Raw genomic sequence first — 57,671 nt, forward strand, 5'->3', positions numbered from 1 at the left:
CTGATCGGCGTGCTGTTCGGCTATTTCCCGGCACGCCGCCCCTCCCGCAGCGATCCCCAGCCCCAGCAGGATGCCGATGGCGCCGCCGAACAGCGCCAGCACCACCGCTTCGACCAGGAACTGCGTCAGCACCTGGCGTTCCAGCGCGCCGATTGCCAGCCTGATGCCGATTTCGCGGGTGCGCTCGGTCACCGACACCAGCATGATGTTCATGATACCGATGCCGCCCACCAGCAGCGACACGGCGGCCACCGCGCCCAACAGGCTTGTGAGGATGGTGGTGGTCGATGCCATGGTGGCGGCGATCTGCGTCATGTCACGGATGGTGAAATCATCGTCCTCGCCCGGCACGATGCGGCGGCGCTCGCGCAGCACATCCTGCGCATCACGCTGCACGCGGGCCATGTCGGCGGCTTCCTTGACCGAGATCGAAATGGTGTTGATGCGGTTGTTGCCGGCAATGCGCCGGTGAAAAGTGCGCAACGGCACCACCACGATGGCGTCCTGGTCGCTGCCGAAGGCCGACTGGCCCTTGGAGCCCAGCCGCCCGATCACCTCGCAGGAGAAGTTTCCAAGCCGCAGCCGCTCGCCGATCGGATCCTGCGCGCCGAATAATTCGCGCACGATGGTTGATCCGATCAGGCATACCGACGTGCCCGACCTGACCTCGCCCTCGTTAAAGGGGCGGCCGTCCTCGATGGTCCAGTCCTGAACCGTGAACCAGTCCGAGGTGGTGCCGGTCACCGTCGTGTCATAGTTGAGCGCGCCGAACACCACCTTCACCTGTTTCTGCGCGGTCGGCGCGACGCCCCGCACCCCGGTGAGGTTGTTCTTGAGGGCGGTCACGTCACGTTCGTCGAAGGCCCGGCTGTCGCCGGTGCCGCCGGGGCCGAAAGTGCTCTGCCCGGGCCTGGCGATCAGCATGTTGCTGCCGAGCTTGGCGAGATTCTCGCGCACCTTGTCGGAGGCGCCGGAACCCAGCGTCACCATGGCGATGACCGCGCCCACGCCGATGACGATGCCGAGCAGGGTCAGCACCGAGCGCAAGACGTTGCGGCGGATCGAAGACAGGGCGAGCTTCACCGTTTCCCACAGCATCAGGCGGCCGCCCTGACGCCGTCGCTGGCGATGCGGCCATCGACAAAGTGAATCATGCGGTTGGCATAGGCGGCCATGTCCGGTTCATGGGTGACCATCACCACGGTGATGCCGCGCCCGGCGTTGAGCCGCGTCAGCAGCTCCATGATCTCGTGGCTGCGCTGGGTATCCAGATTGCCGGTGGGCTCGTCGGCGAGCAGCAGCAGCGGATCGGTGACGATGGCGCGGGCAATCGCCACGCGCTGCTGCTGGCCGCCGGAAAGCTCGCCAGGCGTGTGGTGTTCGCGGCCGGCGAGCCCGACCAGCGCCAACGCTTCCGCCGCCCGCTGCCGCCGCTCATGCCGGGCCATGCCGCGGTATATGAGCGGCAGCTCGACATTCTCGATCGCCGTGGTGCGGTTCAGCAGGTTGAAGCCCTGGAACACGAAGCCGATGTAATTGCGGCGCAGGAGCGCCCGCTGGTCCTGGGTCAGCTTCCCGACTTCGACACCCAGAAACCTGAAGCTGCCGCTGCTCGGCCGGTCAAGGCAGCCAATGATGTTCATGGCGGTTGACTTGCCGGACCCCGACGGACCGGTGATGGCGATGAATTCGCCCTGGCGGATCTCCAGATTGACGCCCGCCAGCGCCCGCACCATGCCACCGCCCATGCCGTAGCTGCGGGTGACGTTGTGAAACGAGACGAGCGCTGGTGTGCCGCTCACGGTGCGCCAGCCCTGGAGGACAGGACGACATCGTCTCCCGCCTTGATCTCGCCGGAGAGGATCTGCGTGTCCTTGCCATCCGAGACGCCGGCCCGCACCTTCACCGGCTCCGGCTTGCCGTTTCTCAGAACATGGACGGTGCGCTCGCCATCGGCGGAGGGTGCCGTGGCTTTCTCGGTGCGCGGCATGCGCGGGATGAACAGGCTGGTGATGCTGAAGCCCTGGCCCGAGGCCTGGCGCGGCGGCGCATAGCGAAGCGCGGCATTGGGCACGGTGAGCGCGTCTTTCACCTCTTCGACCAGGATTTGCGCGGTCGCCGTCATGCCGGGGCGGAGCAGCAACTCACTGTTGTCAACGGTAAGGATCGCCTTGTAGGTGACGACATTGTCGGTCACTTCCGGCGAGTATTCGATGGTATCGATCACCGCTGGAAAGCTCTTGCCTGGAAAGGCATCGACCGTGAAGCTGGCGCTCTGGCCGGGCTTCACCTGGCCGATGTCCGCCTCGTCGATGTCTGCTTCGAGCTGCATGCGGGTGAGATCTTCGGCAAGTGTGAACAGCACTGGCGCCTGCAGCGAAGAGGCCACCGTCTGGCCGGGCTCCGCGTCACGCTTCAGCACGATGCCATCGACCGGCGAGAGGATGCGCGTCTTGGTGATGTCGGTTTCCTGCATGGTGAGTTCGGCCTTGGCGACTTCGATGTCGGCCCTGGCCGCGACCACCCCGGCCTCGGCCCGGGACTGGCCGGCGCGCGCGGTGTCGAGATCGGCGGTGGAGGAAATGCCCTGCTTGCTCAGCCGTTCGGCGCGCTTGAAGGCGGTCTGCTTCTCGACCAGCGTCGCCTTGGCGTCCTCGAGCCGGGCCTCGGCGGCGGCCAGCGCCGCCTTGCCGCGGGCCAGTTCCGCCTCCAGCCGTTCGGTGTCAAGCTGGGCCAGCACGTCACCTTTCCTGACGAGGCTGTTGGCCTTTACATTGACTGACCGGATCACGCCGGAACGCTCGCTCGATACATCAACCTGGGTGGTGGGCTGGATGTTGCCGGTGGCCTGCACCTTGACCAGCAGCGTCTTCACGGCGGCCGGCGCCGTGTCATAGCTGATGGCGGTGCCGGAGGTCTGGCGGTTGAGCAGCCACCAGGCGGCCCCCGCCACCAAAGCCGCCAAGAGCAGCAGCCACAGCAAGCGCCAGCCCCAGCGGCTGCGCCGGCTGCGGGGATCGAGGCCGAGGACGGTCTCGATCGGAGGCTGGCCGGGTGGGGATTGAATGTTCATCAACTCCAGGGCTTTCCACTGCGGGCCCCTGGGGGGCCGGCATTTGCAAGGTGTCTCAGCACTGATATGACCCCGCCATGACCGATATCAAGTTCGAAAATCCCGAAGGCCAGCCACCCATTGCCTATCGCATTGATGGGCAAAGCAATCTTGGCCGTTGCGGGATGGTCTGGCTGGGTGGATTCAAGTCCGACATGACGGCGTCCAAGGCCGAGGCGCTGGCGGCGCTGGCGCGTGAGACGCGGCGCCCCTGCCTGCGGTTCGACTATTCTGGTCATGGCGCGTCGCAAGGCCGGTTCCTGGACGGTACGATCTCCGACTGGCTGGCGCAAAGCTGCCATATGTTCCTCACCCATGCTCATGGCCGGCAGATCGTGGTGGGGTCGAGCATGGGTGGCTGGCTGGCGCTGCTGCTCTACCGCCGCCTTCGCCACATCAACCCGCCGGCAGCGCGCCGCATCGCCGGGCTGGTGCTGATCGCGCCCGCCGCCGACATGACGGCCGATCTGATGTGGGACCAGTTTCCGGAACAGGTCCGTGCCGCGCTTCGCGACAAGGGTGTATGGATGCGGCCTTCGCTCTATGGCGAGCCCTATGCCATCACCCAGCGGCTGATCGCCGATGGCGCGGCGCATCTCGTGCTGCCACAGGGTCTCGATATCGATTGCCCGGTGCGCATCCTGCAGGGTGACACTGATCCCGATGTGCCGCCCGCCCATGCGATGAAAGTGTTCGCGGCGTTGCGCGGCGCTGATGTCACGCTGACGCTGGTCAAGGACGGCGACCACCGTCTCTCGACGCCAGGAAACCTGGCGCTGCTGCGCGAGACGGCACTCAGGCTGGCCGAGCGGGCGGACGGGCTTACGCTGTGAGGTCCGCCGCGAGCGTCCGCAGGCCTTCGCGGTAGCTGGGATAGCGCAGGCTCACGCCAAGTTCGCTCTTGATGCGGGTGTTCGAAACCCGCTTCGAGTCAGCGTAGAAACTTCGCGCCATCGGCGACAGCGCGGCTTCCTCGAAAGCGATGGCGGGCGGCACCGTAAGCCCCAGAAGCCTTGCGCCGAATTCCACCACATCCTGCGGCGGGCAGGGTTCGTCGTCGCAGACATTGTAGGCGCGGCCGGGGTGCGGCCGCGCGATGGAGGCTTCCAGCACCGTCGCGATGTCCTCGACATGAATGCGGCTGAAGATCTGGCCCTGTTTGATGACCCGCTTGGCGGTGCCGTCCATCAGCGAGAGCAGCTGGTTGCGGCCAGGCCCATAGATTCCCGCAAGCCTGAACACATGCACCGGAAGGCCATGGCCGCGCCACAAGTCGAGCCACTGGGTTTCGGCGACAACCCGGTTGTGACCACGGGACGTGTTGGGGGTGAGCGGCGTGTCCTCGGTGACGACACCGCCGCCATGATCGCCATAGACACCGGTGGTCGAGAGATAGGCGACCCACTGGAACTGAGGCGCGCGCGCCGCCAAATCGCCGGCGTGGAGCCGCAGCACGGGGTCGCCGTCCTCATCTGGCGGCGCCGAAATCACCACATGGGTGACCCCGTCGAAGGCGGTGGGTGGCAGTGGTTCGGTGCCATCGAAACGCAAGCCCTGATAGCCAAGCGCCGCGATCGCCGCCACGCCGGCGTTACTGCGGCTGGTGGCGGTGATCGCCCAGCCCTGTTGCGCCAGCCGCCGGGCCAGAACCGCCGCAGAAAAGCCAAGGCCCACGCACAACAGCCGGTTCATTCCGCCTCCCATTCCTGACGAACGCTTGCATCGGTTTCACCCGGCAGAGACGTGTTGCGCAAGTCCGCGAAGGCGGCGGCTGGCAGAAGCTGGGTGAGCGCCCACACCGCCATTGCCCGCACCAGTGGCGATGGGTCTCGTGTCAGGGCCTGCACTTGGGGCGCAAGCGTCCGGTCACCACTGTTGCCGGCGGCGATCAGCACATTGCGGATGAACCGGTCACGCCCGGTACGCTTCACGGGCGAGCCCGCGAAAAGATTGCGAAATGCAGCATCATCCAGCGCCAGCAACTGCCTGAGGGGCGGCGCCTGGAGATCGTCGCGGGCCTTGAGCTTCGCCTCCCTCGCCGCAACGGCATATTTGTTCCACGGGCAGACGGCGAGGCAATCGTCGCAGCCATAGATACGGTTTGCCATCAGCTTGCGGAACTGGCGCGGAATATGCCCCTGGTGTTCGATGGTGAGATAGGAAATGCAGCGCCTGGCATCGAGCTCATAGGGCGCGGGAAAGGCCTTGGTCGGGCAGATGTCGAGGCAGGCCCGGCACGAGCCGCAGTGATCGGTCTCCGCTTCATCCGCAACAAGCTCGGCGGTGGTGAGAATGGCGCCAATGAAGAACCACGAGCCCAGCTCGCGGGAGACCAGGTTGGTGTGTTTTCCCTGCCAGCCGAGCCCCGCCCTTTGCGCCAGCGGCTTTTCCATCAGCGGGGCGGTGTCGACGAACACCTTGACCTCGGCCGCCGCCTGCCGCGCCAGCCATTGCGCCAGCCGCTTCAGCTTACCCTTCACCACGTCGTGGTAGTCGCGGTTCAGCGCATAAACGGAGATGACGCCGGCGGATGGGTCCTTGAGCCGTTCCAGCGGGTCGATGTCAGGCGTGTAGGAAAGTGCCAGCATGATGGCCGATCTCGCCTCTGGCCAAAGCCTGAGCGGGTTCGACCGGCGTTCTTCGGTCTCGGCCATCCAGCCCATGCCGCCGTGCCGGCCGTCCGCGATGAAGTCTCGCAGGCGTTTGGCCGTCAGTGGATCGTCCGCCACCCGGGCAATGCGGATGGCGGCAAAGCCTTCGGCGGCGGCTTTCTCCCGGATGCCCAGCGCGAGCCCGGCCACGGTCAGAAATCGAGATCGGCATAATGCGCGCCTGGCGCCACCCCGCGGATCGAATCCGACAGCAGCGGCCGGAACGAAGGGCGCGATTTCATCCGCTGGTACCAGGATTTCGCCACCGGGTAGCGGAACCACGGCACGTCATCGAAGTAGTCGATGACTGAAAGATGAGCAGCCGCTGCCAGATCGGCCATCGAAAGCTGTTCGCCGGCAAGCCAGGCGCGGCGGTCGGCCAGGTAGCTGACATAATCCAGGTGCTCGCGCAGATTCGACATTGCCTGCCGCACACGGGCGGTATCCGGGCCGCCGCCGCCATTGGCCCGCGGCAGAAAACGGCGGATCAGCTTTTCGGTGATCATCGGCTCACTGACCTCCGCGTAGAACTTCCCGTCGAACCAGCTTACCAGGCGGCGAACCTCGGCCCGCTCGAATGACGTGCCCGGGATGAGCGAGATACGCGCCGACCTGGTCTCCTCGAGAAACTCGCCGATCGCCTCGACGCCGCAGATCGGCGCGTCGGCGCCGGCAAGAAAGATCGGCACGGTGCCGGCCGGATTGATCTCATAGATGGCCGCGCTGGGATTCCACGGGTCCTCCTCGATCAGTTCGACGACGACTCCGTACTCGGCGCAGGCCAGGCGCAGGCGGCGGCTGAACGGATCGAGCGTAAAATGGATGAGCGATGACATGTTAGGAAGATATTAACCCTGACCTCGGCAACTCGGGGCTGTTACGGCAGGTCCCTGCCGCAATTACGCCGCTCGACAGTGGCGTATAAGACCCTGCCGCCCCTTGCGGCAAGCAAATCCGACTGGCCAGGCAACATCCTGGAGGAGCCCGCCCTTGCTCATTCTTCAGATCGTCGTTCTGGCCTTCATCCAGGGAATCACTGAATTCCTTCCAATTTCCTCTTCCGGCCACCTGCTGCTGGTGCCGGCCGTCACCGGCTGGCCGGACCAGGGGCTGCTCACCGATGTCATGGTGCACATGGGTTCGTTCCTGGCGGTGGTGGTATATTTCTGGCGCGATTGCCTCAACCTTCTGGCCGGCGGCTTTGACCTGTTGCGTGGGCGGGTGACGGCGTGGGGGCGGCTGGCGCTGCTGATCGTGCTTGGCACCATCCCCGCCGTGCTGTTCGGCCTGTTCCTCGACGAGATCGGTTTCATGGACGTGGTCCGGCAGATGCCGGTGATTGTCGCCTGGAACGCCATCGTGTTCGGAATCCTGCTCTATCTTTGCGATCGCTTCGGGCTTTCCGCGCGGCGAATGTCGGACATGACCTGGCTTCCGGCGCTGATCATCGGCATGGCGCAGGCGGTGGCGATCATTCCCGGCGTCAGCCGTTCCGGCATCACAATGACCGCCGCGCGGGCCCTGGGCTTCGAACGCCCCGAAGCGGCGCGCTTCGCCTTTCTTCTCGGAATTCCGGCGATTGCCGGCGCCGGCGTGCTGAAGCTGGGCGATGCAGTGTCGAGTGGCGCGCCGATCACCTTCAGCATGGTGCTGACGGCGGTTCTCACCTTTTTCGTGGCGCTTGGCACCATCACCGTGCTGATGCGCATGGTCCGGCACGTCAGCTTCCTGCCCTTCGCCATCTACCGCGTGGCGCTTGGGGTGGTGCTGCTGGCGGTGATTTATTCCGGAATTCCCTTGGGCGCGGTGAACTGACCGGCCTTGCGGTAACGGTAGAGATAACCCGGCACGATGCCCTCGATGCCCTGCGGCGTAATGCCGAGCCCCTCCAGCGTACGATGCTCGCGGCGCGCCGCGGCGCTGACCACGTTGTCGGTCTTGAGAAGTTCGACCTGATCGAGGGTGAGCAGCGGTTTCGGCAAGAGGCCGAGGACAGCCGCCTGCAGCTTGGCCACGCTCCAGGGCACGGTGACCAGCAGGCGTTTGCGCTCGATGGTGTCCAGCGTGAATGCCATGAGCTGGCGGAAGCTCAGAACCTCGGGTCCGCCGAGCTCATAGGTTTTGCCATCCGCGTCGCCGCGGTCGATGAGCCGCGCCACCGCCTCGCCGATGTCGCCCGCAAACACCGGCGCGAACCTGGTTTCACCGCCGCCGATCAGCGGCAGGAAGGGCGCGAAGCGCGCCATGTCGGCGAAACGGTTGAAGAACGAGTCCTCCGGCCCGAACACGATCGACGGGCGCAGCACGATGGCGCCAGGGAACTGCTCCCGCGCGCGCCGCTCGCCCTCCGCCTTGCTGCGGGCATATGCGGCCCCACTGTTCGGGTCAGCCCCGATCGCCGACATCTGGATGAACAGCCTGGCCTTTGCGTTCGTCGCGGCCCGCGCGGAGGCCTCGGCCCCGAACGTGTGCACCGCATCGAAGCTTTGGGCTCCGGCCGAATAGAGGACGCCCGTGAGGTTGATGACGGCATAGGCGCCCGCGCAGGCGGCCGTCAGCGAGGCCGGATAGCGTACATTGGCCTGCACCATCATGATCTGGCCGGGATTGCCCAGAGGTTGCAGATGGCCGGCGAGATCCGGCCGCCTGCAGCCAACCCGGATGCGGTAGCCGCGCCGCGCCAGCGCCCTTACGATGTGCCGGCCGAGAAAGCCCGATCCGCCGATGATGGTGATGAGTCTGTCGGAAGGCTGAACCAGCAAGGACATCACTCCGGATATTGTTTTGCAGCGCCTTTTAGCCCCCCGTCCGCACCAATGCAAAGGTCTCGGCGACTTTGGTTGACAGCCCGGTTCCGCCTCTCTAAGAGACCGGAACGAAAGCCCAGATGGCGGAATTGGTAGACGCACTAGTTTCAGGTACTAGCGCCGCGAGGCGTGGAGGTTCGAGTCCTCTTCTGGGCACCATTTCCCAAGGCAGTGCAAGCAGCGGGACGCTCTGATGGCCATCAAGCTTTACAAGGGCGACCTGCCTGGTGGCCTTGATTTCGGACCGGCCGTCGCGGTCGACACCGAAACCCTCGGGCTCATTCCCCGGCGCGACAAGCTGTGCCTGGTGCAGCTCTCCTCCGGCGATGGCAACGCCCATCTCGTGCAACTCGACCGCACGAGCTACGATGCGCCCAATCTCAAGACGCTGCTCGCCAACCCTGACGTGATGAAAATTTTTCATTTCGCGCGCTTCGACGTGGCGGTGATCAAGTATTACCTCGGCATCGACGTGGCGCCGCTCTACTGCACCAAGATCGCCTCCAGGCTCACCCGCACCTATACCGACCGCCACGGCCTAAAGGACCTCATCAAGGAACTGCTCGGCATCGAACTCAACAAGCAGCAGCAGAGCTCCGACTGGGGAGCACATGTGCTGTCCGACGCCCAGAAGCAATATGCCGCGCAGGATGTGATCTATCTCCATGAACTGAAGGCCCGGCTCGATCAGATGCTGGCGAGGGAAGGGCGGACCGATGTGGCCCGCGCCTGCTTTGCCTTCCTTCCGGCGCGTGCCGCCCTCGATCTTGCCGGCTGGACGGAGGAGGATGTCTTTGCCCACTGACCATGCCGGCAGGGCGTTGCGCACCGCCAGTCTGGCGCGCTTTTTCAGCTGGCTGGCTGCCGCCATCGGCATAGGCTTTGTTGTGCTCTTTCTTGCGCAGGCCGGTTTGTTCCGCGCCCTGATGCCAAAGCAAGAAGCGGCACCGGCTCCGGTTGTTGAACCCGACCGGATCACCGCCGACTCATCGACCGTCACCGGCATCGATGATGAGCGCCAGCCCTATGAGGTGAAAGCAAAACGCGGCTGGCAAGACGAAAAGATGCCGAACCTTGTGTTTCTTGAAGCGCCTCAGGGCAAGTTTCAGAGAGCCTCTGGCGGCGCTCTTACGATTTCCGCCGCCGCCGGAAAATATGACACTGAAAACAAGACTTTGAAGCTCAAGAACAACGTTGTTCTCGCGCAGGGCAGCCGCTTTGCCGCCCGGATGGATGAGGCCCAGATTACCGTTCGGGAAAAGAAGCTGCTCTCCAACTCAAAAGTGCGGGCCACTTTCGGGCCCGGCGGAACGGTTGAGGCGAACGGCATTCAAATATCCGATGACGGGGCTCGAATTCTGTTCTTGAATGGAGTGAGGGCGCGTTTCGACGCCACTTCTGGAAAGGGAGACACCGTCCAATGACCAAGAGTCTGGCCACTTTCTGCGCCGCCGCGGCGTTTCTGATGGCCTGGGAGCCTGCCGTTGCCGAGACCCAGCAGCCCGCCACCCAGGCTGGTGCTGCCGCTGAAGCGCCGGCACCGGTGGACGTCGCCGCCAACGAAATGGAAATCCTCGATAAGGAGAAGAAGGCGATCTTCCGCGGAGAGGTGGACGCCACGCGCGGGACCACCAACCTCAAGTCTGATGAACTGACCGTCACCTATTCCGAAGTGAAGCAGCCCGACGGCACCACCAAGACGGATGCAACTGACCTTGATGCCAGGGGCAACGTGACCATCACGACGCCGAACGAGACCATTACCGGCGACTGGGCGAAATACAATCCCCAGACGGATATGCTCACCGTGGGCGGCAACGTCAAGCTGGTGCAAGGCAAGACCGTGCTCACCGGCAATGAACTGAAGGCGGACCTCAAGACCAGCAAGACCCAGATGACCGGCGGCAGGGTCAAGGGCAGTTTTGTTCCCCAGTGAACCATTTATCGAATGTCAATGTCTTGGACGGAAACTGCCTTGGCGCATGACGAAGACAATGTGACGGCCGCGCAGACGAAGCCGGCCAGGCCGCAGGGCCTGGTGGTGGAGGGGCTGCGGAAGTCCTATCGCCGGCGGCCCGTGGTGCGGGACGTCTCGCTCTCCGTCAAGCGTGGTGAAGCTGTGGGACTTCTGGGACCCAATGGCGCCGGCAAGACGACGGTGTTCTATATGATCACTGGCCTCATTGCCGCCGACAGCGGCCGGATCAGCCTCGACGGCGCGGATATCACCCACCTGCCCATGTACCGGCGGGCCAGGCTGGGAATCGGCTATCTGGCGCAGGAAAGCTCGATCTTCCGCGGCCTCACCGTTGAGGAAAATATCAGCGCTGTGCTTGAACTCACCGAGAAGTCGAAAGCAAAGCGCGAGGCCAAGCTACGTGAGTTGCTCGATGAGTTTTCCATCGCCCGAATCAGGAATTCGCCGGCTGTTGCGCTTTCTGGCGGTGAGCGCCGCCGCGTGGAAATCGCCCGCGCCCTCGCCGCCGAGCCCGAATTCATGCTGCTCGACGAACCCTTCGCCGGCATTGACCCGATTGCGATCAGCGATATCCGCAACCTGGTGCGTCAGCTCACCTCTCGGGGAATCGGGGTGCTTGTTACGGATCACAACGTGCGCGAAACCCTTGAACTCATCGACAAGGCCCTCATCATCCATGAGGGCCAGGTCCTGACCGAGGGAACCCCGCAGGAGATCGTCAGCAACCCGGATGTCCGGCGCTACTATCTTGGCGCCGATTTCAGCCTTTGAGAGGCTAGAGAAGCGCCATGGCGCTGAAACAGAGACTTGAGCTTCGCCAGGGCCAGTCCCTGGTGATGACCCCGCAGCTGCAGCAGGCCATTAAGCTGTTGCAGATGTCGAACATCGAACTTCAGGCCTTTGTCGACCAGGAACTCGAACGCAACCCGCTGCTGGAGCGCGACGAGCGTGGCGAAATCCAGAACCGTCTCTCGGAAACCGGGGAAGCCCAACCGGACATGGTCAACGCGCTGCAGTCCTCGGCTGCGCCCGAGGAGCGCCTGCGCACGCTCGATACCGATCTCGACAATGTCTACACCCATGAGTCACGCGCCGATGCCGCCAACCGCGAGGCTGCGGACGGACCGCGGGATTCAGGCTGGTCGTCGCTCAGGCCGCAAGGCGGGGGTTCGCTTAACGCCGAGGACCTCGATCTTGCCGCCACCCTCACCAGGCAGCCAACCCTGGCGGAGCACCTGACCGATCAAATGAACCTTTTGCTGACCAACCCCGGCGAGCGGCTCATCGGCCAGCACCTGATCGGCATGCTGAACGAGGCGGGCTATCTCACATCGGATACCGCCAGCATGGCCGAGACGCTCGGCACGTCAGCCGCCCATGTGGAAGCGGTGCTGAAGAAGCTGCAAGCCGTCGATCCGCCCGGCGTGTTCGCCCGTGATCTCCGCGAATGCCTGGCCTTGCAGCTGAAGGACCGTGACCGTTTCGACCCGGCCATGGAAACGCTGCTTGCGCATCTCGATCTGGTCGCCCGGCGCGACTATGCGGCCCTCAAGGGCCTCTGCCGTGTCGATCCCGAGGACCTTCAGGACATGATCGCCGAACTGCGCCGGCTCAACCCGAAGCCGGGGCACGCCTTCGGCTCCGAACCGGTGCAGCCGGTGATACCGGATGTTCTGGTGCGGGCCGCTCCAGACGGCAGCTGGATCGTCGAACTCAACACCGAGACGCTGCCGCGCGTCCTGATCAACAACCAGTATATGGCGCAGGTTTCCGCCACGGCCGCGCGAAGCGAAGACAAGGTCTATCTGTCGGAGTGCCAGGCCAATGCCGCCTGGCTGGTGAAGAGCCTCGATCAGCGGGCCCGCACCATTCTGAAAGTGGCCCGCGAGATCGTCCGCCAGCAGGACGCCTTCCTGCTCCTGGGGGTGCAGCATCTCCGGCCGCTCAACCTCAAGACCGTGGCCGCGGCCATCGAGATGCACGAATCGACGGTTAGCCGTGTGACGTCCAACAAATACATGTCCACGACGCGCGGCATCTTCGAGCTCAAATATTTCTTCACAGCCGCCATTGCCTCGTCCGAGATGGAGGGTGACGCGCATTCGGCGGAAGCCGTCCGCCACCGTATCCGGGAACTCATAACCGCGGAGGGCGAAGACATCCTTTCCGATGACACGATTGTCGAGAAACTCAAGGCCGCCGGCATCGATATCGCCCGGCGGACTGTTGCCAAGTATAGAGAAAGCTTAGGGATTCCGTCTTCGGTTCAGCGCCGGCGCGAAGTTCGTGCAAAGCGGGCGCAGGAGCGTTGACGTGGACAAGCCGCTCCACTACGGTCCGCCGGCTTTGTGCGGATGCGTTCGAAATGTTGCACTGCAAAAGCCTGGCCATGCAGGTTTCGCACAAGCTTGACGGACCAGTTGACGGATCAAGTGAACGTGGCCATCTGTGTAGGTCTGCGAAGCGGGGGTTTTGCGATCATGATGAAGTCCGACACGTCCAGCCGGCGTCTGGCCTGAAGCCAGGACCGCGCGCATGATGCTCGACTTCCTCATCGACAGGCAATCTGTTCTGGCCAGCCTCAAGGTTCAGAACAAGAAGCAGCTGCTGCAGGAGCTATCCCAGGCGATGGCCAATCGCGTGGCGATTGATCACCGCCTGATTTTCGAGACATTGCTGAAGCGGGAGAAACTGGGGTCCACCGGCATTGGCCAGGGCATCGCCATTCCGCATGGCAAGCTGCCATCGATCTCGCGCGTTTATGGGCTGTTTGCTAGGCTTGCCACGCCGATTGACTTCGATTCGGTTGATGGCCAGCCCGTCGATCTGGTGTTCGTGCTTCTGGCGCCTGAACATGCCGGCGCCGACCACCTGAAGGCGCTGGCCCGCATCTCCCGGCTGCTGCGCGATGCTTCGGTGGTGGCCAAGCTGCGCGGCACCGAGGATGCGGAAGGGCTCTATGCGATCCTCACCGAGCCCGCCGCGAACCCTGCCCCCAGCGCCTCCGCGGCGTGATTTTCGGTCAGTGCACGCTCATCGCCATCAGTTCATGCTCGAAGGCGCTGCCGAGCGCCGCCTCGCGCGAGGCTGAGATCGACACCGGCGTGCCATCGGCATTGTACAGGCAATAGAGCTTGGAATTCGGCGCCACATTGTGCTGCGCGCCGAGCAGACGCCGGGCCTCCTGGACCTCGATTTCGCGAATGTAGCCCAGGGCACCCTCGCCAAGCAGCGCCAGATCCTGTGGCGTCAGGTCGACAGTTTTCTTGTTCTCCATAAGCTTACCCTCCAATCTGAATACGGCGGACCACCCGCCGCGGTTCCGGTCTCTCGAGATGAAGCTCCAGAAGGCCATTTTCCAATCGCGCCCCGGTCACATCCATGCCGTCGGCCAGCAGGAAGGTGCGGGTGAACTGCCGCGCGGCGATGCCGCGGTGCAGGTAGGACTTGCCGTCCTCTTCCCTCTGGCGGCCACGGATGACGAGCTGGTTCTCCTCGACCGTCACGTCGAGTTCGTCGCGGCTGAAGCCAGCCACGGCCAGCGTGATGCGCAGCCGTTCGGCCTCGCCCTCCGCCCGCGGCAGGCGTTCGATGTTGTAGGGCGGGTAACCGTCGCCCGCGGTCTTGGACGCCCGGTCGAGCATCCGTTCCAGCTCATCGAAGCCGAGCAGGAGAGGCGATGAAAACATAGACAGTCGAGACATTTTGCCCTCGTCAAGCAGCAACCTGGCCGGAACCCTGAACAGGCATTCCTAGCTTCTCCCGTCATATGTGGAGCGCGTCCTCCGGAATCAAGACACCGCCCTTGACCGTGGCGGGCGCGCGGTGTTTGATCCTCATTCAAGGGTCCGGGCTTCGCCCGCGGCTCGACCGGGCATCCATAACAGGGAGAAGATCGATGTTCAGACGTGTGTTTCTCGGCGCTGCCGCCGCGCTGACCTTGTCGGCCGCCACCGCCTTGGCCGCTGACACCAAACCGGCCATCGTGTTCGACATCGGCGGCAAGTTCGACAAGTCCTTCAACGAGAGCATGTTCAACGGCTCGGAGAAGTTCAAGGCCGAGACCGGCATCGACTACGGCTCGTTCGAGATCGCCAATGAGGCACAGCGCGAACAGGCGATCCGCAACTTCGCCGACCAGGGCTATTCGCCGATCATCGCCGCCGGTTTCGCCCAGGCGGCCGCGGTGGAGAAGGTCGCCAAGGAATATCCGGACCTGAATTTCGCCATCGTCGACATGGTGGTGGATCTCCCCAACGTCCAGTCCATCGTGTTCAAGGAGCATGAAGGCTCCTATCTCGTCGGGCTGCTCGCCGGCATGGCCAGCAAGTCCGGCAAGGTCGGGTTCGTGGGCGGCATGGATATTCCGCTGATCCGCAAGTTCGGCTGCGGCTATGCCCAGGGCGTCAAGGCGGCGCGTGCCGACGCCACCATCTTCCAGAACATGACCGGCGATACCGGCGCTGCCTGGAACGACCCCGTCAAGGGCGGCGAAATCACCAAGGGCCAGATGGCCCAGGGCGCGGACGTCGTCTACGCCGCGGCGGGCGCCACCGGCCTTGGCGTTCTCCAGGCCGCCGCTGACGGCGGCGCGCTGTCGATCGGCGTCGACGCCAACCAGAACTACCTCCACCCCGGCAAGGTGCTCACCTCGATGCTGAAGCGCGTCGATGTGGCGGTCTACAACGTGATGAAATCGGGCAAGGAGGGCACCTTCAAGCCGGGCATCCTGTCGCTGGGCCTCGCCGAGGATGGTGTGGGCTATGCCATGGACGACAACAACAAGCCGCTGGTGACGGCGGAGATGCAGGCCGCCGCTGAGAAGGCGAAGGCCGACATCATCTCGGGCGCCATCAAGGTGCATGACTACACCACCGACAACAGCTGCCCGGTGCAGTAACCGGTAAGCGCCTCGCCGCTTCCCCGCTTGCCGGGGAGGCGGCACAGCCGGGCCTGACGGACCAACCCGGAAAATGCCCGGCGCGGATGAAGGGACGCCATGACCCCCGCCATCGAACTCATCGGCATCGACAAGCGCTTCGGCTCCGTTCACGCCAACAAGGACGTGACCCTGAGGGTGGCCGCCGGTTCGATCCATGGCATCGTCGGCGAGAATGGGGCCGGCAAATCAACGCTGATGTCGATCCTGTTCGGCTTCTACCATGCCGACAAAGGCGAAATCCGGGTCAGGGGCCAGCCGGTCCGCATCCGCTCTTCTTCCGATGCCATCGCGCTGGGTATCGGCATGGTGCACCAGCATTTCATGCTGGTTGAACCGTTTACGGTTCTCGAAAATGTGGTGCTGGGGGCGGAGGGTGGCGCGCTGATCGGACCGGCGCTCGACAAGGCGCGCGCCGAACTTCTGCGGCTGGCCAGGGATTATGAGCTCGAGGTCGATCCGGACGCCATTGTCGGCGAATTGCCGGTGGGCCTGCAGCAACGCGTCGAAATCCTCAAAGCCCTGTTCAAGGGCGCGGAAACCCTGATCCTCGACGAACCCACCGGCGTGCTGACGCCGGACGAGGCCGATCATCTGTTCCGCATTCTCGGCACGCTGCGCGAGCAGGGAAAGACGGTGATCCTGATCACCCACAAGCTGCGCGAGATCATGGCGATCACCGACCGTGTCTCGGTCATGCGCCGCGGTGAATTGGTCGCCACCCGCGAGACCAAATCCACCTCCGTGGAGGAGCTGGCGGAACTCATGGTGGGCCGGCATGTGCTGCTGCACGTCGAGAAAGGCCCGTCACGGCCGGGCGAAACGGTGCTCGACGTCAGGAACCTCTCGTGGAAGGACCGCAAGGGCGTGGCGCGCGTCGACAATGTGTCCTTCACGGTCAGGAAGGGCGAGATCGTCGGCATCGCGGGCGTTTCCGGCAACGGCCAGTCGGAACTTCTCGATGTGATCGCCGGCATCGCCAGGCCGAGTGCTGGCCAGGTGATCTTCGAGGGCAAGGACATCGGCGTGCTGGGTGATCCGCATCATGTGCGGGAGGAAGGCCTTGCGCATGTTCCGGAAGACCGCCAGCACCGTGGCCTCATTGGCTCCTTCGAGGCTGCGGAGAACGCCATTCTCGGCTGGCACCGGAGCGAGGCGCTGGGCCATGGCTTCCGGCTCGACCGCTGCAAGGTGATGGCGCGCGCCGAAGCCGAAATGCAGGAATTCGACGTGCGCCCGCCCGATCCGCTGCTGGTTTCGTCCAAATTCTCTGGCGGTAACCAGCAGAAGCTGATCATTGCGCGCGAGATCATGAGCAATCCGGACCTGTTGCTGGTCGGCCAGCCCACCCGCGGGGTTGATATCGGGGCCATCGAATATATCCACAAGCGCATCATCCGCCTGCGCGATGAAGGCAAGGCGGTGCTGCTCGTTTCCGTCGAGCTTGATGAGATCCGCTCGCTCTCCGACCGCATCCTGGTGATGTTCGCCGGCCGCATCATGGGTGAGCGCGGCCCCGGAACCGACGAGCGCGAACTGGGCCTGCTGATGGCCGGCGTGGCGAGGGACGCCGCATGATCATGACGGCGCGCGGCGAACTGCCCCGCTGGGTGGATGTCGGGCTGATCCCGCTCATCAACCTCGCCGTGGCGCTGGTCGTCTCCGGCCTCGTGGTGGTGATCATCGGTGAGAACCCGTTCGAGGCGATGTGGATCATGCTGAAGGGTGCCGTGGGCTCGCTCAAGGGCTGGGGCTATCTCCTCTACTACGCCACCAATTTCGTGTTCACCGGGCTTGCCGTGGCGGTTGCCTTCCACGCCGGGCTGTTCAACATCGGGGGCGAAGGCCAGGCCTATATGGCGGGCGTGGGCGCCGCGGCGGTGGGGTTGGGGCTCGAATTCCTGCCATGGCCGGTGGTGATCCCGCTCGCCATTCTCGCGGCCATGGCCTTCGGCGCCTTCTGGGCCTGGGTGCCGGGCATCCTGCAAGCCAAGCGCGGCAGCCACATCGTGATCACCACGATCATGTTCAACTTCATCGCGGCGAGCCTCGTGGGCTATCTCATCAATTACTGGTTCCGCCCGGTCGGCAAGATGGCGGTGGAAAGCCGCGAGATCACCGGCGCCTACATCATGAGCTTCCGCGAAGTGGCGCGCGAGTTCTTCGGCGTGCGGATCGCCTCATCGCCGCTCAATTTCTCGGTGTTCCTGGCGATCGCCGCCGCGGTGGCTGTGTGGTACCTGCTGTGGCGCACCAAGCTGGGCTATGAGATTCGCGCGCTGGGCGCCAATGCCAGCGCCGCCGTTTATGCTGGCATCAAGCCGGGCCGCATCATCGTCATCACCATGGCGATTTCCGGGGCGCTCGCCGGCCTGATGGCGGTGAACGAGATTCTGGGCGTGCAGCACCGTCTGCTGCTGGGCTTCGTGGGTGGTGCCGGCTTCGTCGGCATTGCGGTGGCGCTGATGGGCCGCTCGCACCCCGTGGGAATCGTGCTTGCCGCGATGCTGTTCGGGCTGCTCTATCAAGGCGGCTCGGAACTTTCCTTCGCCAAGCCCGACATCAACCGTGACATGGTGGTGGTGATCCAGGGCCTCGTCATCCTGTTCATGGGGGCGCTGGAATATGCTTTCCGGCCCTGGGTTGCGGCGCTGTTCTTCCGCGCGGAGGAGGCCTAGATGGACCTCTATGTCGAACTCCTCGCCTCGACCATCCGCATGAGCGTGCCGCTGATCCTCGCCTGTCTTGCAGGCCTGTGGTCAGAGCGCGCCGGCATTGTCGACATCGGACTGGAAGGCAAGATGCTGATCGCCGCCTTTGCCGCAGCCTCGGCTGCGGCGGTTTTCGGCTCGGCCTGGATCGGGCTGTTCTTCGCCATCCTCGCCTCGCTCGGCTTTGCTCTGGTGCATGGCTATGCCTCGATCAACCAACGCGGCAACCAGGTGGTTTCCGGTGTGGCCATCAACATGCTGGCGGCCGGGCTTGCGGTGGTGCTCGGCAATGAATGGTTCCGCGAAGGCGGCCGCACCCCGGCGCTGCCGCCGGAGGGCCGCTTCCTGCCGATCGATTTCGGCGCGCTCGCGGACGCGCCGGTGATCGGCGGACTGATCAAGATTTTCCTCGCGCATTCGGTTCTCACCTATTTCGCCATCGCCATGGTGCCGCTCACCGCCTGGGCGCTGGCCCGGACCCGCTTCGGGCTCAGGCTGCGCGCGGTGGGCGAGAATCCGCAGGCCGTCGATACCGCCGGTATTTCGGTGGCCGCCCTGCGCTACCGCGCGGTGATCATCGCTGGTGTATTGTGCGGCGTCGCCGGCGCCTTCATCTCCACCTCGCTGTCGTCGAGCTTCGTGCGCGACATGACGGCGGGTGGCGGCTTCATGGCGCTCGCCGCCCTGATTTTCGCCAATTGGCGGGCCTGGCCGGCGCTGGGCGCCTGCCTGCTGTTCGGCTTCCTGCAGGCGGTTGGCAATTTCGCGCAAGGGGCGTCGGTGGCCGGCGTCCAGATTCCGGTGCAGTTCATCAACATGCTGCCCTATGTGCTCACCGTGGTGCTGCTGGCGGGCTTCATCGGCAAGTCAGTGCCGCCCAAGGCGGCGGGCATTCCCTATACGAAGGACCGCTGACATGCATGACCTCGCCGAAGAGGCAAAAGCTGCCCGCCTCAAGGCGCATGCGCCCTATTCGAAATTCCATGTGGGGGCGGCGGTGCGCGATGAATATGGCCGCGTGCATGGCGGCTGCAACATCGAGAACGCCGCCTACCCACAGGGCTGGTGCGCGGAGCCGTCGGCAATCTCGGCCATGATCATGGCCGGTGGCCGGCGCATCACCGAAGTGGCGGTCATGGGCAATGGTGCTGCGCTGTGCACGCCCTGCGGCGGCTGCCGCCAGAAGATCAGGGAGTTTGCCGGGCCCGACGTGAAGATCCATTGCCTCACCGAGGCGGGGGAGTTGATCCAGACTTTCACGCTCGATGAGTTGCTGCCCTATTCCTTCGGACCGGAGCATTTGCGGTGAACGCCCTCTCAGAGCGGCTTGGAAAGCGCGCGCCGAAAACCGCCATCGTGCTGGGGTCGAGCCTTGGCGCGCTGGCCGATGCCGTGGCGGAACCGCTGGTCATTCCCTATGCCGCGCTTCCCGGTTTCCCAGCCACCCGCATCTCGGGCCATGCCGGGAAGCTGGTTGCCGGCTGGCTTGGCGGTAAGGAGGCCGTGGTCCTTGCTGGCCGCGCGCATCCCTATGAATCTGGCAACGCCGCCGTGATGCGCCCGGCGATTGAAATGCTCCACGGCGCTGGCATCGAGACGCTGATCCTCACCAATGCCGCGGGCAGCCTGAAGCCGGAGATGCGCCCGGGCGCGCTGATGCTCATTTCCGATCACATCAACCTGTCCGGCATGAATCCGCTGATCGGCCAGCATGGCGACGAGAACTTCGTTCCCATGACCGATGCCTATGACCCGGAGCTGCGCCGCCGCTTTCGCGCCGCCGCCGCGGTCAAAGGCATTGTCCTTCACGAAGGCGTCTATTGCTGGTGTTCTGGCCCTTCCTTCGAGACGCCAGCTGAAATCCGCATGTTCCAGATCGTCGGCGGTACGGCGGTTGGCATGTCGACAGCGCCGGAGACTATTCTGGCCCGGCGTTTTGGTCTCAAGGTGGCGGCGATCTCGGTGATCACCAATCTTGCGGCAGGAATCGAGGGATCATCGCCCAGCCATGAGGAAACCAAGCGCGAAGGAGCGCGGGCCGCCGCCGAGCTCCAGAAACTGATCGCCCGGTTCCTGGAGGAGTCTTAAGGTGCTGCCGCAGGAGGTGATCCGCCGCAAGCGTGATGGCGCGGCGCTGAGCCGCGAGGAGGTACGCGCGTTCATCGCCGGGCTCACCTCGGGCCGCGTCTCGGAGGGCCAGGTGGCGGCCTTCGCCATGGCGGTATTCTTCCGCGGCATGAGCCGCGAGGAAGCCGTGGGCCTGACGCTTGCCATGCGCGATTCCGGCGCCGTGCTGGCATGGGACCTGCCTGGGCCGGTCGTCGACAAGCATTCCTCCGGCGGCATCGGTGACAACATTTCGCTCTATCTGGCGCCCATGCTGGCGGCCTGCGGCTGTTATGTGCCGATGATCTCGGGCCGCGGACTAGGCCATACCGGCGGCACGCTGGATAAGCTCGACTCGATTCCGGGCTATGCCACCCAGCCGGGGCTCGAGCTGTTTCGCAAAGTGACGCGGGAAGCGGGCTGCGCCATCATCGGCCAGACGGCCGATCTGGCCCCGGCCGACAAGCGCCTCTATGCCATCCGCGATGTGACCGCGACGGTAGAGTCGGTTCCGCTCATCACCGCGTCGATCCTCTCGAAGAAACTGGCGGCGGGGCTTGAGCATCTGGTGCTCGACGTGAAGATGGGCGCCGGCGCCTTCATGACCAATATCGAAGAGGCCCGCGCGCTTGCCGAAAGCCTGGTCGCCGTGGCCAATGGCGCCGGGCTTCCCACCACCGCACTCATCACGGATATGGATGAGCCGCTCGCTCCCTGCGCCGGCAATGCGCTGGAAGTGGCGCATGCCTGCGAGGTCCTGCTCAACCGCCGCGCTGATCCACGGGTACTCGACATCACGCTCGCGCTGGGGTCCGAGCTGCTGCTGAGCGCCGGGATCGACGATACCGCCGAGGCGGCGCGCGCCAGGCTGGCGGAAACGCTTGCTTCAGGGCGGGCCGCCGAACAGTTTGATCGCATGGTGCAGGGGTTGGGCGGGCCGCGGCACTTCACTGAGAATCACGAAAAGCATCTGGCGGCCGCCCCGATCACGCGCGCCGTCCACCCCGATCGAGAGGGAACCGTCGCCGCCATCCGGACCCGGGAACTGGGTCTTGCCGTCATCGCGCTGGGTGGCGGGCGGCGGGTGGCGGCGGATGTCATCGATCATCGCGTTGGCCTTTCCGGGCTTCTTGGCAAGGGCGCCAGCGCTGGCCATTCAACGCCGCTCTGCCTCGTGCATGCCGTGGATGAGGCGAGTTTTGCGGCAGCCGCGGACATCGTCCGGGACGCCTATGTGCTGGGTGAGGCGCCGCCGCCCAGGCCCTGCGTGCTGTCGCGCGTCACCGCATGAGCAGGTGAGCCCATGGCACGCGCCTTTATTCTGGTTCTCGATTCGCTGGGTGTGGGCGGTGCGCCCGATGCAGCCTCGTTCGGCGATGCGGGAGCGAATACGCTCTTGCACATTGCTGACCGGATGCCGCTTGCGCTGCCGCACCTTGCGTCACTGGGGCTGGGGCTTGCTGCCGGACTCTCGGCGGGGCGCAACCCTCTGCCGCCTCAACCGCTGATCGGGCAATATGGCGTGGCGCGTGAGGTCTCGCGCGGCAAGGACACGATCACCGGCCATTGGGAGATCGCCGGTGTGCCGCTGGCCTTCGACTGGGGCTATTTCCCGCACCGGATCCCGGCCTTTCCACAACAGCTGATCGACGGCATCGTCAGCCGCTGCGCCCTGCCGGGTCTGCTTGCGATGTGCCATGCCTCGGGCACCCAGGTGATCGAGGATTTCGGCGAGGAACACATCCGCACCGGCAAGCCCATCGCCTACACCAGCGCGGACAGCGTGTTGCAGATCGCGGCCCATGAGGTGCATTTCGGGCTGGAACGGCTCTATGAGGTCTGCCGGGTGGCGCGCGAGCTCACCTATCCGATGAATATCGGCCGCGTCATCGCGAGACCCTTCGTCGGCGAGACCGCCGCCACATTCACCCGAACCGGTCACCGCAAGGACTACGCCGTCAAGCCGCCCGCGCCAACGCTGCTCGACCGGGTGAGCGCGGCTGGCCGCGACGTGGTTTCTGTGGGCAAGATCGGCGATATCTTCGCGCACTCCGGCACCGGACGCGAAATCAAGGTCTCCGGCAATCCGGCCTTTCTGGAGGCGACCTTGTCCGGGATGGACAGCCTTGGCGAGGGCGGCCTGCTGATGACCAATTTCGTCGATTTCGATACCGAGTTCGGCCATCGCCGGGACGCTATTGGCTATGGCCGGGCGCTGGAAGCCTTTGACGGGGAAGTGCCGCGCATCATGGCGAAGCTCCGCAAGGGCGACCTCCTGGTGCTCACCGCCGATCATGGCAACGATCCAAGCTGGACCGGTACCGACCACACCCGCGAGCAGATACCGATCATGAGCTACCAGCCGGGAAATACGCCCACCTGCATCGGCCTTCGGCACAGCTTCGCCGATATCGGCCAGAGCGTGGCGGCCCATCTCGGTGTTGGCCCCTTGGCAAGCGGCACGGCCTGGGCCATGGACGGATCACCATAGAACTTCAACCACGGCAGGAGGAAACCATGAAACCGGTGAAGTGGGGCATCATCTCGACCGCCAACATCGGCGTGGCGAAAGTCATTCCCGGCATGCTGAAAAGCCGCGACATCGAGATCGTGGCCATCTCATCCCGGCGCAAGAAGACCGCGCAGGAGTGGGCGGCGAAGCTTGGCATTCCGAAGGCTTATGGCTCTTACGCGGAGATGCTGGCCGATCCGGAAATCGAGGCGGTCTATAATCCGCTGCCCAATCACCTGCATGTGCCGCTGACGCTGGCGGCGGCGCGGGCCGGCAAGCACGTGCTGTGCGAGAAGCCAGTGGCCATTACCGCGCGCGAAGCCGCCAAGCTGCGACAGGCGCCTAAAGGTATTCATCTCGCTGAAGCCTTCATGGTGCGCCACGCCGCCCAGTGGATCGCGGCGCGCGACCTCGTGAAGAAAAACAAGATCGGCGAGGTGAAGGCCATCCAGGTGCTGTTCTCCTACTTCAACCGCGACCCCGGGAATGTGCGCAACCAGGCCGATATCGGCGGTGGCGGGCTTCTGGACATCGGCTGCTACCCGATCACCGTGTCGCGCTTCATTTTCGCTGCCGAGCCGCAACGCGTCATCGCAGCCTTTGAGCGCGACCCCAAATTCAAGACCGACCGGCTGGCCAGCGGCCTTGCCGATTTCGGCGAGGGCCAGCAATTGTCCTTCGCGGTGTCTACCCAGCTGGCGCCCTATCAGCGCGTCAACATCATGGGCACCAAGGGCCGCATCGAAATCGAGATACCGTTCAATGCGCCGCCCGACCGGCCCAACCGCTATTTCGTGCAGGGCATGACCATGAACGAGGGCCTCTGGACCGAACTTCCGGTGTCCGACCAGTATCAGCTGCAGGCTGAGGCCTTTGGCCGGGTCATCCGAGGACGGCAAAAACCTGTCTGGGGCGTCGAAGACGCCATCCAGAACATGCGGATTCTCGATGCCTTCCTGCGCTCTGAGAAGACGGGACGCTGGGAAAAGCCCTGACCGGGCCGCCGCGCGGGAGGCCATTGACGGCGCCAGGCACCGTCACTATAAGCCCGCAATCCCGAGAGGCGGGGGTGACGGGACGCACGCTGAAACGCATGCGGACTGTTGCCCTAGAGCGCTGATCGCATTGTTTCAGAGAAGCAGGACCAAAGCCAAATGGCCAATACGAAATCGGCGAAAAAAGCGGCGCGCGTCGCCACCCGCCGCACCGTGATCAACAAGAACCGTCTGAGCCGCATCCGCACCTATGTGCGCAAGGTCGAGGAGGCGATTGCTTCCGGAAATCAGGCCGCCGCTGCCGAAGCGCTCAAGGCCGCACAGCCCGAAATGATGCGCGGCGCCCAGAAGGGCGTGCTGCACAAGAATACCGTGTCGCGCAAGGTATCTCGCCTGTCAGCGCGCGTGAAAGCCTTGAAGGCCTGACGACCCCGGTCATTCACGTGATGGCGGGTAAGCCGGTCGGAGTGCGTCCGAACATTGCGAGACCGCGTCTCGTGTTTCGCCTTCCGGTTGCGCTTCCGTTTCCATCTTTATAAGCGTCACGATCACCGTTAGAGTCGCTGAAAATTCGAGCGCCGGACCTCTGCTGTCCGGCGCTTTTGCGTTGTCCACATGCTTGGCATTTGTCCGGGAACGGAATGTCTCGCGCAGAAATTAATGAACTAAATCATAGTTTTGTCTTGGTGCAGCGAGTCTGACACTGGGTTTTTGCGGCGGCCACAACTGTACATCATAAAATTGACCTAAAGTTGCGGCGGTCACTGAAGCGACCTTGCCTTCCGTCAACCAATCTGAATTCTTCGCGTTCTCAGCGCCTTAGCGCAACCGACTCCGGAACGCGAACAGGCCGCGGCCTGGCCGCCCAATTCCGTGTACGGAGTATTTTCGGAATCAGGTTGCTTGCGCCGGTAACGCTTTTGTAAAGTCTTTCTGCGGGTGGCCGACCGGCCAGCGTCCCGCGCCAGATAAGCAGGGTTCGGGGCGTTTCGGGTCCTGTGCTCTGACAACCAGTCAGCGTTTGTATTTGTGGGGCGTCTTTTGTCCAGGGGGAGCCGTTTGCGTGGGGATAACAAGGGCGCATGGCCAAACCAGGATGAAAGTTTGAATTCAGCATCAATGCTGCGGCAGGGGCATAGGATGGCAATCGCGCTACGAAAGCCGGACGCAGGCGCGGACACCGACTACTCCTAAACACAGGCAGTAAAGATTGGCTTTGAACTGGTTGGGCCGTGCTCCACCGGATAGTTGAAGTGCGCGTGTAAGGCTGCGCGGCAGGGATAAGAACACAGATGACCGTATCGCCGGAAGTGAAAAGACAGTGGGATCGTGTCGCGCAACGGCTGCGCGCTGAACTTGGGGAAGATCTCTATAGTTCGTGGTTTGCCCGCATGGAGATCGAAGACTTCACAACGGGCAGGTTGACGGTTTCCGTCCCGACCCGCTTCCTGAGGTCTTGGATCGAGACGCATTATGTCTCTAAACTCCAGAAGATAGGCGAGGCGGAACTGGGGCCCATCGACAGCACGATTGTCCGCGTCCGGATGCGCGCAAGCCTGCCAACGCGTCCGGCTGGTGAAGATCAGGCGATGCCGGCGCCGCAGAAAGCCGCAACAGCGGGCGGGATAACTCCGGTAGTTTCCGCCGCGCAGGCCGCCGTGGACCGCGGTCCGCTGCTTGATCCGGGTCAGACCTTCGAGACTTTTGTGGTCGGCGCCTCCAATCAGCTGGCGCACGCCGCCATGTGCCGGGTTGCAGATGCCGCGCCCGGCGTGGCCATCAGCTTCAACCCGCTGTTCATCCACGCCGCGTCGGGACTCGGAAAGACGCATCTGCTTTCGGCGGTGGCTCATCGCATCCGTGACCGCCGGCCAGACCGCAAAGTGATGTTCCTGACGGCCGAGCGGTTCATGATCAACTTTGTCATGGCGCTGCGCCAGCGGGATACGCTGGCCTTCAAGGAACAATTTGCAGCCATCGACGTGCTGTTGATTGATGATTTCCAGTTCCTGCAAGGCAAGACCATGCAGCAGGAGTTCTGCAATGCTTTCAATTCGCTGGTCGACTCCCGCCGTCAAGTGATCGTGGCGGCGGACGTGCCGCCCGCCCAGCTCGACGCCATTGACCAGCGCATGCGCTCGCGGCTGATGGGCGGCCTGGTGGTGGACATCGAGATGCCTGATCTTGAAACCCGCCACCGGATCCTCAAGAGCCGCTATGAAATCATGCGTAAGCGCGATCAGTCGGTCACCATTCCGGACGAGGTCCTTGAATTCATCGCCAACCGCATCAACGGTTCGGGCCGCGAACTGGAAGGTGCGCTGAACCGTATCGCCGCCTACCAGCAGTTCAACCAGGCGGCGGTCACTCTTGACCTGGCTTCGTTGGTGCTGCGTGACATGCAGGCGGCGCCGGACGGCTCGCGTATCAAGATCGACGATATCCTGAAGGTTGTAGGGCGCCATTTCAATGTCGGCCGGACCGACCTGCTGTCGCCCCGCCGGGCCCGCAGCGTCGTGGTGCCGCGCCAGATCGGCATGTATCTGGCCAAGAAGATGACCGCCCGGTCGCTCCCGGAGATTGGACGGCGCTTTGGCGGGCGTGACCATTCGACGGTCCTCCACGCGGTGCGCAAGATCGAGGACCAGATCAAGACCGACGACCGGCTGGCCCGTGAAGTGGCGCTGCTGGTCCGCCTCGTCGAACAGGGTTGAAAACCGCAGCGCGGCCACTTGAACTGGACCTGCAACCGGGCCAATGTCTTCGGCCCGGCAGGTTGCCGGGGCCATACCAGCAGGGGGACAACCGTTCATGCGCGTTACGATCGAAAGGTCGGCATTCCTGAAGGCGCTCACCCATGTGCAGAGCGTGGTCGAGCGCCGCAATACTATTCCGATCCTGTCCAATGTGCTGCTGCAGGCGGCGCAGGGGCAATTGAAGCTGACCGCCACGGATCTCGACATCGAAATCGTTGAAAGCGTTCCGGCCGAAGTCGCGCGGAGCGGGGCTGCAACGGTGCCGGCGCATATGCTCTATGACATCGTGCGCAAGCTGCCCGACGGCGCCCAGCTTGAACTCGACCGGGCGGGGGACGGCCAGCGGGTTTCGATCTTCTCGGGCCGCTCACGGTTCTCGTTGCAGGCTTTGCCGCATGAGGATTTTCCGGATCTCGCGGCAGGCGATTTTCCGCACAGTTTCGCCATCTCCGCCGCCGACCTCAAGGGCCTGATCGACAAGACCCGCTTTGCGATTTCCACCGAGGAGACGCGATACTACCTCAACGGCATCTATCTTCACGACGTGGTGGCGGCTGGCACGCTGCGCGTGGTTGCCACTGACGGCCATCGGCTCGCGCAGGCTGAGATTCCGCGTCCGGAAGGTGCCAATGGCATGCCGGGAGTGATCGTGCCACGCAAGACCGTGCTCGAGGTGGTCAAGCTGTTCGAGGGCCTCGAGGGCGCAGTGGATGTGTCGTTATCGGCTGCCAAGATCAGGTTCTCGGCGGGAGACCTCGTGCTCACCTCGAAGCTGATCGATGGCACCTTTCCGGACTACGAGCGGGTCATTCCGCGCAACAATGACAAGAAACTCATCCTTGAGACGGCGGGTTTCGCCGCCGCGGTAGACCGCGTCTCCACCATTTCCCTCGAGAAAGGGCGGGCGGTCAAACTGCAGATCGGCGGTAACAAGGTTGTGCTCGCCGTCAACAATCCGGACTCGGGCTCCGCCGAGGAGGAGCTTGCCTGTTCCTATGACGCAGCCCCCATCGATATCGGTTTCAACGCGCGGTATCTCATGGATGTGGCCGGCCAGATCAAGTCTGAGACAATCGAGTTCAGTCTCGCGGATGCCGGGTCCCCCACCATCATCCGCGACCCGGCTGATGGACAGGCCCTCTATGTGCTGATGCCGATGCGGGTGTAAGCTTGGTTTTGTGACCGATTCTCCCGCTCTCGCCATCCGCAAGCTGACGCTGACGGACTTCCGCAACTATGGCGGCCTGCGCCTGCGGGTGCCGGCTGGTCTGGTGGCATTGGTGGGCGCCAATGGCGCTGGCAAGACCAACATCCTTGAGGCCATTTCGCTGCTGGTGCCTGGACGCGGCTTGCGCGCCGCCCCGTTTGGCGAGCTGGCCCGTTACGGTGGCGCCCCGAGCTGGGCGGTGGCTGCCGAGGTTGAGGCCGCCGGAGGTCTCACGTCGATCGGTACCGGCTGGAGCGGCCAGTCTGAAGCCGGCGACGGTGGCGGCCGTCTTGTTGTCATCGATGGCGAGGTGCAGAAGGTTGCCGGTGCACTTAGCAACCATGTGCGCCTGCTCTGGCTCACCCCCGCCCAGGACCGTCTGTTTGCCGGTCCCGCGTCGGACCGCCGCCGGTTTCTGGACCGGCTGGTGGCCGCCTTTGACCCCGAACATGCCACGCGCGCCGCCGTGTTCGAAAAGCTCATGCGCGAGCGGAACCTGCTGCTTGAGGACCTGCGCCCCGATCCCGCGTGGCTCGCCAGCCTGGAGGCCCAGATGGCGGAGGCTGCCGTGGCTATTTCCGCTGCCCGTCTGGTTGGAATGGAGGCCCTCAGGACCCATATTCAGGAGGCGAGGTCGGAAAGCTCCTTTCCCTGGGCCGAGATCGCTGTGGAAGGTGAGATCGAGGCGCTCGTGGCGGCAAAGCCTGCCGTGCAAGTTGAGGATGAATATCGTAGAATTCTGAACGATTCGCGGGGGCTTGACCGTGCCGCGGGGCGCAGCCTGAGAGGCCCGCACCGCAGTGACCTCGCGGTGCTGCATGGGCCCAAGGGCATGCCTGCCGGGCAGTGTTCGACAGGCGAACAGAAAGCGCTGCTGATCGGGCTTTTGCTGGCCCAGGCGCGGGCGGTCAAGGCAGGAGCAGGGGTGGCGCCACTGCTGTTGCTGGACGAGGTCGCGGCTCACCTGGACCGGGCGAGGCGCAGGAGTTTGCTGGAGGCTCTGGCGGCCCTCGGATCGCAGAGCTGGATGACTGGAACAGACGCCCAGCTGTTCGAGGCGATTGGCCGGGCTGGCGCTGTCTTCACTGTCGAAGACGGCGTGGTCCGGGAGGCGATGGAAGAGTGATGTCAGAGACGGATGATACGAACAACGGCGCCTATGGCGCGGATTCGATCAAGGTTCTGAAGGGCCTCGACGCGGTGCGCAAGCGGCCCGGCATGTATATCGGCGACACCGATGACGGCTCTGGCCTGCACCATATGGTCTATGAGGTCGTCGATAACGCAATCGATGAAGCCCTGGCGGGGCACGCGACGCGCGTTACCGTCACCCTGAATGCCGACGGTTCCTGCACGGTCACCGACAATGGCCGCGGCATCCCGACCGATATCCACAAGAGCGAAGGCGTCTCGGCCGCCGAAGTCATCATGACCCAGCTGCATGCGGGCGGAAAGTTCGACCAGAACTCCTATAAGGTTTCAGGGGGCCTGCATGGCGTGGGCGTGTCGGTGGTCAATGCGCTATCGACCAAGCTCAAGCTCACCATCTTCCGGGATGGCAAGGAGCATTTCATGAGCTTCAGCCACGGCGAGCCCGATGCGCCGCTGAACGTGGTCGGTGAAGCACCTGGAAAGCGGGGCACTGAGGTGACCTTCCTGCCCTCGCCGGAAACCTTCTCCAAGACCGAGTTTGATTTCGCCACGCTCGAACACCGTCTGCGCGAACTGGCCTTCCTCAATTCCGGCGTCCGCATCCTGCTTGCTGACCGGCGCGGCGTGGAGCCCAAGGAGGTGGAGCTTTTCTATGAGGGCGGCATTGCTGCCTTCGTCCGCTATCTGGACCGCACCAAGCAGGCCGTGCTCTCCGATCCGATCATGATTCACGGTGAGAAGGACGGCATCACTGTCGATTGCGCCCTGTGGTGGAATGACAGCTACCACGAGAATGTGCTGTGCTTCACCAACAATATTCCGCAGCGTGACGGCGGCACCCATCTGGCCGGTTTCCGCGCTGCCCTGACGCGCGTTGTCAACAATTATGCCAGCGACAGCGGCATCGCCAAGAAGGAGAAGGTGCAGCTCACCGGCGACGACGCGCGTGAAGCCCTGACCTGCGTTCTCTCGGTCAAGGTGCCGGACCCCAAATTCTCGTCCCAGACCAAGGACAAGCTGGTATCCTCCGAGGTGCGGCCGGTGGTCGAAGGCCTGGTCGGTGAGCAACTCGGCGCCTGGTTCGAGGAGCATCCGGCTGAGGCACGGGCCATCGTTTCAAAGGTGGTCGAGGCTGCGGCGGCGCGCGAGGCCGCCCGCAAGGCCCGTGAACTAACGCGGCGCAAAGGTGCCCTGGACATCTCTTCGCTGCCAGGAAAGCTTGCCGACTGCCAGGAGCGCGATCCGGCGAAATCAGAACTGTTCATCGTCGAGGGCGACTCGGCCGGCGGCTCCGCCAAGCAGGCCCGCCAGCGCGAGAACCAGGCAGTTCTGCCGCTGCGCGGCAAGATCCTCAATGTCGAACGCGCCCGCTTCGACAAGATGCTGTCATCCGCCGAAATCGGAACGCTCATCACCGCGCTCGGCACCGGCATCGGCCGCGAGGAGTTCAATATCGGGAAGCTGCGCTACCACAAGATCGTCATCATGACCGACGCCGATGTCGACGGCGCGCATATACGCACGCTGCTGCTCACCTTCTTCTACCGGCAGATGCCAGAGATCATCGAGCGCGGCCACCTGTATATCGCGCAGCCGCCGCTCTACAAGGTGAAGCGCGGTTCTTCCGAGCAATATCTTAAGGATGCCAAGGCACTCGAGACCTACCTCGTCGAAACTGGCCTTGAGAACACGGTCCTGGTGCTGGCCGACGGCAGTGAGCGCGCTGGCGCCGATCTTCGCGCCATTGTCGAGGAAGCCCTCTCGGTACGCGCGGCGCTTGACGCGCTGCATTCGCGCTATCCGCGGCCGGTGATCGAGCAGGCGGCCATTGCGGGCGTGCTTAACCCCGAGGTGCTGGCGCGCCCCGAACAGGCGAGTGCCGCCGCCGCCTATATCGCCCGCCGCCTCGATGCCATCGTAGAAGAAACCGAGCGTGGCTGGGCTGGCGAACCCACGCCGGACGGCGGGCTGAGCTTCACCCGCGAGGTGCGTGGCGTCAGGGAAAGCTGGATGCTTGACGGCAAGCTGATCGGGTCTGCGGATGCGCTGCGCCTCGACAAGAAGGCCGAGCATCTCCAGGAAATCTACGGTAGGCCGGGCCGGCTGCGCCGCAAGGACGGTGAAACCGTTATTCATGGTCCGTCTGGGTTGCTCGAGGCGGTTTTTGCTGCCGGGCGCAAGGGAATCGCCATGCAACGCTACAAGGGTCTTGGGGAGATGAACCCGGAGCAGCTATGGGAAACGACCCTTGATCCCAATGTCCGCACCCTGCTGCGCGTCAAGGTATCCGAGCTTGATGAAGCTGACGATATCTTCACCAAGCTGATGGGCGATGTGGTCGAGCCGCGGCGCGATTTCATCCGTGAGAATGCGCTCAACGTGGCCAATCTCGATGTGTAGAAGATGCCTCCCAGCCGCTTAAGACCTTCTTTATACTTTCCTGTCTAGACTATCGCTGGCGGAAGATGGGCTATTACGGCCCATAGGCATCATGCCACCGTCAGGCTGCCCACGACCCTCCGTTCGAAATCCGCGAGCAAGGCTCGCGCAGGGTTAACGCGCCATTTTTGTGTCCAAGATCGAGAGGTTTGTGGGGATGTGAGAAAGACATCCCTCGAGGGGAGTCCTTCTGATGTCGATCGTTTCAGGTTTGACCACGCGGCAAATCGCGTCTCTCAGCGCCACGGCCATTCAGGCGTTTTCAACAACCGACATCCAGGCTCTGAGCACCACTCAGATGGCCGCGTTCTCCGCCACGCAACTCAATGCCATGGAAACCACCGATCTTACGGCTCTTAGCACCTCGCAGGTGCAGTCTATCTCCACGTCCGCCATCCGGTCTCTCATCGCCACCACCATCACCAATCTCACCTCAACGCAGGCGAGCGCGTTAACCGCCTCGCAGATCGGCGCCATGCAGGCCTACGCGGTCGAGGCGCTGGAATCCACGGACATCCAGGGCTGGAATACGACGCAGCTGGCCGCCGTAACCTCAAGCCAGATTGCCGGATTGACCTCCACCGGAATTTCCGATTTCTCAACCACGCAACTCGGTCAGTTGACCTCGACTCAGGTACGCGGCCTTACGACAACCCAAATAAACAGCCTGGCCACCACTCAGATCAACGCGCTCGATGTGAGCTTGCTCACGACATCCCAGATCCGCGGTATGTCCTCCACGGCGATTGATTCTCTTTCAACAACCCAGGCGCAGTCGCTCACCGCTACGCAGATCGCCGCTCTCTCCTCGACCGGGCTTGACGCGCTCAGCTCAACGGAAATCCAAGGCTGGTCCACGACGCAGCTCGCGGCCATCACATCGCAGCAGCTGGCAGGACTCTCGACAACCGCGGTCAGCGATTTCTCCACCACCCAACTTGGCCTGCTGAGCAATTCCCAGGTGGGCGGCCTAACGACGACGCAGCTCAACAATCTGGCGACGGCGCAGCTGAACGCGCTCAATGCGGCGGCTTTTAGCGTCTCTCAGATCCGTGGCATGTCGGCGACAGCGATCGATTCTCTGTCCACTACGCAGGCGCAGTCTCTTACGACCGCGCAGATCGCCGCGCTGTCGTCTTCGGCCCTTGAAGCACTGAGCTCGACGGAAGTCCAGGGCTGGTCCACGAGCCAGCTCGCAGCTATCACGTCGCAGCAGCTCGCCGGCCTTTCGACCACGGCGATCGCGGAGTTCTCCACGACCCAGCTCGGGCAGCTGACTTCGACGCAGGTCCGCGGGCTGACCACCGGTCAGCTCAACAATATGGCGACGACCCAGCTTAACGCGCTTGATGTCACGTCGCTCAGCGTCACACAACTCCGCAGCATGTCCTCGACTGCGATTGACGCTCTCTCCACCACTCAGGCGCAGTCGTTCAGCACCACGCAGATTGCCGCTTTAACTTCCACGGGCCTCGATGCGTTGAGCTCGACGGAGGTGCGCGGCTGGTCTACGACGCAACTCGCAGCTTTGGTATCACAGCAGTTGGCCGGCCTCACGACCACGGCGATTGCCGACTTCTCGACCACTCAGCTGGGCCAGCTCACTTCCACGCAGCTGCGCGGCCTGACGGGCACCCAGATCAACAATCTCGGCACAACGCAGCTTAACGCGCTGAACGTCGCCGATCTGTCGGCAACCCAGGTTGTGGCGATGGATGCGACGGCGATCGGTAACCTGACCACGACCCAGGCGCGGGGTTTCACCGTAACGCAAGTCGCGGCGATGACCACAACGGGTCTTGGCGCGCTGGACTCCACCGATCTCCAGGCCTGGAGCACCACCCAGCTCGGCGCTATCACCACCCGCCAGCTTTCTCTGCTCACCACCACCGGGATCGCCGGCTTCTCGACCACCCAGCTCGGGCAGCTGACCAGCACGCAGGTGCGGGCTTTCACCGCCACCCAGCTGAACAACCTCGGAACGGCGGAGTTGACGGCGCTCAATGTCGCCGATCTGTCGACTTCTCAGATCAGAAGCATCAGCGCTACGACGCTCGACGCGCTGTCGACGACCCAGGCGCAGGCGCTCACCACCGGCCAGATCGCGGCTCTCGCCGCCACCGGCCTCGGCGCGCTGAGCTCCACCGAAGTCCGCGGCTGGTCGACCACCCAGCTCGCCGCGATCACTTCGCAGCAGATGGCCGGGTTGACCTCGACCGAAATCCAGGACTTCTCAACCACCCAGCTTGGCGGCCTGACATCGGTGCAGCTCCGCGGCATCGCCACAACCCAGCTGAATGCCCTGGACTCCGCCTACCTGCAGGCGCTCGACCTCAGCCTGATCTCGACCCAGCAGGCGGCGGGTCTCAACACCACGGCGGTGGGGAACCTCTCGAGCACCCAGGTACGCGGGCTCGCCACAACCCAGATCGCCGCCATCTCCGCCAATGCGCTCGGCGCGCTGGCCTCGTCCGATGTCCAGGCATGGAGCACCACCCAGCTTGGCGCCGTCACCGCCACCCAGCTTGGCAGCATCTCCACCACGGCGATTGCCGACTTCTCGACCACTCAGCTGGGCCAGCTCACTTCCACGCAGCTGCGCGGCTTCAACTCTACCCAGCTCAACGGTCTGGAAACCGCTCAGCTCGCGGCTCTCGCCGCCTCGTCGCTGTCAACGGTGCAGGTCGCCGGCCTCAACTCCACCAGCCTTGGCCGCTTCACCACAACCCAGATCGGTTCTCTGGAGGCGGCACAATTCCGGGCTATCCAGACCCAGGCACTGGACAGCCTGACGACCACCGTCTTCGCGGCGCTGACAACAGCGCAGGCCGGCGCCCTCTCAGCAAGCCAGCTCTCGGCACTCAGCACCACCAACTTCTCGGCTTTGAGCGCAACCACGGGCATCCCGTCGCTGAGCACGCAGAGCATCTCCGGCATCACCGCCGCGCAAATCTCCGCGCTGAACAGCACCAAGGCTCTTGCCTTTACCTCAACCCAGATCGGCCTCATGAGCGCCGATCAGCTCACGGCCCTGATCGTCGCCAGCAACAGCTAACAAGGGAGCGCCGACCGCCTTGTCCTCTTCCATCATCGCCCTGTTCCATGAGGCCGAGCGCCTTGAGAAGACACACAACGCGGCTGGCGCGGCCGAGCTTTACAAACGCTGGGTCGCCCTCAATCCGGACGACCCAAATCTCGCCGCGGCGTTGTTCAACATGGCCGTCGTGGCCCAGCGCAGCGGCGATCCTTTCGGCGCCATCAATGCGCTGCGCGATGCTATCCGTATCAACCCGGACTTTCATCCACCATATATAAATCTCGGCCGCGCTCTTGAGGACGTAGGCCAGGTTGGCGCCGCGATCAGCCAATGGCTGGCGCTGTCAGGCCGTCTCGCTTCCGTCAACGGCGCGGCGTTGCGCCACAAGCTGATGGCGCTAACCCAGGCGGGCCGCGTACTGGAATCAAATCACCTCGACGCGCCCGCCGAAGACGCGCTGCGCCAAGTTCTCGATCTGTCGCCGGATGAGGCGCAGGCCGCGCAGCACTGGATCGCGCTCCGCCAGCGCCAATGTAAGTGGCCGGTGGTGACCGGCTGGGATGGCGTCGAGGCCCGCGCGCTCCTTGCCAATATCTCGCCGCTCTCGACCGCGGTGATGTTTGACGACCCCATGTTTCAGCTGGCGCGAACCGCGGTTTACGCGCGCGAAACCATCGCCCGGCCAGCCAAGCCGCCCTATGAACATTCCACACGCATGGCCGAACGTCCGCGGCGGCTCAAGATCGGTTATGTGTCGTCCGACCTCCGCGAACATGCGGTTGGTTTCGGCATTTCCGAAACCATGGAGCTTCATGACCGGAGCCGCTTCGAGATTCACGGCTATTACTGCGGCATCGCCCGCGATGACGAAACCAAATCCCGCATCCGCGCCAGTCTCGACTCATGGACGGATATCACCGGTTTTTCGGACGATGACGCGGCGGCGCTCATCGCCCGCACCGGCATTGACATTCTGGTCGATGTCAACGGCTACACCCGCGATGCCCGCACCGCTGTCTTCGCGAGGCGTCCCGCACCCATCCAGGCCAACTGGTTCGGCTTTCCGGGCAGCATGGCGACGCCCTACCACCATTACATCATCGCCGATCCGCATGTGATTCCGGAAGGCCATGAGATCTTTTTCTCTGAGAAGGTGATGCGGCTTGCCTGCTATCAGCCCAATGACCGCAAGCGCCGGGTAGCCCCGGAGCCGCCGCAGCGCGAAGCCGAGGGCCTGACTGGAAGTGGCTTTGTGTTCTGCTGCCTGAACGGTACCCAGAAGATCACCGCCCAGGTCTTCACCGCCTGGATGCAGATCCTGAATGCCGTTCCGTCCAGCGTGCTCTGGCTGCTTGATTCATCACCTGAAACCACTGCCCGTCTGCGTCAGATGGCGGCCGCCGCCGGTGTTGCGCCGGAGCGTCTGTGTTTCGCGCCGAAGCGCCCCAACCCACAGCATCTCGCGCGTTATCCGCTGGCTGATCTGTTCCTCGATACCTTCCCCTATGGCGCCCATACCACTGCGGCTGATGCCATGTGGATGGGAACACCGGTACTCACGCTCGAGGGCCGTGGCTTTGCGGCCCGCGTCTGTGCCGGGCTTGTCAAGTCCGCGGGGCTTCCGGAACTGGTCTGCAGCAGCTGGGAAGAGTATGTGGCGCGCGCCATCGCCATCGCCCAGACGCCGGGGATCGCCGGCGAGCTGCGCAAGCGGCTGGTCCATAACCGCGACACCGCGGCGCTGTTCGATACGCCGCGACTGGTAAAGGGTCTTGAAGGACTCTACGACCGGATGTGGGAGGAGTTCCGCAACGGCGAATTGCCGGTGCCCAATCTCACCAATCTCGCCAGCTATGCGGAGATCGGTTTGGGCCTGATCGAAGGCGGCGAGGGCCTGAGCATCGATCCGCAGGCCTATGCTGCTGAGATCGCCCGTTGGAACCAGTACGAGCCGGTGGCGCCTGATTACCGCCTGTGGCCGCAGCCCGGACCTGACAATGTTCTGCCTCTGAAGCGCGCCGCCGCCTGATCAGGCGCGGGGCATCAGCGCCCAATAGTCAAGTTCAAGAATGACGCCCGGCTTGTCCGCCGCGCCGTCCTCGGTTGGAAATGATGCGCAGGCAAGATCGCGGGTAGCCCGCGTCAGAATCCGCAGTGCCCCGATGTCCTGGCGCTTGGGAAGCTCTGCCGTCTCCAGGATTTCTGACCAGGCATAGACGGTGCCGCCCGCAAACAGCGGCGCCACATGCCGCCCGCCATTGATCGCCGCGATGTGAAAGGCGTTGGCCAGCCCGTTGAAGCACAGCGCCCGGGCCAGCGAGATCACATGTCCGCCATAGATCAGCCGCCTGCCGAAACGGCCTTGCGCCTCCGCATGCTGGTTGAAATGCACCCGTGCGGTGTTCTGGTAGAGCCTGGTCGCAAGCTGGTGCTCGGCCTCCTCCACCGTCATGGCGTCTGCGTGATCGATCTTTTCACCCACCCGGTAGTCATCAAAGCGGCATGCAGACCCTGACAGCGCATCGTCCCAGCCTGCACGGTCGATGGCGGGGCAGGCCAGGCCTAGTTCCGAGGGGTCGACGCGGCCGCCAAGCTTTGGAACGGCCGGAGCGGGAGCAGGGGCCTTTTCGTCGCGTTTTCTCACCATTACCCAGCGCACATAGGAGAGAACCTGCTCGCCATGCTGGTTGAGGCCAACAGTCCTCACATAGACGGTGCCCGTCTTGCCGTTGGAATTCTCCCTGAGGCCAATCACCTCCGATTGTGCCGCCAGTGTATCCCCCACATAGACAGGCTTCAGGAACCTGCATTCGGCATAGCCGAGATTGGCCACCGCATTGAGCGAGATATCGGGCGCGGTCTTGCCGAACACGACGTGAAAGACCAGGAGATCGTCCAGCGGCGCGGCTGGATAGCCAGCCGTTGTCGCGAAAACCTCCGAGGACTGCACGGCAAAACGCGCGCCGTAGAGCGCCGTGTAGAGCGTCTGGTCGCCCGCCGTGAGGGTGCGGGGTGTGGCATGGCGGATGGTCTGGCCGAGCCGGAAGTCCTCGAAGAAGTTTCCTGGATTGGTTTTCATGGCGCGGTTATCGCCTCGGCGATGTCGGCCACGCGTTGGGCCATGGCCAGGTGCAGCCGCTCCACCATCCGCCCTTCCACCGTGATCACTCCTTTTGCGGTATTCTCCGGCAGCTTGAAGGCTGCGATGATCTTGTGCGACCATTCCACTTCTTCCGGTGCGGGCGAGAACAGCGCGTTGCATACCGCAATCTGGCCGGGGTGGATCAGCGTCTTGCCGTCCATGCCAAGTGCCCGCCCCTGTTCACACTCGGCGCGAAAGCCGGCCTCGTCGCGGAAATCATTATAGACACCGTCGAGCACATCGAGGCCGTAGGCCCGTGCGGCCAGCAGTGTCATGGACAACCATGGCAGAATCGCGAAGCGCCCGCCGGTTGCGAGAGCCCGCGATTCCTTCAGCAGATCGTTGGTGCCCAGCACCAGGCAGGATAGCCGCGCCACCTGGTGCACGGAGGCGATCTCGCGGACATTGAAGATCGCCATCGGCGTTTCCATCATTGCCCACATTCGGGTGTCGGCTGCGCCGCCCATGCCGGCGTGAATCCGCGAAACGGTCACGATGTCGCCGGGCCGCGCCACCTTCGGCACCAGAATGGCGTCGGGGTTCACCTCGGCTGCCATCTTGAGGTCTTCCACGCCCCATGGCGTGTCGAGACCGTTGATGCGGATCGCCAGCTCGCGCTTGCCATAACCGCCGCCCTTCACTGCCGCAGCGACCCTGGCGCGGGCATCTGCCTTGGCGTCCGGCGCCACCGAATCCTCGAGATCAAGGATCAGGGAATCGGCCTCGAGGGTCTTGGCTTTCTCAAGGGCGCGCTCATTGGCGCCGGGCATGTAGAGAACGCTGCGTCTGGCTCTGAAGGTCATGGCAAATCCGTGCATCGATGAGCGGCGAAACTAAACGCCGGGCCCGGCGAATGGAAGCCCGCTCTTTTGCCCTAAGTCTCACCCCTTGTAGGAAGCAGCGGCTTTGGGCAATCTCGCCGCCATGGCATCCTATGACGTGGCGATTGTCGGCGGCGGCGTGGTTGGCAGCGCCACCGCCTATTACCTGAAGAAGCTGGGATATACCGGCTCGGTGGCCATCATCGAGAGGGATACGAGCTGGCAATCGGGCTGCACCGCGCGGTCCTGTGGCGGGCTTCGCCAGCAATTCTCGACGCCGGAGAACATCGCGCTCTCGAAATTTGGCGTCACAGTAGTGAAGAACCTCAAGGAGGAGTTCGGCCCGGAGGCGGATGCCGCGTTTCGCGAACAGGGTTACCTCATCCTTGCCACTGCCAGCGGCATGCCGGTGCTGGAGGAAAACCACGCGGTGCAGATCGCCCATGGCGCGCATAATGTGCTGCTCAAGGGCGATGCGCTCGCAGCGCGCTTTCCGTGGCTCAACGCCGATGGTCTGGCTGGCGGCTGCTTCGGGCTGTCGGGCGAAGGCTGGGTCGACCCCTATTCGCTGGCCGCCTTGTTCCGAAAGGCTGCCATGGCGCGGGGCGTTGCGCTGATCCAGGGCGAGGTCGCCGGCCTCCGGCGTGATGGCGCGCGCATCTCGGGCCTCGACCTGGCATCCGGCGAGAGTCTGATCTGCGGCACGCTGGTCAATGCCGCCGGCACCGGGGCGGGGCGGCTTGCGGCACTTGCCGGCATTGCGCTGCCGGTGGGCCCGCGCAAGCGTTATGTCTACGTACTCGATTGCCCGGCCGCCACCGAGGCCCTGCACAAGGCCCCGCTTACGGTGGAGCCAGGCGGCGTCTATTTCCGGCCCGAGGGCCGTAACTTCATCTGCGGCCTGTCGCCGGAGGAGCATGAGGAACCCGAGGTCTTCGACTGGGAGGTCGATTACGCGTGGTTTGAGGAGCGCATCTGGGGCCGGCTGGCGGAGCGTGTGCCGCTGTTCGAGGCGGTGAAAGTGATCAGCGCCTGGACCGGCCATTATGATTACAACGCGCTGGACCAGAACGCGGTGATCGGCCCGCACCCGGAAATCGCCAATTTCCTGTTCGCCAATGGCTATTCCGGTCATGGGCTGCAGCAGGGCCCGGCCTCCGGCAACGCCATCGCCGAGCTGATCCTCCACGGCGGCTACCGCACCATCGACCTTACCCGCTTCGGCTATGAGCGGATTTTGAATAACGCTCCGCTGTTCGAGAAGAACGTCATCTGATGCGCGTTTTGAGCGTGTCGAGCCAGGTGGTGTGGGGGCCGGTCGGCAATTCCGTGGCGGTTCCCGCCCTGCAGGCGGCGGGCCACGAGGTGCTGGGCCTTCCCACCATCACGCTGTCGAACCATCCCGGCCATGGGCCGCCGGCGGGTTTCCGCACCTCGCCCGAGGACATGGCGCGCATGCTCGCGGCGCTGGAGGCGCTGGGCGCGCTCCATGACCTCGATGCCGTGCTGACGGGCTATTTCGCCACGACGGGACAGGTTGAGGAAGTGGCGAAGCTGATGGACCGCGCGGCCATTCCCTTTGTCGTGGTCGATCCGGTGATGGGCGATCATGGCCGCCTCTATGTGCCGCAGGAGGTGGCGGATGCGATCCGCGCCGAACTTCTGCCGCGCGCCACCTGCCTCACGCCAAATTGCTTCGAGCTCGGCCTGCTCTCCGGCCATGCGGTGACCGGCATTGACAGCGCCATCGTGGCGGCGCGGTCGCTCGGCATCGATGAAGTGCTGGCCACCTCCATTCCCGTTGACGATGCCCGGATCGCAACCGTTCTGGTGACGCGCGATGACGCTGACAGCTTTGTGACGCCGAGGCTGGCCCAGGTCCCGCACGGCACCGGCGATTTCCTGAGCGGGCTCTATCTCGCTGCCCGTCTCGCCGCGCCGCCGCGCGCCGCGCTCGCGGCGGCCATGGCCGTGCTTGCCCGGGCGATTGCGCTGAGCGCCGGACGCGCCGTGCTCGACGTGGCGGGCGCGCTGCACCAGCGATGAGCCTGGTCATCGGGGTGGACGGCTGCCCGGGCGGCTGGATCGCGGTGCGCTGGGGCGAAACCCTGTCTCATCATCTGTACCGAAGCTTCGCTGATGTGCTCGCCATGGATGCCGCGGCGATCGCCGTCGACATGCCAATCGGCTTTCCGGATGGCTCGGGCCGTGCTGCCGAGCGGGAGGCGCGGGCGAGGCTCGGCGAACGCCAGTCCAGCGTGTTCTCGGTGCCGTCGCGCGAAGCGGTGATGTGCCGGGATTATCGTGCCGCCTGCGCGGCCAATCTCCGCAACGCCGATCCGCCGAAGAAAGTCTCCAAGCAGGTGTTCCACATCTTCCCCAAGATGCGCGAGATCGACGCGCTGATGACCCCGGACCTGCAGTCACGCGTCTTCGAGGTGCACCCGGAGCTGGCTTTCTGGGCGATGAATAACGGCCAGCCGCTGCCGCTGCCCAAGAAACAGAAGAGCCGCCCGCATCCGCCGGGACTGGATCTGAGACGCACCCTGCTGGAGGCAGCGGGCTTTCCGCTGGCCGCATTGCCGCCATCCGTCTACCGCACGGCCGAGGTTGGTCCTGACGATCTGCTCGATGCCTGCGCCTGCGCCTGGAGCGCGGGGCGCATTCTTGAGGGCCGGTCCCTGCGCCTTCCGGCCGATCCGCCACGCGATCGAAGGGGCTTGCGCATGGAGATCAACGCGTGATTAAAACTCGGCAATGATCAGCCGAGACGCCATCAACCGCGCCGCGCAGCGCATCGCGCCGCATGTCAGGCGGACGCCAGTCGTCGAGATAACGGTCGAGAGCGTGGCGCTGCCCGTCACCCTGAAGCTTGAGCTCCTGCAGCATTCCGGAAGCTTCAAGGCGCGTGGCGCGTTCAACACCCTGCTTGGCGCTGATATCGGCGCGGCGGGTGTCGCCACGGCGTCAGGCGGCAACCATGGCGCCGCGGTCGCCTATGCGGCGCAAAGGCTGGGCGCGAAAGCGAAGATCTTCGTTCCCGAAATCGCTTCGCCCGCCAAGGTGGCGCGCATCGCCTCCTATGGCGCCGAGATCGTGCAGCAGGGCTCCCACTACGATGAAGCGCTGGCGCTGTGCGAGGCGTGGATCGCCGCCAGCGGCGCAACATCCGTCCATGCCTATGACGCGGAGCCGACACTGGAAGGCCAGGGCACGCTGGGGCGCGAGCTGGAGGCGCAGGCGCCGGGCCTCGATACGCTGCTGGTGGCGGTGGGCGGTGGTGGTCTCATCGGCGGTATCGCCGCCTGGTATCAGTCGGGTGTGAAAATCATCGGCGTCGAGCCCGTCACCTGCAACACGCTTCATGCCGCGCTGGCCGCTGGCCAGCGGGTGGCCGTCAAGCCCTCGGGCCTGGCGACCGATTCGCTCGGCGCGTCCACGGTGGGCAGGCTGATGTTCGAGATCGCGAAAGACCATGTGGCCGAGGTGGCGCTGGTGTCGGATGACGATATCCGCAACGCCCAGCGCGTGCTGTGGCGCGAGTTACAGCTGGTCAGCGAGCCAGGAGGGGCGGCGGCCTTCGCGGCACTGCTCTCGGGCGCTTACCGGCCAGAGAAGGATGAGCGCGTCGGCGTCATTGTTTGTGGCGCCAATACTTCCATGGACGTGTTCGGCAAGCTGTTCCCGCAATAGCCAGGGCTGTCCAACCAGTCCGGATCTTGCTCTAACAAAACTCAGAGGAGGGTGTGATGGCGACAAACCCCAACTTACTCTGTGTGGCTACTATTCGCCTTTGGTCTTCTTGGTGGACGCCATCAGCCGGTCGATATAGGCCAGCAGCAGGGCAGAGACCACGAAAGCCATGTGCATGATGGTGAGCCACATCAGCTGACTGTCGGTGAACTGCTGGACGTTCAGAAACACTTGCAGAAGGTGGATGGACGAGATCGCCACGATGGTGGAGGCCACCTTGATCTTGAGCGATCCGGCATCCACCTTGCCCAGCCAGGAAATTTCGCCGCCATCCGCATTGTCGAAGCGGCTCACGAAATTCTCGTAGCCCGAGATGATGACCATGACCACGAGGCTGGCCACCAGGGCGGCATCGATCAGCGCCAGCATTTTCAGGATGGTATCGGTCTCTTCGAGCGTGAACAGCTTGGTGACGAAGTCAAACAGCTTGCCCGCGAAAGAAATGGCATAGAGCACCAGCGCCGCCGCCAGGCCGACATAAAAGACGACCAGCAGCCAGCGCGAGGCGAGGATGATGGCTTCAATCGCGTGTTCGAGCTTCTTCATGACAGGCACACCGCCGTGGAACGGGCCTTTTCATAGCGCATCCGCGGGCCACGACAAGAGGCGGCGCTATTCCGCCGCCTCCGCCTTGCGGGCCCCCGGCAAAGGCTCCGGCATGTCGTTGCGGGTCTTCCACAGCGACCAGCCGATGCCCGCCGCCAGCACGCCGATGGTCACCGCGAGTGACAGGGCGGTATCGATTTTCACGCCCAGCGGCACCAGGAAGATCTTGATGCCAACCAGCACCAGGATCACCGCCAGCGAGTACTGCAGGTACTTGAACCGGTGCATGGCGGCGGCGAGCGCGAAGTAGAGGGCGCGCAGGCCAAGGATGGCGAAGATGTTGGAGGTGTAGACGATGAACGGATCCTGGGTCACGGCGAAGATGGCCGGAACCGAGTCCACCGCGAAGATCAGGTCCACGAACTCGACGATGATCAGCGCGACGAACAGCGGCGTGATGAACCACACGAGCTTGCCGGTCTTGGGGTCAGGCAGCTTTACCCGGAACTTCTCGCCATGCAGCTGGTCGGTCACCCGGAAGTGCTTGCGGATGAACTTGACGATCCAGTTCTCCTCCAGCGACGGCTTGTCATTGGACGTCTTGAACATCTTGAGTCCGGTGAATACCAGGAAGGCGCCGAACAGGAACAGCACCGACTGGAACGACATGACCAGCGCCGCGCCCAGCCCGATGAGGATGGCGCGGAACACGATGACGCCGATGATGCCCCAGAACAGCACCCGGTGCTGGTAGATCCGCGGGATGCCGAGGAAGGCGAAGACCGTGGCGATGACGAAGATATTGTCCATCGCCAGCGACTGCTCGATCAGATAGCCGGTGAAGAACTCGAGACCCGACTGGGCGCCCCTCGCATACCAGACCCAGGCGCCGAAGCCGAAAGCGATGGCCATGTAGCCGGCATAGAGAATGAAGCTCTCCTTGGCTTCGATCTCCTTCTGGTCCTTGTGCAGGAAGCCAAGGTCGAACACCAGAAGGCCTATGACCATGGAAATGAACACCACCCAGAAATAGGCAGGCGTTCCGAGAAAGTCGGAAAACAGAAAAGCTTGGAGAAATTCCATGGCCGGACCCCTGGGTTGCGTGTCAACGATCGGTTTGTGGCTCCGACATCGCGGGAAAAAAGTTCTTCCCGCCAGAGGGACCCGGCGCCGCTCTGGCGAAATAGGAGAAATTGCGGCAAGTTCAAGGGCGGGGAAGATGAATTTCCTGTAATGTTGGGAGTAAGGGGTGCGAAGCGCGATAGCCATTCAGGTGATCGGCTGCCATGCCGAAGGCGAGGTGGGCGACGTGATCGTCGGCGGGGTGGCGCCTCCGCCCGGGGCAACCCTGTGGGAACAGTCCCGCTTCATCGCCAGCGACGGGCGGTTGCGGGCGCTGGTGCTGAACGAGCCGCGCGGCGGGGTGTTCCGCCATGTCAATCTGCTGGTGCCGCCGAAGAACCCCCAGGCGCAGATGGGTTTCATCATCATGGAGCCGGAGGATACCCCGCCGATGTCAGGGTCCAATTGCATCTGCGTCGCCACCGTGCTCCTCGATGCCGGGATCATTCCGATGACCGAACCCGAGACCAGGCTGGTGCTGGAAGCACCGGCCGGGCTCGTTGAGGTCACCGCCGTCTGCCAGGGCGGCAAGGCCCAGTCCATCACGCTCCGCAACGTGCCAGCCTTCGCTGACCGTCTGGCGGTGCCGCTGGAGGTCGAAGGCCTGGGCACGCGTGCCGTCGATACCGCCGTCGGCGGCGACAGTTTCGTGATCGCCGATGCCCGCCAGCTGGGCTTTGGTGTGACGCCCGGCGAGGCGCGCGACCTGGCGCTGGCCGGCCGGCGCATCGTCAGGGCGGCGAATGAGCAACTCGCCTTCCACCATCCGGAACTTCCCGGCTGGCGGCACTTCTCTTTTGCTTTTCTCACCGGACCGCTCGAAACGGTGTACGGCTGCCTCTCCAGCCGCAATGCCTGCGTGATCAAGCCGGGCAAGATCGACCGGTCGCCCACCGGCACCGGCTGCTCGGCGCTGATGGCGGTGCTCCATGCCAGGGGCCTGCTCGGCGAAGGCCAGCGCTACATCGGCCGCTCCATCATCGAAACCCGCTTCACGGGCGAGATCGCCGCCGTGACGGCGGTGGGCGGGCGCCCGGCCATCATCCCCACCATCACCGGGCGGGCCTGGATCACCGGGCAGTCGACCCTGATGCTTGATCCCGGCGATCCCTTCCCGCATGGTTACCGGCTGGCGGACACCTGGCCCCAGGACGCGACCGCCTGACCACCGCCGGTTCGCAAGGGAGACACGCCATGAACCTCGTCCAGATCATCGACAGCAAGGGCAAGCGCCGCGTCGGCCTTGTGGCGGCGGACCGCGTCGTGCTGCTCAAGAAGGCCACAACGACCCGCGACCTGGCGGCAATGGCGATCGCCGAGGGCAAGAAGCTCGTGAACCTCGCCGCCGCGCTCTCCACCTCGGCCACCGAAGATTATGGCGCAGCCCTCAGGGAAAAGCGGGTGCTGGCCCCGCTCGATCATCCGGACCCCGCCCATTGCATCGTCACCGGCACCGGCCTCACCCATCTGGGCTCGGCGGCGGCGCGCGACGGCATGCACAAGAAACTGGCGGGCGGCGCTGAGGATCTCACCGACAGCCTCAAGATGTTCAAGCTCGGCCTCGAAGGCGGCAAACCCAAGGACAAGAAACAGGCGGGCGTGCAGCCGGAATGGTTCTACAAGGGCGACGGCTCCTGGCTTGTGGGGCCGGGCCAGCCGCTGCCGCTGCCGTCTTTCGCGCTCGATGGCGGCGAGGAACCGGAACTGGCAGGCCTCTATCTGATCAACGGCAAGGGCCAGCCGGTGCGGCTCGGCTTTGCGCTCGGCAACGAATACTCGGACCATGTGACGGAGCGGCAGAACTACCTCTACCTCGCACATTCCAAGCTCCGCCATTCGGCCATCGGGCCCGAAATGGTGACAGGGCCGATCCCCGCCTCGATCGAGGGCACGAGCCGCATCATCCGCGGCGGCAAGACGATCTGGGAAAAGCCGTTCCTCACCGGCGAGGCCAATATGAGCCATAGCCTCGCCAATCTCGAATACCATCACTTCAAATATGACGGCTTCCGGCGCCCGGGCGACATCCACATCCATTATTTCGGCACCGCGACGCTGTCGATCGCCGACAATGTGAAAACCCAGGACGGGGACGTCTTCGAAATTTCCGCTCCGCCCTTCGGCGCCCCGCTGCGCAACCCGCTGAAGGCGGCGAAGCCCCGTTACCGGCCGGGCGGCGCGCGCATCCTGTGAGGACAAGTGACGGCACGCTTCATCGCGCTTGACTGGGGCACCACCTCGTTCCGCGCCTATCTGGCGGACGGCGATGGCCGGGTGCTGCACAGCATGGCGGCGGCGGAGGGCATCCTCGCCGTCACCGATGGCCGTTTCGAACAGGCGCTGGAACGCCACATCGGAGGCTGGGACAAGGCGCTGCCGGTGATGGCCGCCGGCATGATCACCTCCCGGCAGGGCTGGATCGAACTTCCCTATCTGCCCTGCCCGGCCTCCGCCGCGGACCTGGCGCGGGCGCTGCATTTCCACCAAACCGCCTCTGGCCGCCGCATCGCTTTCGCCACTGGCCTCAGCTACCGGGCGCCGGATGGCATGCCGGAAGTGATGCGCAGCGAGGAGGTGCAGGTGTTCGGCTCGCTGGGCCAGGGGGTGAGCCATTTCGTGACGCCGGGCACTCATTCCAAATGGATCGCCACCGAAGGCTGGCAGCTCACGCGCTATGCCACCTATGTGACGGGCGAGGTCTTTGCCGCGCTCAAGGACCACACCATTCTTGGCCGCCTGATGAAGCCGGGGCCGGAGGATGACGAAGCCTTCGCGCGCGGTGTGAAGGCGGCCTTCGATGATCCCGCCGGCTTCCTGCACCGCATTTTCGCCGCGCGCTCGCTGGGCCTGTTCGGCGAGCTGGCGCCGGAATCGATCGCCTCTTTTCTCTCGGGGCAAGTGATCGGCAGCGAGGTGGCGCATGCCATCCGGGACAATCCGCGCGATGCCGAATACATGGTGCTGGCCTCGCCCGGCATCGGCCAGCGCTATGTGCAAGCCATCCGGCTTGCCGGGCTGAAGGTGCGCTATGGTGACCCGCAAGCCATCGTCAAGGGCCTCGCCATCATCGCCCGCCATGCCGGCATCATCTGAAACGGACCAACAGCAACTCTGACAGGGGAAGACAGCACATGAAAATCGCAATGGTGACAGGCGCCGGTTCGGGAATCGGCAAGGCGGTGGCGCTGGCCTTCGGGCGCGAAGGCTATGGCGTGGTGCTGGCCGGACGCCGCGCCGATCTTCTCAATGAGGTGGCCGCCGCCATCGGCCCCAACGCGCTGGCCGTTCCGACCGATGTGGCCGACCCCGATGCGGTCAAGGCATTGTTCGCCGCCGGAAAGAAGCGCTTCGGCCGCCTCGACGTGTTGTTCAACAATGCCGGCACGGGAGCGCCTGGCACCATCCTGCTCGAGGACCTGACGGTCGACATGTGGCGGAACGTGGTCAACGTCAATCTCTCCGGCGTCTTCTATTGCATGCAGGAGGCCTTCCGCGTGATGAAGGCGCAATCGCCGCAGGGCGGCCGCATCATCAACAACGGCTCGATCTCGGCGCATGCGCCGCGGCCCAATTCAGCACCCTATACCTCAACCAAGCATGCCGTGACCGGGCTCACCAAATCCGGCTCGCTGGATGGGCGCAAATACGATATCGCCGTCTGCCAGATCGACATCGGCAATGCCGGCACCGACATGACCGAAAGGATGAAGACCGGCATGCCGCAGGCCAATGGCACCGTGGCGCCGGAACCCACCATGGATGTGGAGAATGTGGCCAAGACGGTGCTCTACATGGCCTCGCTGCCGCTCGACGCCAATGCGCAATTCGTGACCGTGATGGCCACCAAGATGCCCTATATCGGCCGCGGCTGAAGTCAATGCGCCGGCGCGGCAGGCTGGCCCCGTTCATCGCATGATCGCCGATGGCGCGGGCCGGCCTTCAACTGGCGCAAAACAGCGCGAGATCGTCGAACTTCACGCGAGACACTTTTCAGCATCTTCCGGCGTAAGACCTGGCCCCTCGCTCTGGCTCGCCCCGAGTTTCCACCCCTCCCAGTCAGGGATGTTACAGCGGAAAACGCCAGTTCAGAATGGTCCAGTTTATCGGGGGCAGGGCGCAGAGCGGGAGAAGAAGAGAAAGCGCGGAAAGCTACATCGGCAAAAATGTTTCAAATCCGCTCCGCCAGGCGCGCGATCCGCCGGCAGGCCTCGGTGATCTCATCCTCGCCCACGGTCAGCGCCACGCGCAAATGTCCAGCACCTCCCGCGCCGAAGCTCTCGCCCGGCATGGTGACGACGTCTTCCTCCTCAAGAAGACGCCAGGCGAAAGCCTCGCCCGTGAGACCGGTCTTCCGCACGTCGATCATCACGAACATGCCGCCCTCCGGCATGCGGGCCGACACCTTGCGCGACGAGCCCAGCGCCTTCACCAGCGCCCGGGCGCGGGCCTCATAGTTGCGCTTCATCGCGTCCACTTCCGCGAAGTGATGCCCAAGCGCAAAGGCCGTCGCGTCCTCCAGAAAGGGCTGCGAGCCAAACAGCATGGTCTCGGTCACCGGAATGCAGCGTTCACAGAACTCAGCCGACGCGGCGATCCAGCCTGAGCGGAAGCCCGGCACCGCGTGTGACTTCGAAATGGACGACACGACGATCGTCCGCTTTTCCAGCGCCGGCACATCGAAGGGCGAGGCGAACACCGCATTGCCGTAGGTCATGGTGGCATAGACCTCGTCGGACACGATCCACAAATCGTGGCGTTCGCACACCGCGCCGATCTTCTCGATCTCGGCGCGCGTGAACACCGCCCCCGTCGGGTTGGAGGGCGAATTCATCAGCAGCACGCGTGACCTGGGCGTGATCGCCTTTTCAAGGTCAGTGGCCTTCAGGTGGAAGCCCTGGTCGGGGTCGACGCGGATCGGGGCAGGTATCCCGCCCGCCGCGGCGATGACGCCCTCATAGGTGGCATAATAGGGGTCGGCCATCAGTACCTCATCACCCTCGTCCACCACCGTCATCATGGCCGCGAACAGGGCGGTCTGGGTGCCGGGCAGATAGATGAACTGGTTCTCGTGGATGGCGCGGCCGGTCTGGCGGGTGTAGAGCCCGGCCAGGGCGCGGCGCACATTGGCCTCGCCCCGGCCTTCCGCATAGCGGATGCGCCCGGCCTGCATCTGGCGGGCGGCCTCCTCCAGTATGGTGGCGGGAGGGGGCGAATCGGGCTCGCCGATCGACAGGAAGATCATCGGCCGGCCATCTGAGGCCCGGCGCCGGCCTTCGATGTGCACCGCCCACTTCTCAGAGCCGAGGCCGCTCAGCCTGGCCGTGACTTTCGCAAAATTCATGAATGCGACCCTTGTTTTGCCGCGCTTCTAGTGCATTGCACGCAAGCGGTCGAGAGGCCGCCCCAAGGGCTTTACATTTCGGGAGTTCTGGCTATTTTGTGCAACGCAATATTTCTTGCGGATTCCTGTCATATGAATGTCACGCGACGTCAGGTCCTGAGGTCGGCCGGAGCGCTCTTGCCGGTCATTGCCGCCCTCTCCGGGGGGGCGGGCTGGTCTTTCGCGGATGCGCCGGACCTGCTGATCGAACGCCAGCCCTTCGCCGAGGACCATGTCCGCAAGCTGGCCGAAGCCCTGGCCGCTGAGCCATGGCAGGACGTGCGCATCGCCATGCCGCCCGGCTGGGAGAACCTCACCTATGACCAGTACCGGGACATCCGCTTCAACCCCGGAAAATCCCTCTGGAAGGGCGAACCGCACCGGTTTTCCTTCGATCTGTTCCACTCCGGCTTCCTGTTCACCGCCCCGGTCGATGTCCACGTCGTGGAGAACGGCGAGGCGGCACGCATCGCCTACAGCCCGGACCTGTTCACCTTCGGCCCACAGGCCCCCGCCACCGACGGCAAGACCGACCTGCACTACGCGGGCCTGAGGCTGCGCTACCCGATCAATTCCCAGGATTATGACGATGAATTCGTGGTGTTCCAGGGCGCGTCCTATTTCCGCGGGGTGGGCAAGGGCCTGCTCTACGGGCTTTCGGCGCGTGGCCTCGCCATCGCCACCGGCCAGCCGGGCGGCGAGGAATTCCCGATGTTTCGCGCCTTCTGGGTGCGAAAACCGGACCCCGCCGCCACCACCGTGGTGGTCGAGGCGCTGCTCGACAGCCCCTCGGTGACCGGCGCCTACAAGTTCTCGATCAAGCCGGGCCAGGACACCCAGATGGACGTGGAACTGGTGCTGTTTCCGCGCCGCGACCTGCCGCATGTGGGCATCGCGCCGATGACCTCCATGTTCCTCCTCGATCCGCTGTCGAAGCCGGTCGATGATTTCCGCCCCTCGGTGCATGATTCGGACGGGCTGATGATGCTGACCGGGGCAGGCGAATGGCTGTGGCGGCCGCTTGCCAACCCGAGGACGCTGCAGGTGAGCGCCTTCGTCGACCAGAGCCCGCGCGGCTTCGGGCTGATGCAGAGAAAGCGCAGCTACCGCGACTTCCTCGACCTCGAATCGCGTTATGAGCGCCGCCCCAGCCTGTGGGCGGAGCCGGTGGGCGACTGGGGGCCAGGGGCGGTCGAACTCTACGAGATTCCCACCGAGATCGAGACCAACGACAACATCGTGGCCTTCTGGCAGCCGAAAGAGCCGCTGAGGCAGGGCCAGAGCTATGCCTTTGTCTACCGCCTGCACTGGTGCGCGGACTGGCCGTCCAGCGGCGATCTTCCGGTGGCGCGCACGGTATTCTCGGGCTCGGGCGTCGACCCTGATTATGCCGCAAGCCCGCCATCCTATGACCCTGATCTGCGGCTTTACATTCTGGAGTTCGCGGGCGGCGATCTCAGCGGCGAGCTTACCCCCGCCGTGACAGCCTCGGCGGGCGTCATCAGCAATGTGCATGCGGCAAGAAACGAGATGGCGAACACCACGCGGCTTTCCTTCGAACACAATGTGAGCGGCGCCGACCTGTCCGAACTGCGCGCCGTGCTGAAAAGGGGCGAAACACCCGTGAGCGAAACATGGCTATTCCGCTGGACCAGGCGCTAGTTGGCAGCGTGCCGGCGGCCGCGCCGCTGGAGATGCCGGTGCAGGACCTTGCCCGCTGGCACGGCGGGCCGCGGCCCGTTGGCAACAGCCGCGGCGTGATGCTGGCGCGGCTATTCGTGTTCGGCGCCACGCTCTCGCTCACCGCTTTCGGCACCTGGAAAATGTATGAGGTGATCAGCCCGGTGAATGTCACCGTGCTGCAGGTGCTGTTTGCCGGTTTCTTCGCCCTCACCTTCGCGTGGATCGCCTTTGCCTGCGCCAGCGCGGTTCTGGGCTTCGCGGTTCTGCTGCGCGGGGCGCCAGCGCTGCCGCCGCAGGCCCCGGTGGCCGGCATCGGGCGCAACGCATTGCTGATGCCGGTCTATAACGAAGACCCGGAGCGGGTATTCGCAACCCTCGCCCGCATCGGCGCGGCGCTGAGGCGCGAAGGTGTGGCCGGTCACTTCGATATCTTCGTGCTGAGCGATACAAGGCAGGAGGCAATCGCCGGGGCCGAACACCAGGCGTTTCTGTGGCTCCGCCGGCAGCTGTCACCGGCGCTGCAGGTCTACTACCGCCGCCGCGCCCACAACCATCACCGCAAGGCCGGCAACATCGCCGATTTCGTCACCCGCTGGGGCGGCGCCTATGACCACATGATCGTGCTCGATGCCGACAGCGACATGAGCGCCGCCGCCATCGTGACGCTGGCGCGGGCCATGGCGGCGGATCCGCAAGCGGGCATCATTCAGTCGCTGCCGCTGCTGCGCAACCGCTGGACCGGCTTTGCCCGCATGATGCAATTCGCGGGCCGCGTCTATGGCCCGCTGGTGGCCGCGGGGCTTGCCGCCTGGCATGGCCGTGATGGCAATTACTGGGGGCACAACGCCATCATCCGCACCCGCGCCTTCGCGGAGGCTGCCGGCCTTCCCGAGCTTCGGGGCCGCAAGCCGTTCGGCGGCCATGTGCTGAGTCATGATTTCGTGGAGGCCGCACTCATCCGCCGCGCCGGCTATGCCGTCACCATGCTGCCGCAGCTCGTGGGCTCCTACGAGGAAACCCCGCCCAGCCTCGCCGATCTCGCCACGCGTGACCGGCGCTGGGCGCAGGGCAACCTCCAGCACATCAAGATCGTCGGCGCCAGGGGCCTGCACTGGATGAGCCGCGTGCATCTCTTGCAGGGCATCATGTCCTATCTCGCCTCGCCGCTGTGGCTCATGCTGTTGCTCGCCGGGCTGGGGCTGGCGACGGTCGCCCGCCATGCGACGCCCAACTATTTCCCGGAGAGCTTCTCGCTCTTCCCCATGTGGCCGGTTTTCGATCCGGAACTGGCGCTCAACCTGTTTGCGCTCACCTGCGCGGTGCTCTGGCTGCCGAAGCTTCTGGCGCTGATCCTGGCATGGCGCGATCCGGTTCTGCGGGCAGGCTGTGGCGGCGCCACTGGCCTGATCAAGAGCGTGGCCGCCGAAACCATCGGCTCGCTGCTGCTCTCGCCAGTCATGATGCTGATCCAGTCACGCTTCGTGTTCGATGTGCTGCTGGGGCGCGACTCCGGCTGGAATGCCCAGAACCGCAGCGACCGCGCCGCGCCGCTTGACGATTGCGCGCGCCGGCACAGCCTGCATGTGGCGGCGGGCCTGGGTTTCGCCGTGGTCGCGTTCCACGTCTCATTCGCCGCATTCCTGTGGCTGGTTCCAATCGCCGCGGCACTAATGCTGGCGCCCATCACCGCCTGGGCCTCGGGCCTGCCGGCGCTTGGCCGGCGGCTGTGGCACTGGAACGTGTTCCGCATTCCGGAAGAGGCCGCGCAGCCGCCCGCGCTCGCGGAACTGGCAGCCGAGCCGCTGCTGGAAGCAGCGGAGTAGTCAGCGGAGCGTGACCTCACCGTCAGGGCTGATGCGGGCGTGCCGGGCCTTGCGCAGGCGCATCAGGTCTTCCGGCCCCACAGACGCCACAACGCAGTGACGCCCATACAGGGCAGCGGCAACCTCCGCCCCCACCGCGAGATTGATGTCCGGCTGGCCCAGAATGATTGCGGCGGGCGCGGCGCCAAGCCGGATCGCCTCGGCGATGGCGCCGGGCGCCGAGCCGGAACCACGCGTTTCGGACATGACCAGCATGTGCCCGGTGACGCAGGCGCCGCGCTGCGGGTGATGCACATCGAGAATGACGCCGGTACGCGGCTCGAAGGCGCCCCAGAAGCTCAGCGGCTCGTCGAGCGCCATGACCGGGCCTTCCGCCGCAACGCCGCCTGAGAGAATACGGGCCCGCATCATGATGAAATCCACAGGGCGGGGTCGCGCCACACTTCGCCGCGCACCGCGCTCTCCGCGCATTCCTTGAGCGAACCGAAGCAGACCTCCACACCCAGCATGCCCGGCGCGTAATAGGCCCATTTGGCGGCGTTGGTCATGACCCGGCCCGTGAGGCCGCGCACCCGCGGCGCGTGATAGGTGCAAACATCGACAGGCACCGTAATTCCAGCGGCCTCGAGTTCAGTGAGCCAGCCCCGGGCCCGCACCAGTTCGCGCACCACGCGGCTGGTGGATACCAGAACGGGCAGGCCCTGCTTCACCTTGCGGCCGCCCAGAACCCGCACGAGCTCCGCAAATTCGGCAACTGAGAAATGCGGCGTACCGAGCGCCACCGCGTCAAGCGGCCCATCGGCGGCGGTGGAGAGTTCGCGGTGGGCGCGGGCCAGGTCTGCGGCGGTCACCACATGCATCTCGCCGGTTTCGAACACCGCCTCCAGTGCCGGCGCTTCCGGCGTCACGCCGAGGCCATGCCACATCTCGACCCCACCGGAGGAGGCGGCCGCCGAACAGATCGCCTTGAGAGCATGGTTTGGCGCATCCGGCGGCAGGCCCGAGATCACCGGCACGCGGCGCCCCGCAAGCCGCCCGGCATGATGGCCGATCAGATGTGCGAAGATGTCCTGTCTGCGCCAGTCCGCGGCAAGCGCTGTGCAGTCGATGTGCAGCGCCGCCTTGCGCCCGGCGTCTCGGTGCAGGGCGGCATCCGGCGCAAAGCCCGTCAGCGCACAGGCAACATCGAGGTAGTCGCCGTATTTGTTGGTGCGGGCGCCGACCACCGCGTTGTAATAGGAAACCGCATTGGACTCGCCCACCGCGATGTGATCGCCGAGTTTGGGCCCGCCCGGGTGCTGGTAGGGTGCGCAGGTCCAGGTGGGGCGGGCGCCTAGGCGCTCATAAAGCTTCATCAGCTCGCCGGCGCCATCGACGGTTTCCGGGTCCTCGGCGCGCGGCCGCAGGCCCTGATCCGAAAGGCTCACAACGCCGTTGTTGGTCCAGGTTTCGACCGCCAGCGATGCCCCGTTCTCGAGCAGAAAGCGCACGAAATCGACATGCGCGCGGCCGGTGTAAAAGCAGGCGTCCAGATGCGCGAAACTGATCGGGATCAGCCGGTCAGCCTCCATGATCGTGGCGGCCTTCACCACAAGCCGCATGGCAAGCTGCATGGCGAGGCCCTGCTCGCCCGCCAGAAGCGCGCGCCCGCGATCGGGAAGGGAGAGGCTCACGCCTGGACCCGCTCGCGCGCCAGACGGCCCAGCGCCGGATAATCCGTCTTGCCGGAACCGAGCACGGGAAGCGCTTCGATCACGATCACATTGCGCGGGATGGTGAGCGCGGCGGCGCCCGCCGTCTTCATGCCCTCGCTGACCCGGGCGGCATCGAGCCCGGCATCGGTCGTGAACATCACCAGCTGCTCGCCTTTACGGGCATCGGGCACCGCCACCACCGCATGCGCGGCGCCGGGGAAGGCCTGCGCCAGCACCTGCTCGGCAAGCGTGAGTGAAAACATCTCACCGGCGATCTTGGCGAAGCGCTTCGCCCGGCCGAGAATGATCACGTAGCCGTCCTCGTCAACCTTGACGATGTCGCCGGTGTCATACCATCCGTCTGGCGGCATCTCGATCACGCCCGGCTTGTCGGCGCGCAGATAGCCCAGCATGATGTTGGGGCCCTTCACGAACAGCCGTCCGCCTTCCTCGATGCCTGGCACCGGCTCCAGCCGGTGTTCGATCTGGTCAAGGAAGCGGCCCACCGTTCCCGTGCGGAAGTGCATCGGCGTGTTGACGGCGATCACCGGCGCGCATTCGGTGGCGCCATAGCCCTCGAGAATACGAAGCCCGAACTTCTCCATCCACACCTCCCGCGTCTCGGGCTTGACGCGCTCAGCACCCGCCACCACCATCCGCATATTGAAGAAATCATAGGGATGAGCACTTCGCGCATAACCCATCAGGAAGGTATCGGTGCCGAACAGGATGGTGGCATTGGTCTCGTAGCACAGCTCGGGCACCACCTTGTAATGCAGCGGTGAGGGATAAAGGAACGTCCTCACCCCCGCGAGCACGGGCAGCAGGGAGCCGCCGGTCAACCCGAAGGCATGGAACATCGGCAGCGCGTTGAACACGATGTCGGATGACGTGAAAGCGATGCGGGCTGCGGCCTGGTAACGGTTGGCTTGCAGGTTACGGTGCGACAGCACCACGCCCTTGGGCGCGCCCTCCGAGCCGGATGTGAACAGGACCACCGCCGGGCCATTGGGGTCGCCCTTGCCGCCAGCGAGGCGCAACGCGGCGCGCGGGAAGGGCTTGGCGAACAGGCCATAGAGCTTGTCCTTCAGCGTCAGGCTCTCCCTGAGGTCCTCGAGGAAGATGACCTTGCGGCCCTCGCCCAGCAGCTTCAGGTCTTCCTGCATCTCGCCAGCCTCGATAAAGCGCCGCGAGGTGACGATGGTCGAGATTTGCGCGGCAACGCAGGCTGACGCCATGTTGGCGGCGCCGGTCGAGAAGTTCAGCATAGCCGGCACGCGGCCAAAGGCCTGCAGCCCGAAGATCGTAAGCAAACAGCCGATGGCGTTGGGCAGCAGCACGGCGACGTTCTTCTCGCCCGGCGTCATCTCCGCCATGCGGCGGCCGAGGATGAAACTGCCCATCACCAGCCGGTTGAAACTCACCGGCTTTCGCTGGATGTCTTCCACCGCTTCATGGCGGCCACCATTGACGTGGCGCGCATCGAGCAGGGATTCGAACAGCGTACAGTCAATGTTGGAGGTGCGGAACATCATGTCGGTCATGACGTCATAGAGCTGATCGGCCTGGCGCTGGCGCAGCGCCGCGCCCTTCAAGCCATCCGGCGGCTCAAACTTGACGGGCGGCAGAAAGGTGATGGTGATCTTCGGAAACCAGCGGAGCCGCAGTTTGCCGCGCATGCGCGAGAACGGCGTATAGACGGCGCCGTCGATCCTGACCGGCAGCACGCGGGCTTTCGCCATTTCAGCAATGGCGCCCGGCCCCTCATAGACCTTCATCAGCGTGCCGGTGACGGTGATGCGGCCCTCGGGGAAGATCACCACCTTGCGGCCGTGCTTCAACTCATCGACGAGCGCGCGCAGGGCCAGCGGGCTTCCCGGATCGATCGGCACCATCTTGAACAGCATGAAGGCGGGTTTCGCCCACCATTTCTGCGCCACATGGCTGTTGATGGCGAAGCTCGCCCGCTCCGGCAGGAAGGCTGACAGCAGCGGCCCGTCAAGATAGGACGTGTGATTGGCGACGATCAGCGCCTTGCGCCCCGCCGCGCGGTAGTTCTCGAGGCCTTTTACCTCGACCCGGTAGAACAGCCGGAACAGGAAGCGGGCGATGCTCGCCACCAGCTCCTGGGTGAGAAGGCGGGCCACGAACACCGAGGCAACCGCATTGGCGAGGCCGAGCAGCAGGAAGAAGCCCTGCGCCGACATCACTTTCAGCAGCACCGCGCCGGCCAGCGCCGAAGCGATCATGAACACCGCGTTCATCACATTGTTGGCGGCGATCACCCGGGCGCGGCGCAACGGGTTGGAGCGCTGCTGCATGATGGCGTTGAGCGGCACCGCATAAAGCCCGCCGAAGAAGGCGATGAAGAACAGGTCGATCGCCGCGCGCCAGCCCGCCCCGTGCGCGAAGAACGCGGCGATCCCGTTATTGGCGGTGCCGGCCAGCGCCGCATTGACGGCGCCTGCCGCGAAATAGAGGTCGATCAGGAACAGCGTCATCATGATCGAGGCCACGGGTACATGGCGGGCCGAAACTTCGCCCTTGAGCAGCGCGTTGGTGAGCAGCGATCCCGCCCCGATGCCCACGGTGAACAGCCCGATGAAGGTATTGGCGACATCGTCGCTGGCCAGCAGCACGTCACGCGTGAACACAGGGAGCTGCGCCATGATGGCCGCGCCCAGGAACCAGAACCACGAGGCGCCGATCACCGACCAGAAAACGTCCTCACGTTCACGCGCGTAGGAGAGAAGTTTGATTGTCTGGCGCGGCACGTTCCAGTCGAAGGCTAGCGAACGGTCGCCAGGCGCAGACGGCATCAGGAAGGCGCAGCCCAGCGCCAGCACCGCCAGCCCGATGATGACCACGGCCAGCAACGGCCTGCCCCAGTCATGCAGCACCAGGAAGCCGCCGAATAGGGTGCCCAGCAGAATGGTGACGAACGTGCCGAGCTCGATCAGGGCATTGCCGGCGATCAGTTCCTCGCGCCGCAGATATTGCGGGAGGATGCCGTATTTGATGGGGCCGAAGAACGCCGCCGTGGTGCCCGCCAGGAACAGCACGATCAGATGCATCATGGGGTTTTCAAGCCACAGGCTCAGCGCCCCGAACACCATCGCCGCGAGATCGAACAGCTTGATCCAGCGTGACAGCGTGGCCTTGTCGTATTTGTCCGCAAGCTGACCGGCGATCGCCGAGAACAGGAAATAGGGCAACATGAACAGCGCCAGCCCGGCCTGCACGAACAGCGCAGCGTCAAACCCAAACCTCACCGCAAGGTCGTAGGTGATCAGGATGGCGATACC

At 64.4% G+C, this 57,671-nt stretch carries 51 protein-coding genes and 1 tRNA gene (1 of these 52 running past the window's edge); 35 read left to right on the plus strand and 17 right to left on the minus strand.

The features are described 5' to 3' along the window. The 3 genes from ACKOED_RS00950 to ACKOED_RS00960 form a co-directional block, all read right to left on the minus strand. On the minus strand, positions 1 to 1,098 hold a 1,098-nt coding region (locus ACKOED_RS00950), incomplete at its 3' end, for an ABC transporter permease (protein WP_408914699.1). Then, positions 1,098 to 1,748 (minus strand): ABC transporter ATP-binding protein, encoded by a 651-nt coding sequence (locus tag ACKOED_RS00955; RefSeq protein WP_408914750.1) that lies wholly within the window; start codon positions 1,746 to 1,748, stop codon positions 1,098 to 1,100. The genes ACKOED_RS00950 and ACKOED_RS00955, both read right to left, overlap by 1 nt. Before the next feature lie 50 nt (positions 1,749 to 1,798). Then, complete coding sequence (locus tag ACKOED_RS00960; RefSeq protein ID WP_408914700.1) at positions 1,799 to 3,073, minus strand: efflux RND transporter periplasmic adaptor subunit; 1,275 nt, start codon at positions 3,071 to 3,073, stop codon at positions 1,799 to 1,801. Between the two features lie 77 nt (positions 3,074 to 3,150). On the opposite strand from ACKOED_RS00960, the gene ACKOED_RS00965 reads away from it, so the two are divergent. Next, entirely contained in the window at positions 3,151 to 3,945 is a 795-nt protein-coding gene (locus tag ACKOED_RS00965) for an alpha/beta hydrolase (protein WP_408914701.1), read from the plus strand. On the opposite strand, the gene ACKOED_RS00970 is transcribed toward ACKOED_RS00965, so the two are convergent. From ACKOED_RS00970 to ACKOED_RS00980, 3 genes are read right to left on the minus strand one after another with little or no spacing between them, the layout of a single operon-like run. Further along, a complete protein-coding gene (locus tag ACKOED_RS00970) occupies positions 3,935 to 4,804 on the minus strand; it encodes an SDR family oxidoreductase (RefSeq protein WP_408914702.1) in 870 nt (289 codons plus the stop codon). The two genes, ACKOED_RS00965 and ACKOED_RS00970, sit on opposite strands and share 11 nt — an antisense overlap. Further along, positions 4,801 to 5,913 (minus strand): tRNA epoxyqueuosine(34) reductase QueG, encoded by a 1,113-nt coding sequence (gene queG / locus ACKOED_RS00975; protein WP_408914703.1) that lies wholly within the window; start codon positions 5,911 to 5,913, stop codon positions 4,801 to 4,803. Before queG ends, ACKOED_RS00970 begins: the two co-directional genes overlap by 4 nt. A 2-nt stretch (positions 5,914 to 5,915) precedes the next feature. Further along, entirely contained in the window at positions 5,916 to 6,599 is a 684-nt protein-coding gene (locus ACKOED_RS00980) for a glutathione S-transferase family protein (protein ID WP_408914704.1), read from the minus strand. A gap of 154 nt (positions 6,600 to 6,753) precedes the next feature. Here ACKOED_RS00980 and ACKOED_RS00985 point away from each other — a divergent pair, with 154 nt between their 5' ends. After that, positions 6,754 to 7,578: an undecaprenyl-diphosphate phosphatase gene (locus ACKOED_RS00985; protein ID WP_408914705.1), complete on the plus strand. Its 825-nt coding sequence runs from the start codon at positions 6,754 to 6,756 to the stop codon at positions 7,576 to 7,578. Here ACKOED_RS00985 and ACKOED_RS00990 read toward each other — a convergent pair. Next, positions 7,545 to 8,522 carry a complex I NDUFA9 subunit family protein gene (locus ACKOED_RS00990; protein ID WP_408914751.1) on the minus strand — a complete coding sequence of 326 codons (978 nt, stop codon included), beginning with the start codon at positions 8,520 to 8,522 and terminating at the stop codon, positions 7,545 to 7,547. The genes ACKOED_RS00985 and ACKOED_RS00990 overlap by 34 nt on opposite strands. Before the next feature lie 122 nt (positions 8,523 to 8,644). Here ACKOED_RS00990 and ACKOED_RS00995 point away from each other — a divergent pair. From ACKOED_RS00995 to ptsN, 7 genes are all read left to right on the plus strand, one after another. After that, positions 8,645 to 8,729: transfer RNA gene (locus ACKOED_RS00995), tRNA-Leu, on the plus strand. Positions 8,730 to 8,763: 34 nt separating this feature from the next. Next, the gene (locus ACKOED_RS01000) at positions 8,764 to 9,375 is read left to right on the plus strand and encodes a ribonuclease D (protein WP_408914706.1); all 612 of its coding nucleotides are present in this window, start codon (positions 8,764 to 8,766) and stop codon (positions 9,373 to 9,375) included. After that, a complete protein-coding gene (lptC, locus tag ACKOED_RS01005) occupies positions 9,359 to 9,994 on the plus strand; it encodes an LPS export ABC transporter periplasmic protein LptC (protein WP_408914707.1) in 636 nt (211 codons plus the stop codon). Before ACKOED_RS01000 ends, lptC begins: the two co-directional genes overlap by 17 nt. After that, on the plus strand, positions 9,991 to 10,506 hold the full coding sequence (locus tag ACKOED_RS01010; protein ID WP_408914708.1) for an LptA/OstA family protein: 516 nt from the start codon (positions 9,991 to 9,993) through the stop codon (positions 10,504 to 10,506). Before lptC ends, ACKOED_RS01010 begins: the two co-directional genes overlap by 4 nt. Before the next feature lie 39 nt (positions 10,507 to 10,545). Next, complete coding sequence (gene lptB / locus ACKOED_RS01015; RefSeq protein ID WP_408914709.1) at positions 10,546 to 11,319, plus strand: LPS export ABC transporter ATP-binding protein; 774 nt, start codon at positions 10,546 to 10,548, stop codon at positions 11,317 to 11,319. A 17-nt stretch (positions 11,320 to 11,336) separates the two neighbouring features. Continuing rightward, positions 11,337 to 12,860 carry an RNA polymerase factor sigma-54 gene (rpoN, locus tag ACKOED_RS01020; protein ID WP_408914710.1) on the plus strand — a complete coding sequence of 508 codons (1,524 nt, stop codon included), beginning with the start codon at positions 11,337 to 11,339 and terminating at the stop codon, positions 12,858 to 12,860. Positions 12,861 to 13,083: 223 nt separating this feature from the next. Then, positions 13,084 to 13,563 carry a PTS IIA-like nitrogen regulatory protein PtsN gene (ptsN, locus tag ACKOED_RS01025; RefSeq protein WP_408914711.1) on the plus strand — a complete coding sequence of 160 codons (480 nt, stop codon included), beginning with the start codon at positions 13,084 to 13,086 and terminating at the stop codon, positions 13,561 to 13,563. 7 nt (positions 13,564 to 13,570) lie between these two features. Here the strand turns inward: ptsN and ACKOED_RS01030 are convergent, their stop codons facing one another. Beyond that, positions 13,571 to 13,825, minus strand: coding sequence for a DUF1150 family protein (locus ACKOED_RS01030; protein WP_408914712.1), 255 nt, complete (start codon positions 13,823 to 13,825; stop codon positions 13,571 to 13,573). A 4-nt stretch (positions 13,826 to 13,829) separates the two neighbouring features. Then, complete coding sequence (locus ACKOED_RS01035) at positions 13,830 to 14,252, minus strand: Hsp20 family protein (RefSeq protein WP_408914713.1); 423 nt, start codon at positions 14,250 to 14,252, stop codon at positions 13,830 to 13,832. A 194-nt stretch (positions 14,253 to 14,446) separates the two neighbouring features. Here ACKOED_RS01035 and ACKOED_RS01040 point away from each other — a divergent pair, with 194 nt between their 5' ends. The 16 genes from ACKOED_RS01040 to ACKOED_RS01115 all read left to right on the plus strand — a co-directional run bounded on the left by ACKOED_RS01040 (position 14,447) and on the right by ACKOED_RS01115 (position 36,431). Then, positions 14,447 to 15,448, plus strand: coding sequence for a BMP family protein (locus ACKOED_RS01040; protein ID WP_408914714.1), 1,002 nt, complete (start codon positions 14,447 to 14,449; stop codon positions 15,446 to 15,448). Between the two features lie 99 nt (positions 15,449 to 15,547). Beyond that, positions 15,548 to 17,065 (plus strand): ABC transporter ATP-binding protein, encoded by a 1,518-nt coding sequence (locus ACKOED_RS01045; protein WP_408914715.1) that lies wholly within the window; start codon positions 15,548 to 15,550, stop codon positions 17,063 to 17,065. After that, a complete protein-coding gene (locus tag ACKOED_RS01050) occupies positions 17,065 to 18,165 on the plus strand; it encodes an ABC transporter permease (protein WP_408914752.1) in 1,101 nt (366 codons plus the stop codon). Before ACKOED_RS01045 ends, ACKOED_RS01050 begins: the two co-directional genes overlap by 1 nt. Then, positions 18,166 to 19,113: an ABC transporter permease gene (locus tag ACKOED_RS01055; protein ID WP_408914716.1), complete on the plus strand. Its 948-nt coding sequence runs from the start codon at positions 18,166 to 18,168 to the stop codon at positions 19,111 to 19,113. Between the two features lies 1 nt (position 19,114). Next, positions 19,115 to 19,507 (plus strand): cytidine deaminase, encoded by a 393-nt coding sequence (cdd, locus tag ACKOED_RS01060; RefSeq protein WP_408914717.1) that lies wholly within the window; start codon positions 19,115 to 19,117, stop codon positions 19,505 to 19,507. Beyond that, positions 19,504 to 20,286 carry a purine-nucleoside phosphorylase gene (locus ACKOED_RS01065; protein WP_408914718.1) on the plus strand — a complete coding sequence of 261 codons (783 nt, stop codon included), beginning with the start codon at positions 19,504 to 19,506 and terminating at the stop codon, positions 20,284 to 20,286. The genes cdd and ACKOED_RS01065 overlap by 4 nt, the downstream gene beginning before the upstream one ends. A gap of 1 nt (position 20,287) precedes the next feature. After that, positions 20,288 to 21,595, plus strand: a complete 1,308-nt coding sequence (gene deoA, locus ACKOED_RS01070; protein WP_408914719.1) for a thymidine phosphorylase — start codon at positions 20,288 to 20,290, stop codon at positions 21,593 to 21,595. Positions 21,596 to 21,607: 12 nt separating this feature from the next. Continuing rightward, positions 21,608 to 22,795: a phosphopentomutase gene (locus ACKOED_RS01075; RefSeq protein WP_408914720.1), complete on the plus strand. Its 1,188-nt coding sequence runs from the start codon at positions 21,608 to 21,610 to the stop codon at positions 22,793 to 22,795. 26 nt (positions 22,796 to 22,821) lie between these two features. Beyond that, the gene (locus ACKOED_RS01080) at positions 22,822 to 23,811 is read left to right on the plus strand and encodes a Gfo/Idh/MocA family protein (RefSeq protein ID WP_408914721.1); all 990 of its coding nucleotides are present in this window, start codon (positions 22,822 to 22,824) and stop codon (positions 23,809 to 23,811) included. 159 nt (positions 23,812 to 23,970) lie between these two features. Beyond that, a complete protein-coding gene (rpsT, locus tag ACKOED_RS01085; protein WP_408914722.1) occupies positions 23,971 to 24,237 on the plus strand; it encodes a 30S ribosomal protein S20 in 267 nt (88 codons plus the stop codon). An 866-nt stretch (positions 24,238 to 25,103) separates the two neighbouring features. Continuing rightward, a complete protein-coding gene (dnaA, locus tag ACKOED_RS01090; RefSeq protein WP_408914723.1) occupies positions 25,104 to 26,525 on the plus strand; it encodes a chromosomal replication initiator protein DnaA in 1,422 nt (473 codons plus the stop codon). Between the two features lie 97 nt (positions 26,526 to 26,622). Beyond that, positions 26,623 to 27,735: a DNA polymerase III subunit beta gene (dnaN, locus tag ACKOED_RS01095; protein WP_408914724.1), complete on the plus strand. Its 1,113-nt coding sequence runs from the start codon at positions 26,623 to 26,625 to the stop codon at positions 27,733 to 27,735. Between the two features lie 10 nt (positions 27,736 to 27,745). Further along, positions 27,746 to 28,900, plus strand: a complete 1,155-nt coding sequence (recF, locus tag ACKOED_RS01100) for a DNA replication/repair protein RecF (protein WP_408914725.1) — start codon at positions 27,746 to 27,748, stop codon at positions 28,898 to 28,900. Beyond that, positions 28,900 to 31,326, plus strand: a complete 2,427-nt coding sequence (gene gyrB / locus ACKOED_RS01105; RefSeq protein WP_408914726.1) for a DNA topoisomerase (ATP-hydrolyzing) subunit B — start codon at positions 28,900 to 28,902, stop codon at positions 31,324 to 31,326. Before recF ends, gyrB begins: the two co-directional genes overlap by 1 nt. A gap of 232 nt (positions 31,327 to 31,558) precedes the next feature. Beyond that, entirely contained in the window at positions 31,559 to 34,420 is a 2,862-nt protein-coding gene (locus tag ACKOED_RS01110; RefSeq protein ID WP_408914727.1) for a beta strand repeat-containing protein, read from the plus strand. A gap of 19 nt (positions 34,421 to 34,439) precedes the next feature. After that, positions 34,440 to 36,431, plus strand: coding sequence for a glycosyl transferase (locus tag ACKOED_RS01115; protein WP_408914728.1), 1,992 nt, complete (start codon positions 34,440 to 34,442; stop codon positions 36,429 to 36,431). Here the strand turns inward: ACKOED_RS01115 and ACKOED_RS01120 are convergent, their stop codons facing one another. Together ACKOED_RS01120 and ACKOED_RS01125 are read right to left on the minus strand one after the other, a co-directional pair. After that, positions 36,432 to 37,481, minus strand: a complete 1,050-nt coding sequence (locus ACKOED_RS01120; protein WP_408914729.1) for a MaoC family dehydratase — start codon at positions 37,479 to 37,481, stop codon at positions 36,432 to 36,434. After that, on the minus strand, positions 37,478 to 38,347 hold the full coding sequence (locus tag ACKOED_RS01125) for an HpcH/HpaI aldolase/citrate lyase family protein (protein ID WP_408914730.1): 870 nt from the start codon (positions 38,345 to 38,347) through the stop codon (positions 37,478 to 37,480). The genes ACKOED_RS01120 and ACKOED_RS01125 overlap by 4 nt, the downstream gene beginning before the upstream one ends. A gap of 121 nt (positions 38,348 to 38,468) precedes the next feature. On the opposite strand from ACKOED_RS01125, the gene ACKOED_RS01130 reads away from it, so the two are divergent. The 4 genes from ACKOED_RS01130 to ACKOED_RS01145 are packed head-to-tail and all read left to right on the plus strand — an operon-like array spanning position 38,469 to position 42,058. Continuing rightward, on the plus strand, positions 38,469 to 39,641 hold the full coding sequence (locus ACKOED_RS01130) for an NAD(P)/FAD-dependent oxidoreductase (RefSeq protein WP_408914753.1): 1,173 nt from the start codon (positions 38,469 to 38,471) through the stop codon (positions 39,639 to 39,641). Then, the gene (locus ACKOED_RS01135; protein ID WP_408914731.1) at positions 39,641 to 40,411 is read left to right on the plus strand and encodes a bifunctional hydroxymethylpyrimidine kinase/phosphomethylpyrimidine kinase; all 771 of its coding nucleotides are present in this window, start codon (positions 39,641 to 39,643) and stop codon (positions 40,409 to 40,411) included. The genes ACKOED_RS01130 and ACKOED_RS01135 overlap by 1 nt, the downstream gene beginning before the upstream one ends. After that, on the plus strand, positions 40,408 to 41,109 hold the full coding sequence (locus ACKOED_RS01140) for a DUF429 domain-containing protein (RefSeq protein ID WP_408914732.1): 702 nt from the start codon (positions 40,408 to 40,410) through the stop codon (positions 41,107 to 41,109). The genes ACKOED_RS01135 and ACKOED_RS01140 overlap by 4 nt, the downstream gene beginning before the upstream one ends. Before the next feature lie 13 nt (positions 41,110 to 41,122). Next, positions 41,123 to 42,058 (plus strand): threonine/serine dehydratase, encoded by a 936-nt coding sequence (locus ACKOED_RS01145; protein ID WP_408914733.1) that lies wholly within the window; start codon positions 41,123 to 41,125, stop codon positions 42,056 to 42,058. A gap of 90 nt (positions 42,059 to 42,148) precedes the next feature. Here ACKOED_RS01145 and ACKOED_RS01150 read toward each other — a convergent pair whose 3' ends face one another. Both ACKOED_RS01150 and ACKOED_RS01155 read right to left on the minus strand, forming a co-directional pair. Beyond that, on the minus strand, positions 42,149 to 42,664 hold the full coding sequence (locus tag ACKOED_RS01150; RefSeq protein WP_408914734.1) for a TIGR00645 family protein: 516 nt from the start codon (positions 42,662 to 42,664) through the stop codon (positions 42,149 to 42,151). A gap of 66 nt (positions 42,665 to 42,730) precedes the next feature. Then, positions 42,731 to 43,747, minus strand: coding sequence for a TerC family protein (locus ACKOED_RS01155; RefSeq protein ID WP_408914736.1), 1,017 nt, complete (start codon positions 43,745 to 43,747; stop codon positions 42,731 to 42,733). A 166-nt stretch (positions 43,748 to 43,913) separates the two neighbouring features. Here ACKOED_RS01155 and ACKOED_RS01160 point away from each other — a divergent pair, with 166 nt between their 5' ends. From ACKOED_RS01160 to ACKOED_RS01175, 4 genes are read left to right on the plus strand one after another with little or no spacing between them, the layout of a single operon-like run. Beyond that, on the plus strand, positions 43,914 to 44,951 hold the full coding sequence (locus ACKOED_RS01160) for a trans-3-hydroxy-L-proline dehydratase (RefSeq protein ID WP_408914737.1): 1,038 nt from the start codon (positions 43,914 to 43,916) through the stop codon (positions 44,949 to 44,951). Positions 44,952 to 44,980: 29 nt separating this feature from the next. Then, the gene (gene araD1, locus ACKOED_RS01165) at positions 44,981 to 45,979 is read left to right on the plus strand and encodes an AraD1 family protein (RefSeq protein ID WP_408914738.1); all 999 of its coding nucleotides are present in this window, start codon (positions 44,981 to 44,983) and stop codon (positions 45,977 to 45,979) included. Between the two features lie 6 nt (positions 45,980 to 45,985). Continuing rightward, positions 45,986 to 46,879, plus strand: coding sequence for a 2-dehydro-3-deoxygalactonokinase (locus tag ACKOED_RS01170; RefSeq protein ID WP_408914739.1), 894 nt, complete (start codon positions 45,986 to 45,988; stop codon positions 46,877 to 46,879). A gap of 38 nt (positions 46,880 to 46,917) precedes the next feature. Then, complete coding sequence (locus ACKOED_RS01175; RefSeq protein WP_408914740.1) at positions 46,918 to 47,658, plus strand: SDR family oxidoreductase; 741 nt, start codon at positions 46,918 to 46,920, stop codon at positions 47,656 to 47,658. 296 nt (positions 47,659 to 47,954) lie between these two features. On the opposite strand, the gene ACKOED_RS01180 is transcribed toward ACKOED_RS01175, so the two are convergent. Then, positions 47,955 to 49,127: a pyridoxal phosphate-dependent aminotransferase gene (locus ACKOED_RS01180; protein ID WP_408914741.1), complete on the minus strand. Its 1,173-nt coding sequence runs from the start codon at positions 49,125 to 49,127 to the stop codon at positions 47,955 to 47,957. Positions 49,128 to 49,304: 177 nt separating this feature from the next. Here ACKOED_RS01180 and ACKOED_RS01185 point away from each other — a divergent pair, with 177 nt between their 5' ends. Together ACKOED_RS01185 and mdoH are read left to right on the plus strand one after the other, a co-directional pair. Beyond that, positions 49,305 to 50,828, plus strand: coding sequence for a glucan biosynthesis protein (locus tag ACKOED_RS01185; RefSeq protein WP_408914742.1), 1,524 nt, complete (start codon positions 49,305 to 49,307; stop codon positions 50,826 to 50,828). Then, complete coding sequence (mdoH, locus tag ACKOED_RS01190; protein WP_408914743.1) at positions 50,801 to 52,672, plus strand: glucans biosynthesis glucosyltransferase MdoH; 1,872 nt, start codon at positions 50,801 to 50,803, stop codon at positions 52,670 to 52,672. The genes ACKOED_RS01185 and mdoH overlap by 28 nt, the downstream gene beginning before the upstream one ends. Here the strand turns inward: mdoH and ACKOED_RS01195 are convergent, their stop codons facing one another. The 3 genes in view from ACKOED_RS01195 to ACKOED_RS01205 are tightly spaced (each overlapping or abutting the next) and all read right to left on the minus strand, a layout consistent with a single transcriptional unit that may run on beyond the window. Continuing rightward, complete coding sequence (locus tag ACKOED_RS01195; RefSeq protein ID WP_408914744.1) at positions 52,673 to 53,083, minus strand: aconitase X swivel domain-containing protein; 411 nt, start codon at positions 53,081 to 53,083, stop codon at positions 52,673 to 52,675. Continuing rightward, entirely contained in the window at positions 53,080 to 54,345 is a 1,266-nt protein-coding gene (locus ACKOED_RS01200; protein ID WP_408914745.1) for an aconitase X, read from the minus strand. Before ACKOED_RS01200 ends, ACKOED_RS01195 begins: the two co-directional genes overlap by 4 nt. Further along, positions 54,342 to 57,671, minus strand: the 3' portion of a protein-coding gene (locus ACKOED_RS01205; protein WP_408914746.1) for an acyl-[ACP]--phospholipid O-acyltransferase. Its footprint extends 117 nt past the window's final position; only the last 3,330 of its 3,447 coding nucleotides appear in the window; its start codon lies beyond the right edge, outside the window; it ends in the stop codon at positions 54,342 to 54,344. The genes ACKOED_RS01200 and ACKOED_RS01205 overlap by 4 nt, the downstream gene beginning before the upstream one ends.

It is taken from the genome of Aestuariivirga sp., assembly GCF_046093005.1.
GTDB lineage: Bacteria > Pseudomonadota > Alphaproteobacteria > Rhizobiales > Aestuariivirgaceae > Aestuariivirga.

Coding starts and splice junctions, on each gene's coding strand:
- ACKOED_RS01110 (WP_408914727.1), top strand. CDS start 31,559: ATGTCGATCGTTTCAGGTTTGACCACGCGGCAAATCGCGTCTCTCAGC.
- ACKOED_RS01140 (WP_408914732.1), top strand. CDS start 40,408: ATGAGCCTGGTCATCGGGGTGGACGGCTGCCCGGGCGGCTGGATCGCG.
- ACKOED_RS01080 (WP_408914721.1), top strand. CDS start 22,822: ATGAAACCGGTGAAGTGGGGCATCATCTCGACCGCCAACATCGGCGTG.
- ACKOED_RS01130 (WP_408914753.1), top strand. CDS start 38,469: ATGGCATCCTATGACGTGGCGATTGTCGGCGGCGGCGTGGTTGGCAGC.
- ACKOED_RS01145 (WP_408914733.1), top strand. CDS start 41,123: ATGATCAGCCGAGACGCCATCAACCGCGCCGCGCAGCGCATCGCGCCG.
- mdoH (WP_408914743.1), top strand. CDS start 50,801: ATGGCTATTCCGCTGGACCAGGCGCTAGTTGGCAGCGTGCCGGCGGCC.
- ACKOED_RS00960 (WP_408914700.1), bottom strand. CDS start 3,073: ATGAACATTCAATCCCCACCCGGCCAGCCTCCGATCGAGACCGTCCTC.
- ACKOED_RS01035 (WP_408914713.1), bottom strand. CDS start 14,252: ATGTCTCGACTGTCTATGTTTTCATCGCCTCTCCTGCTCGGCTTCGAT.
- rpsT (WP_408914722.1), top strand. CDS start 23,971: ATGGCCAATACGAAATCGGCGAAAAAAGCGGCGCGCGTCGCCACCCGC.
- cdd (WP_408914717.1), top strand. CDS start 19,115: ATGCATGACCTCGCCGAAGAGGCAAAAGCTGCCCGCCTCAAGGCGCAT.
- ptsN (WP_408914711.1), top strand. CDS start 13,084: ATGATGCTCGACTTCCTCATCGACAGGCAATCTGTTCTGGCCAGCCTC.
- ACKOED_RS01155 (WP_408914736.1), bottom strand. CDS start 43,747: ATGGAATTTCTCCAAGCTTTTCTGTTTTCCGACTTTCTCGGAACGCCT.
- ACKOED_RS01045 (WP_408914715.1), top strand. CDS start 15,548: ATGACCCCCGCCATCGAACTCATCGGCATCGACAAGCGCTTCGGCTCC.
- ACKOED_RS01010 (WP_408914708.1), top strand. CDS start 9,991: ATGACCAAGAGTCTGGCCACTTTCTGCGCCGCCGCGGCGTTTCTGATG.
- lptC (WP_408914707.1), top strand. CDS start 9,359: ATGTCTTTGCCCACTGACCATGCCGGCAGGGCGTTGCGCACCGCCAGT.
- ACKOED_RS00980 (WP_408914704.1), bottom strand. CDS start 6,599: ATGTCATCGCTCATCCATTTTACGCTCGATCCGTTCAGCCGCCGCCTG.
- araD1 (WP_408914738.1), top strand. CDS start 44,981: ATGAACCTCGTCCAGATCATCGACAGCAAGGGCAAGCGCCGCGTCGGC.
- ACKOED_RS01040 (WP_408914714.1), top strand. CDS start 14,447: ATGTTCAGACGTGTGTTTCTCGGCGCTGCCGCCGCGCTGACCTTGTCG.
- ACKOED_RS01180 (WP_408914741.1), bottom strand. CDS start 49,127: ATGAATTTTGCGAAAGTCACGGCCAGGCTGAGCGGCCTCGGCTCTGAG.
- dnaA (WP_408914723.1), top strand. CDS start 25,104: ATGACCGTATCGCCGGAAGTGAAAAGACAGTGGGATCGTGTCGCGCAA.
- ACKOED_RS01000 (WP_408914706.1), top strand. CDS start 8,764: ATGGCCATCAAGCTTTACAAGGGCGACCTGCCTGGTGGCCTTGATTTC.
- ACKOED_RS01195 (WP_408914744.1), bottom strand. CDS start 53,083: ATGATGCGGGCCCGTATTCTCTCAGGCGGCGTTGCGGCGGAAGGCCCG.
- ACKOED_RS01055 (WP_408914716.1), top strand. CDS start 18,166: ATGGACCTCTATGTCGAACTCCTCGCCTCGACCATCCGCATGAGCGTG.
- ACKOED_RS01075 (WP_408914720.1), top strand. CDS start 21,608: ATGGCACGCGCCTTTATTCTGGTTCTCGATTCGCTGGGTGTGGGCGGT.
- dnaN (WP_408914724.1), top strand. CDS start 26,623: ATGCGCGTTACGATCGAAAGGTCGGCATTCCTGAAGGCGCTCACCCAT.
- ACKOED_RS00970 (WP_408914702.1), bottom strand. CDS start 4,804: ATGAACCGGCTGTTGTGCGTGGGCCTTGGCTTTTCTGCGGCGGTTCTG.
- ACKOED_RS01150 (WP_408914734.1), bottom strand. CDS start 42,664: ATGAAGAAGCTCGAACACGCGATTGAAGCCATCATCCTCGCCTCGCGC.
- gyrB (WP_408914726.1), top strand. CDS start 28,900: ATGTCAGAGACGGATGATACGAACAACGGCGCCTATGGCGCGGATTCG.
- ACKOED_RS01120 (WP_408914729.1), bottom strand. CDS start 37,481: ATGAAAACCAATCCAGGAAACTTCTTCGAGGACTTCCGGCTCGGCCAG.
- ACKOED_RS01030 (WP_408914712.1), bottom strand. CDS start 13,825: ATGGAGAACAAGAAAACTGTCGACCTGACGCCACAGGATCTGGCGCTG.
- ACKOED_RS01125 (WP_408914730.1), bottom strand. CDS start 38,347: ATGACCTTCAGAGCCAGACGCAGCGTTCTCTACATGCCCGGCGCCAAT.
- rpoN (WP_408914710.1), top strand. CDS start 11,337: ATGGCGCTGAAACAGAGACTTGAGCTTCGCCAGGGCCAGTCCCTGGTG.
- ACKOED_RS01135 (WP_408914731.1), top strand. CDS start 39,641: ATGCGCGTTTTGAGCGTGTCGAGCCAGGTGGTGTGGGGGCCGGTCGGC.
- ACKOED_RS00955 (WP_408914750.1), bottom strand. CDS start 1,748: ATGGGCGGTGGCATGGTGCGGGCGCTGGCGGGCGTCAATCTGGAGATC.
- ACKOED_RS00965 (WP_408914701.1), top strand. CDS start 3,151: ATGACCGATATCAAGTTCGAAAATCCCGAAGGCCAGCCACCCATTGCC.
- ACKOED_RS01175 (WP_408914740.1), top strand. CDS start 46,918: ATGAAAATCGCAATGGTGACAGGCGCCGGTTCGGGAATCGGCAAGGCG.